This is a genomic window from Sideroxydans lithotrophicus ES-1, assembly GCF_000025705.1.
GTDB lineage: Bacteria > Pseudomonadota > Gammaproteobacteria > Burkholderiales > Gallionellaceae > Sideroxyarcus > Sideroxyarcus lithotrophicus.
The window spans coordinates 2,780,696-2,834,698 of sequence record NC_013959.1; the positions used below are offsets into that span (position 1 = coordinate 2,780,696).

A 54,003-nucleotide genomic window follows, 5' to 3' on the forward strand; every position below is an offset into this window, starting at 1 on the left:
CCGAGATACTGCGCATGCTCTCGGGAACCCAGCATCAGGTGCTCACCGCAGTCGCCATGGTCTTCGGCGAGCGGCTGGAGATGCGCCTGTCTGCGACCACCATCACTTTCGATACGCTCAGCGAGGAGCGCATCCACCGTTACCTGCTCACCGGCGAAGCCCATGACAAGGCCGGTGCCTACGGCATCCAGGGACATGCCGGGGCGTTCGTGAAGCATATCGACGGCAGTTACACCGGCGTGATGGGACTGCCGCTGTACGAGACGGTAGAATTGCTGAAACTATTCGGATATCCCGCACCATGACAGAAGAGATCTTGATCAACGTCACCCCGCAGGAAACGCGCGTTGCGGTGATGCAACAGGGGGTCGTGCAGGAATTGCACATCGAACGCGGCAGCCAGCGCGGCCTGGTCAGCAATGTCTACGTCGGCAAGGTGAAACGCGTGCTGCCAGGCATGCAGTCCGCATTCATCGATATCGGGCTCGAGCGTTCCGCCTTCCTGCATGTCGCCGACATCTGGGAGAACCGCGCCAACGGCGAGGATGCCGCCAAACCCATCGAAAAGGTGCTGTTCGAAGGACAGAGCCTGCTGGTGCAGGTCATCAAGGACCCCATCGGCACCAAGGGGGCGCGCCTTTCCACGCAACTGAGTTTCGCCGGGCGTCTGCTGGTCTACCTGCCGCAGGAATCGCACATCGGCGTCTCGCAGCGCATCGAGAACGAGGAGGAACGCGAGTCGTTGCGCAACAAGCTGCAGCAGGTGCTGCCGGCCGAACACAAGGGCGGTTACATCATCCGCACCATGGCGGAATCGGCCTCCGACAGCGAACTGCGCGCCGATGTGGCCTATCTGGACAAACTGTGGAGCAATCTGCAGCAGCAATCGCTGCAACTGGCGCCCCCCGCCCTGCTGTACAAGGAATTGGACATCAGCCTGCGCGTGCTGCGCGATTTCGTGAACGAAGAGACCTCGCGCCTGCTGGTCGATTCGCGCGAAACGCATGAACGCATGATGTCCTTCGCCACCGATTACAGCGCCTCGGCCGTGCCGAAACTGGAACGTTATGTCGGCGCGCGTCCGCTGTTCGACCTGTACGGCGTGGAAGAAGAGATCGAGCGCGCCCTGTCGCGGCGCGTCGACCTGAAATCGGGCGGCTACCTGATCATCGACCAGACCGAGGCGCTCACCACCGTGGACGTCAATACCGGCGGCTTCGTCGGCGGACGCAATTTCGACGACACCATCTTCAAGACCAACCTGGAAGCGGCCCAGGTCATCGCACGGCAACTGCGCTTGCGCAATCTCGGCGGCATCATCATCTGCGACTTCATCGACATGGATACGGTGGAACACCGCGATGCGGTGCTGGAGGAGTTCAAGAAGATGCTGGCGCACGACCGCACCCGCATCAGCGTCAACGGCTTCTCGGCGCTGGGCCTGGTCGAGATGACGCGCAAACGCACGCGCGAAAGCCTGGCGCACGTATTGTGCGAACCCTGCCCCACCTGCCAGGGACGCGGCGAAGTGAAGACCGCGCAGACCGTGTGCTACGAGATCCTGCGCGAGATCGTGCGCGAAGCGCGCCAGTTCAATGCGCGCGAATACCGCATCCTTGCCTCGCAACAGGTCATCGACCTTTACCTGGACGAGGAATCGCAAAGCCTGGCCATGCTTTCCGACTTCATCGGCAAGCCCATCTCCCTGCAGGTAGAGACGCTCTACTCGCAGGAGCAATACGATGTCATCCTGATGTAGTCGAACTCATGCCTTCACAACCGTGAAATATGAAAAGCCGGCATAAGCCGGCTTTTCATTCGATTCCAGTACTGACTGGAATATTACTTCTTGCCGCCGTTGACTGCAGCCTTCAAAGTAGCGCCTGCCTTGAAAGCTGGCTGCTTGGAAGCCTTGATCTTGATGGCTGCACCGGTCGACGGGTTGCGACCGTTGCGGGCTGCACGCTTGCGCACTTCGAATGTGCCGAAGCCTACCAGAGCAACGTTGTCGCCCTTTTTCAGCGTGGCGGTGACGATATCGATCAGCGCAGCGATGTTGCGGTCAGCATCAGCCTTGCTGCTGCCGGTCTTTGTTGCCAGTGCATCAATCAGTTCTTTACGGTTCATGCGTATATGCTCCTTGGTTGCGGTTGAAGTACCGGAGCGGATTGTTGTGGATATTTTGCCGCTTGGCAAGAGGGTGTATCTCATTCTCGCCTCAAATGCATGCAAAACACCGTGCCGGGCAACCGCCGCGGCCCCAGAATGCAGCCAGGCTCAGCGGTGCGAGCCGGCTTCTCATTCGATCGCATTGGATGCCGCCTGCTGGCCTTCACAGCGTGCCGACAGGATATCCTTGCGCCGCTCGGCCAGCTGAGCCATATCGCTGAAGCTGTCCAGCAGGCCGTTTTTCGCAAAATGGTCGATGATAAACAAGGGGATCAGAGTGTCCGGCTGCCACGTTCCATGGAACTTGAGCGTACTGCCCAGCCGGTTCGGTTCGATGATCCAGTCGCCCCGGAACATCTTCGAATCGCCGCTCAATTGTGTGAATTCGACACTGTCAAACGGCTTTTCCGTGTATTCCATCACGGAGTGGAGCCGGACATGGAAGAACAGGACATGCTCGTCGGCTGTGCGTTCCACCCTGACCTTGTTTGCCGATTCGCGCAATGCCAGCGACTCGACCACATCCGGCAGCGCCTTCGCAGCCTCGTAATCGGTCAGGTAGCGATAGGCCGCGCATCTTGTCAATGTGGTATCGAAGCTGGCGATGAAGGTATACAGGCTGCCGTCCCTTTTCACTTCCACCTGCAATCCGGGATAGCGCGAATCCGGCCACGCCGAAGCGGCGGTAACCAGCAACAACCCGAACAGGACTCTCTTCATCATGGAGACCCCTTATAAGGTGTCTGTGTGACGCCGCCATGACAAGCAGATTAAGAATCAGCCCAGCAGACTTTCCGGTTCGATCTTGCTTGCCGTGACCGCCACCACCTTATGGCGCGACTGTCCGCCCTGTTTGAGCTCGACCTGACGCAACGGCACGCCGAACGACTCCGCGATGAATTTCAGCAGCGCTTCGTTGGCACGACCTTCGATGGGTGGGGCGGCGAGGCGTATCTTGAGGGCTGCACCATGCAGTCCCGCCACCTCGGTGCGTTTCGCGCCGGGCTGGATGTGCAGGGTAAGCGTGAGAATGTCACCGTTGCGGCGGAACCACTCGCTCACAGCAGTCTCAATGCGGCTTGCTCCAGACCGGCGATCGGCACGATGAGGATGAGCTGGCAAATGAGCAACAGCAGCAGCACCGACAGATCAACATTGCCCACGGGCGGAATGCGGCGCCGCAGCGGCTGCACGAAGGGACGATTGACCGCAAACAGCATGGGAGCCAGCGGCGTATGGGGACTGACCCATGAAAGGACGGCTTCGATGACAAGCGAGGCGATGAGCAGGTAGATGCTGATCTTCAGCAGCTTCACAGCGGTCCATGCCAGCAGGCCGGCCAGCGAAAAAGCATCGAACGCATACCCCTGTATCCACAGGAACATGCCGAGATAGGCAAGTTCGACCATGAAGGCCAGCAGCAGCGAGGCGGTATCCATTCCCCAGACCCGCGGAACGAAGCGGCGCACACGCAGCACCACGAAGTCGGTCAGCGCCATGACGAACTCGCCGATGGGGTTGCGCATCGGCGCTTGCAGCCATACGGCGTGGAAGCGGAACAGCAGGATGCCGGCGAACGGCTGCACCAAGGCGTCGTTCAGGAACGAGATCACATCACCGAGCATTGGCCACCTCTGAAAATTCAAAGTTCAAAGCAAGACAAGGCGCGAGCAAAAAATTGCGACGCGGCATGCCTTTGAGTATGTAAGGAGTAATTTTTTGTGAGCAACGCCGTATTGCAAAGAAATTTGGATTTTCAGAGGCGGCCATCAAGCGTCCTTCCCTAGTTCATCGCCCAGTTCCCTGGAACGCACAGCTGCCGCATGGATCGCCGCGACGATATCCATCTTGACCTGGTTCTTTTCCATGCTGAGCAAGGCGCTTTCAGTGGTGCCCTTCCTGGAAGTCACGCGCTCGCGCAATTTGGCAACGTCTTCCTGACTGCTTTCTGCCAGTTTGCAGGCGCCCAGAAAGGTATCCAACACCAGCTGGCGGGACTGTTCTTCATCCAGTCCCAACTCGAAAGCCGCCTGCTGCATCGCCTCGATGAAATAGAACACATAAGCCGGGCCGCTACCGGAGATCGCCGTCACGGCATCCAGCATCTCCTCGTCGTCCATCCACAACGTGCTGCCCACTGCCGAGAGCACCGACTCGGCACGCTGGCATTGTTCCGGAGTGACTGCAGGCATGGCATACAAGGCGGTGACGCCGCTGCGAATAAGGGCAGGCGTATTGGGCATGCAGCGCACGATGCTTTGCGTACCCAGCCAGCGTGCCATATCCTGTGTGCGTATGCCCGCGGCGATGGAAATGACCAGCTGTCCCTCCAGCAGCGGGGCAAGCTGCAGGGCGACTTCCTGCAGATTTTGCGGCTTGACCGCAAGAATGATTATCTCCCCGTGCGCCACTGCTGCCGCAAGTTCAGTGGTCGCCCTGACGCCGAATTCGTTGTGCAGATCCGCGCATTTGTCTTTGTGCATCTCGACCACATGCATCCTGGAGGGCGAGTATCCGCGCTTCATCAAACCACCGATCAACGCCTTCGCCATGTTGCCACCGCCAATGAAAGTTATCTTCATGTGTTGTCCTCTGAATAGCGGGCCGGCTGAACACCCGTTCCCCCAACCGTGCGTGTGTTGTTGGGGCTTTAGCCCCTTAGTGACAATTCCACACGCAGCTCGCTGCGTAGTGGATTGCCTGCCTTTGGTACAACCACGGCCTACCCCTTGCGGGTGTAACCCTCCGATAAAACTACTAGCCATCTGACTAGGCTGTCAAACAATACCAGCCAAGTCATTGGTTACCCCGGAGGGAGAGGGGCCAAACGTATCGCTACGCGAAACTGTTTCATCTTTGGCCGAATATCGCCGTGCCGACGCGCACGATGGTCGCGCCCTCCATTATCGCAGCAGGAAAATCATGCGTCATGCCCATCGACAGCGTGTCCAGTGACATACCCTGCGAGTTCAGCTGCTTCAACAAAGCCCGCATCTGGGCAAAAGGTGCGCGTTGCTGCTCCTGGTCTGCCGCAGGTGAAGGTATCGTCATCAACCCGCGCAACCTGAGATTCGGCAAATGTGCAACATCTTGCGCCAGTTGCGCCACCTCTGCCGGCGCCACACCGCTCTTGCTTTCTTCGCCGCTCACGTTCACTTGCAGACAGATGTTCAGCGGTGGCAGCTGCGACGGCCGTTGCGCCGACAACCGCTCGGCAATCTTCAGCCTGTCCACGCTGTGCACCCAGGCAAAGTTCTCGGCGATCGCGCGCGTCTTGTTGCTCTGGATGGGACCGATGAAATGCCACTCCAGCGGAAGATCGCGCAAAGCAGCGATCTTTTCCAGCGCCTCCTGCAGATAATTCTCGCCGAATGCGGCCTGTCCGCCCCGGTATGCCTCACGCACCGCCTCTGCCGGAAAAGTCTTGCTCACTGCCAGCAGATGCACTTCTGCAACATTTCTGTGCGCCGATATTGCAGCCTGTGCAATGGCATCGCGGGTCGCTTGCAAGTTGGAGAGGATTGCAGTCATAATCGCCCGGACAGTCACTCGTCGACTCTGTTTTCAACGCTCAGGATTATATATGGATATCACCGAACTGCTCGCCTTCGGCGTGAAGAACAAAGCCTCCGACTTGCACCTCTCCGCCGGCCTGCCTCCGATGATCCGCGTGCACGGCGACATGCGCCGCATCAACCTGCCAGCGATGGAGCACAAGGAAGTCCACGCCATGGTGTACGACATCATGAACGACGGCCAGCGCAAACATTACGAAGAGAACAAGGAAGTCGACTTCTCGTTCGAGGTGCCCAACCTGGCGCGTTTCCGCGTCAATGCCTTCATCCAGAACCGCGGCGCCGGCGCGGTGATGCGTACCATTCCTTCCAAGATCCTCACGCTGGAAGACCTCAAGTGCCCGCCGATCTTCAAGGACATCTCCGAATTCCCGCGCGGCATGGTGCTGGTGACCGGCCCGACCGGTTCCGGTAAATCGACCACGCTGGCGGCGATGGTGAACCACATCAACGAGAACGAGATGGGCCACATCCTGACCGTGGAAGACCCGATCGAATTCGTGCACGAATCGAAGAAGTCGCTGGTCAACCAGCGCGAAGTCGGCCCGCATACACTGTCGTTCAACAACGCCTTGCGTTCCGCACTGCGCGAGGACCCGGACGTGATCCTCGTCGGCGAAATGCGCGACCTCGAGACCATCCGTCTGGCGATGACGGCGGCGGAAACCGGCCACCTGGTGTTCGGTACCTTGCACACCAGCTCGGCAGCCAAGACCATCGACCGTATCATCGACGTGTTCCCCGCCGACGAAAAGGAAATGGTGCGCGCGATGCTGTCCGAATCGCTGCGCGCGGTGATCTCGCAGACCCTGCTCAAGACCAAGGACGGCAGCGGTCGCGTGGCGGCGCACGAGATCATGATCTGTACCCCGGCCATCCGCAACCTGATCCGCGAAGCCAAGGTGCCGCAGATGTATTCCGCCATCCAGACCGGCGGCAACATCGGCATGCAGACACTGGACCAGTGCCTGCAGGACCTGGTGAAGCGCAACATGGTGGCATCTTCCGAAGCGCGCGGCAAAGCGGCGAACAAGGACCTGTTCCCCGGTTAAGCGCCAGACAATCAAGCAGCACCGTTTTTTCAGGAGTACATCATGGAAAGAGACCAGGCCACCGAACTCGTCCACAACCTGCTGCGCGGACTGGTTTCGCAGAAGGCGTCCGACCTGTTCATCACCTCAGGCTTCCCGCCCGCTTTCAAGATCGACGGCAAGATGACGCCGGTCTCCAGCCAGGCGCTGACCTCGCAGCACACGCAGGAGCTGGCGCGCAGCATCATGAACGACCGCCAGGCAGCCGAGTTCGAATCCACGCACGAATGCAACTTCGCCATCAGCCCGCCCGGCATCGGGCGCTTCCGCGTCAATGTGTTCATGCAGCAACAGCGCGTCGGCATGGTATTGCGTACCATCACCACCAAGATCCCGTCCTTTGAAGAACTGGGACTGCCGAAAGTGCTCAAGGACGTGGTGATGACCAAACGCGGACTGGCGATCCTGGTCGGCGGTACCGGTTCCGGCAAATCCACCTCGCTGGCCGCCATGCTTGGTCACCGCAACCACAACAGCTTCGGCCACATCATCACCATCGAGGACCCGGTGGAGTTCGTGCACGATCACGACAAGTGCATCGTCACCCACCGCGAAGTGGGCGTGGATACCAACGACTGGCACACCGCATTGAAGAACACCTTGCGCCAGGCGCCCGACGTCATCCTGATCGGCGAGATCCGCGACCGCGAGACCATGGAATATGCCGTGGCATTCGCCGAAACCGGCCACCTTTGTCTGGCGACGCTGCACGCCAACAGTGCCAACCAGGCGCTCGACCGCATCATCAACTTCTTCCCGGAAGAACGCCGCGAACAGTTGCTGATGGACCTGTCGCTCAATATCAAGGCACTCATCTCGCAACGCCTGATCCCGAAGAAGGACGGCAAGGGACGCGCAGCCGCTTTCGAGATCCTGCTCAATTCGCCGCTGATCGCGGACCTCATCTTCAAGGGCGCCGTGCATGAGATCAAGGAAGTCATGGCCAGGTCGCGCGAGCTCGGCATGCAGACCTTCGACCAGGCGCTGTTCGACCTGCACGAAGCCGGTGCCATCACTTACGAAGAAGCCCTCAAGAACGCCGACTCGGTCAACGACCTGCGCCTGAAGATCAAGCTGGAAGGCCAGGCCACCCGGGACAGGGATGTGATGAGCGGGCTGGACAATCTGAAGATGACCTGACAGGTCAGCGATGAACCTGCAACCGACCTTTCGCATCCACCTGGCCGATCCGCTCGGCTTGGCCGATGCGCCATTCATCGTCACCACCGCCTACACCCAGGCTGCGGGACTGGCGCATGCCGAATGGTTCCTCGTCGTACCCGAAGGAAAAGGGATGCTCTTCGCCCAGCGCAACACGCTGGACAGCAAGAGCTTCCCCGACGCTCACGTCAAGCTCGACGAAGAGCTGTTGTTGAACGAAGTGCTCGACCAGGCAAAGCTGCGCCTGCGCCGCTACATCCTGGAGAACAAGGGAGATGCCGCGCCGCTGCTGCTTGCAAAGCAGATCGAATTGCAGCACACCGACCACAACCATCTCGCCAGGCTCTGGATGCGCGGCTCATATTGCGGCTGCCTCAGCGAGATACGCGCCAAAAGCAGATGCACTGCACTGATCGACACCCTGGTCTGGATACACGGCCTGCCGATGCTGGCAGCGGAAGATCTGTAAGCATCCGGATTCAACGCAGCCGCTGCTCCAGCCACGCATCGACCGACCACTTGCCGCGACTGAGTATCAATAGCACAGTCAGCAACGTTCCCCAGCAGAAATGCTGGAACAGCCCTGCTTCGCTCAATCCCGAGTAATACGAATAAGCCGCGACCACGTTGAGTATGAACAACCCCGCCGCCGCGAATCTTCCGAACAGCCCCAGCACCAGCAATACCGACAAGCCGAGTTCACCGGAAGTCGCCAGATATGCCGCTACATCCGAATTGAGCAACGGCACTTGATAGACGTCGCTGAACAGATACAGCGTACTGTCCCAGCTTTTGATCTTGGTCAGGCCGGATTTGAAGAACACATCTGCAATATAAAGCCGCAGCGCGAGATCCAGCAACGGCGCCAGATATTCCGGCCAGTGTGAGGCGGTGTAATAGAATCTTGCCAAGCGCGATAACACATTCATGGTGTTTTCTCTAAATTGAAATTCGCAAAAATATTTTGTGCGACCAGCTTCAGCAATACGGCTTGTAAATCGAAATCCGGATCACTTTCCAGTGTGGCAGCGGTCACATCCCCCAAAGGAATCCCAACGCTTATGCGGTGCAGCCATGCAGCCTCGGCTTCCGCCAGCTCGCTGACCAGAACGAGATCGCCGCGGCGGCAGACCAGCGCATCGCATGCGCCGCTATCCAGATCGATACGGAAATCGTCGCCTACACCGGGCTGGTGTGCATGCCAGATGGCGGCAACGGGATAGCGGGAATGCAGCAGATGACATGACGGCTGCAGATGCAGGATCAGCTCCGCATAGCGTTCGGCCGGTATCTGCGCCAGTTCGTCGATATCCAGTGCATCCGCGTCAGCCGCGAAATAAGCCTGGTGACAGGCCCATTCCAGCGCCGCCACATCCTCCAGATAGAGCAGCTCTTTCGCCGGTTCGAAGGCCGCCACAAAATCCGCCAGCTCCGCGCCGTAACGATGCAGGTTCGCGTTGCGCGACGGGTATTGCGCGATGAATTTCCTGCCCATGAAGCGGAAGAAGTCGTCACCGACCAACTGCCTGACCACCGGATATGCGCCGGCCAGCGCATCGTGCAGATTGCCGCGATAATTGTTGCGATAGATGTCGATGGCGATAGCGGCAGAATAGTTCGCATAAGTCCCGTCGACCCGTGACGATGCTTCCTCGCCGCCCACGATGGCTCGCGCAAAATAATCAAGTTCAGCATTCAGCATGGCATTCCTCCAGCGCTTGCAGACGCTGCTGCGCCCTGGCCGCCTCTCCCATCAGCACGGGCAACGCGGGGATATCGCTATCCCACTCGATCAGCGTGGGACGCGGACCGATTTGCCGCAGCACGGACTCATACAACTGCCACACCTCCGGATAGACCGGATGGTCGTGCGTGTCCACCAGACAGCCGTCGCGCATGCTGTAGCCGGCCAGGTGATACTCCTTCACCGCAGCCGCTGGGATGGCCTCGATGAACGCCTTGGCGTCGACGCCAAGATTGCGCACGTTCACAAACAGGTTCTCCACGTCGAACAGGATGCCGCAGCCGGTGCGCTGCGTCAGTTCGGCGAGGAACTCGCCCTCGGTCATCTCGCTGTGGGAAAAAGACAGGTAACTGGACAGGTTCTCCACCAGCAATTGGCGCCCCAGCCTTTCCTGCACCTGGTCCACGCGACGCGCCACATGATCCAGCGCTTCGCGGGTGTAGGGAAACGGCAGCAGGTCGTTTACCACCATGCCTGCTACCGCATTCCAGCACAGATGCTCCGACACGGCAGCGGGCTGCACGTCTTCGCACAAACGTGCCAGCGATGACAGATGCCCTTCATCGAGCGCAGTCGTCGATGCCAGTCCCATGCCGACGCCATGCAGGCTGACGGGGTAATGCTCGCGCACTTTGCGCAGGGTATGCAGCGGCGCACCGCCGCCGAAAAAATTCTCGCTATGCACTTCCACCCAGCCTAGCCTGGGTAACGTTTCCAGGACCTCACGGTAATGAGGTGCCCGCAACCCTATTCCTGCGATAGACGGCAACATACCGGTTGCGGGCCTGGACATCACATCGACTTCAGCATGCCGCCGGCGATCTTGTCGCAGGTTCCCTTGGGAACGGCGACGAAATCCATCGGATCGTTGTTCTTGGTGGCCTGACCGGCACAGGAGTGCGCAGCCTTGTTGCTGGAGCAGTCATTCATGCCGGCCTTGGCGATGCCGAAGCATTTTTCCATTTCCACCTTGGGCTTGTCGGCGGCACTTGCAGTACCTGCCAGGCCCAGCGCCAACAGACCACCGATTGCGAGCGACAACATCTTTTGCTTTTCCATTTTGATACTCCTTTTGCGGGTTGGTTGATCGAAGAAGATTCTTCAACTATTGGTCGGGCCAGAGTCTCGTTTCCTTACACTTCTTTTCGGACTCGCGATATCTCGCCCTCGCACCGATGGATTCGGGAGTATCGAAAAAATGGTTACACGGCTCATGCAAATATATCGAGGCGACTTCCGGGCGTGACGGCTGATGGAGCGGAGCCAGTGCCGACATCATTACCTGGCTTGTCTGCTTGCAACACTTGATCGACAGGAAGGACCTCATTCAGTCCATTGGTACCGCTGGTGCGCCTGGCATCTTCTGCAGCCTTCATCTGCGACTCGACTTCGCCGATCCTGGCGGATATCTGCGCGATCCTGTTCTTGCCCTCGATGGTATTGCAGGATGCGCACGTGACCCAGTCAGCCAGCTGCTGCCTGTACCGGTCCAGTTGCACCTGAAGGCCGGCAGTAGAGCTGCCCACCGCAACATGGTGCGCAAAGGAAGCCGGACCGACCGCGCCTACCTTCACGCGCGCTCCGGCGTCACTGATATAACGCCGGGAATGTCTTGTGCAGACGATCCAGTTTGGGCATGTCGTTGAACACGATATAAGGCTGGTAGGGATGCAATTCCAGATAGTTCTGGTGATGTTCTTCCGCCGGGTAGAACTGTTTCAGCGGGACCAGCTGGGTGACGATAGGCCCGCGAAAAACATGCTCGGCGTTGAGCTTCTGCATATAGTCCTGTGCAGCCTTCTGTTGCTCCGCACTGGTGTAGAAGATCACCGAGCGATATTGGCTACCGGTATCCGGCCCCTGGCGGTTGAGCTCGGTCGGATCGTGCGCGACATAGAAGAACACTTGCAGCAGTTGCTGGTAAGACACCTGTGCCGGATCGAAACGGACACGCACCGATTCGGCATGGCCGGTATCGCCCTGGCTCACCATCTCATAGTGTGCGGTTTCCGCGCTGCCGCCCGAATAACCCGATACGACATTGCTCACCCCCCTGACATGCTTGAACACCGCATCCACGCCCCAGAAGCAACCGCCGGCGAACACTGCCGTCTGCTCCGCGGGCACGGCACCGGCATTGGTGAACGTACCCAGCCCAAGCATGAGGCCCAGACCACCAAGAAAGAAACTGCGAATGACTTTGATCGTTAACATGATGACCCTCCTATGCAATCAGCCGAACGTGAACGCGAACGCCTCACTGTCGGCATCCAGAAATTCAATCTTGAAAGTCAGATCCCTGATCTTGCCGCTTTGCCGCACGAGCTGGTAGAGGCGCTGTTCCCGTATCACACCATTGCCCTGCGCATCGGTGTCCACCCCGTGGTCCTTGCCGGGCGCCGCCCCGTCCAGCGTGACCCTGAAGCGCACCGGCTTGCCGCTATGCGGCCCCAGCACCAGATGCAGGTCGCGACCACGGAAGCGGTAGCTGATCCCGCCACCCGCTGCATCCAGTTGTGCGGACTCCTTGCCGACCCGCCAGCTTCCGCTCAGCGCCCAGTGGTCGGCCTTGAGCTTGCGCGGCGCAGTGTAGCGGGCCGGTTTGTCGCGTTCGATCGCCTCGGGTGACGCAAAATTCTCCTGGCGTCCATAGCCCACATAGGTCTCCGGAGAACGATCCATGTCGGTTGCGGCAGCCAACGCACCGGCACCCTGCACACGTACGAATCCATCCTTGAATGCCAGGTTCTGGTGAGCTTCCTTGAGCAGGGTCTGGATCATCTGTTCGGTCTCACGGTATGCGCCTTCACCGAAATGCTCATGCCGGATGTGTCCCTGGGCATCGATCAGGTAATGCGCGGGCCAGTATTCGTTCTGGTAGGCATTCCAGATCGCATACTGGTTATCGACCGCCACCGGATACCTGATGCCGAGTTCGCGCACGGCCTGTTCGACATTATGCAGATCCTTCTCGAAAGCGAACTCCGGTGCATGCACGCCGACGATGACCAACCCCTGCTCGCGATACTTTTCATCCCATGCCTTCAGGTACGGCAGCGTGCGCAAACAGTTGATGCAGGAATAGGTCCAGAAATCCACCAGCACCACTTTGCCGCGCAACGCCTCCATGCTCAGCGCCGGTGAGTTGATCCATTCTGTCGCGCCGTTCAGTGGCGCTGCCATGCCGGTCTCGGCAACCTCTATCGCCGCCGGACGTTGCGCCAGTTGCCGGATCAAGTGCTGCTCTGCGGCAGTGGTGTTCGCCGAAGTGAACTGCGCCAGGAAGCGCGTATCCCAGCCGAATGCGATGACGACGATGCCCGCCACCACGGCGACACCGAGTACGCGTCGCACCCATTCCTCGACGCCGAAACTGCGCTTCATCCAGGCGATCACGCGACCGCTGGCCAGCAGCGCCACAGCCAGCGAAGTCGCCGCACCGGCTGCGAACGTGAACAGCAGCAACGCACTGTGCAGGTTCGCACCGTTCAACGCCGCGCCTGCCAGCACCAGCCCCAGGATGGGTCCGGCACAGGGCGCCCACAGGAAACCGACGGCCACACCCAGCAGCAACGATCCCTTGATACTGCCTTGCTGGTCGGCACGTTGCTGCAGGCGCCCGCCGAACACGACGAAAGGCCGCATCATGCGTTCCGACCATGATGGAAAAATCAACGCCAACCCGAGCAACAACAGCAAGGCCATTGCCGCATAGCGGCCGTACTGGTTCACCTCGACCAGCCACGCTCCGCCCACTGCAGCCAGGCTGGCCAGCACGGCGAACGTCACTGCCATGCCGATCAGGACAGGCAGGCCGGAACGCCGGAACGACCGTTCCGAACGGGCGAATACGAACGGCAGCACCGGCAGCACGCACGGGCTGAGGATGGTCAGGACACCACCGAGATAGGCGAGCAGGAAGATCAGCATGTCAATTGTTCCGGATCATTTGGGTCTGGGCACGAAACGCAGCGCCACGGTGTTCATGCAATAGCGCAGCCCGGTCGGCTGCGGACCATCGTCGAACACATGGCCGAGATGCGCATCACACAGGGCGCAGCGCACTTCGGTGCGCGTCATGCCGAACATGTGGTCCCGGATCTCGCGCACATTCTCGGCTGCGATCGGTTGCCAGAAACTCGGCCAGCCGGTGCCGGAATCGTATTTGGTGGCGGCGTCGAACAGCGCGTTGTCGCAGCACACACAGCGATACAGGCCCGGCTCGTGCCTGTTGTAACCGGGCTGCGAGAACGCCATCTCGGTACCCTGCTCGCGCGTCACCTCATAAGCCAGCGGCGACAGACGCGCTTTCCACTCGGCCTCCTTGTGCACCTTGGCCAGAGTGACTCGCCCCAGCGGCTTGCCGTCATCGGAGAATCGCATGATGGTCACCTGATCGTTGGCATCTGGTGTTTTGGCTAAAGAGCGCGCCGAATAAGCCAGCGCCATTCCGGACACCGCCAACAAGAAATCTCTGCGTTGCATGATGTTGCCCTCCTGTGAAGATGGGTAAACCCGGACCGCTCCTGACTCACCCTGACTGTAGATTCGCGCCGGACCGAAGAATGGTTACATCGGCTCTCCGTCACGCGGAAGGCGGAGATGGGAATCCCCCAGACAGGGATCCCCTAGGACACGAAGGGTGGCGTGCGCCCGACCAGCGCTTCCGCCATGATCAACTCCTCGTCGCTGTGGTTCGGCCTGGCCAGGTGGCTCGCGCCATGGATACACTGACCCGGCCGCTCCTGGCGGTAGATATACAGAGGCTTGTCGTGATGCACGGAATGCACGCTCTCCTGGCTCGTACCGTCGTTCCTTGCCACGACATCGACATCGCCGTAGCAGTTGCAGAAATAGGTCCGCTCCGGCCCCGCCTCCAGATAGACACCGGTACCGCGTATGCCTATCGTGGCCGTCGGCGTTTCGATCTGCAAACCCTTGTTGCGCGAGACCGACAGCAGCTTGCCTGCAAGCAACCTCAGCCCGCCGATCAATAGCGAACCGATATCCTCTTCCTTGGGCCTGATCACCAGGTGACTTTCACTGCGTAGCAGCATGGCGTGGTCGCCGACCACAAAGACCAGTTCGCTGTCCTTGCCGGTCTTCACCGTATCGTTGGGCCCGATGCGCGTATTGGCATCCACCGGGTTGCCATTCACCCACGCCCGGCCCTTCAGGCGATAGACCGATTGCGTCGCCGGTAGTTTCTCTGGCGGCTTGAATGCGATGGCGAACGCCTTGACTGCCGGCAGCATCATGCCCAGCAGCCCTGCCCCCAGACCTTGCAGCAAGCGTCTGCGTTGACGACCGGTCGTTCCATGTTCCAGGTTTTGTTGCATCGTTCCCCCTTTATCCAAGTCGTTCATGTCGGTAGCGGCCCGCACATTTCAACACAGTCCGGGATGCCGGCTATGTTATATAGTGTCGATCGCATCTGCGCCGATATGTTCGGGCGGAAGCAGAATAAAGTTACATACAGTAGCGACGGAATCAGGATGGCAGACCAGGACGACAATCTGGAACGACTCATGCAGCAGTCCCTGGCTGGAGACCAGCGCGCCTACGCACTCCTGCTGCAGGAGACCGCACGCCTGCTGCGCCCGTTCCTGTCCAAGCGCCTGAGCATGGCCGATGAAGTGGAAGACCTGCTGCAGGAGATACTCATCTCCGTGCACAAGGCCCGCCATACCTACGATGGCAATCGCCCGTTCAGGCCCTGGCTGTATGCCATCGCCCGATTCCGGCTGCAGGATCACTTGCGCACACACTATTCCGACCAGCTGCGCCATGCCGTCGACTTCGACGAACTGGAAGAATTTTTGCATGACCCTGTAACCGAATCGGTGATGAGTTACGAATCCATCAGTGGGGAGGTGGATAAACTTCCCGAGAAACAGGCGACCATCCTGCGCCTGCTGCATCAGGACGGATACACCGCCAGGGAGGTCGCCGAGAAGATCGGCATGACCGAATCGGCGGTCAAGGTCGCAGCGCATCGCGCTTACAAGGTATTGAGAACGAAACTGGAAAGATAATGGCAAACATCGACGATCTCGTGGCAAGACTGGCACAGGATGCGACCGCAGTCAGACCTGCGCCGCACCCGTTCCTGCTGAGCCTGCAATGGATAGGCGCTGCAGCGGCCTATCTTGCGGTGTCGCTCGCGCTGTCCGGCCCGCGCCCGGACCTGCTGGAAAGATTCCATAGTCCCTGGTTCGTCGCCGAGGTCGCCACCCTGCTCGCCATCTTCATCGTCACTGCGATCAGCGCCGCCTTGCTGGCATTCCCCGACCTGCACCAGAAACGCACCCTCGCCTTCGCGCCGGTGGTGCCGTTCCTGCTGTTCGTGGTGGTCATGCTCTTTGCATGGCATGCCGACAGCCCGCCTTCGCTGCCGCCTGTGCACAGTTTCGAATGCACGCTCAGCATCACGCTGATGACGCTGCTGCCCGCCGGCTGGACGTTCTATTCACTGCGCAAGTTCGCCAGCACCCACTACCGCCTCGCGGGCAGCGTCGCGTTGCTGTCGGCCTTCAGTGTCGGCGCGCTGTGGCTGCGGCTGCATGAAACGACCGACTCCATCGCACACGTCGTCGAATGGCACTACCTGCCCATGCTCGCCATCGGACTGCTGGGTCTGTGGCTGGGAAAACTGATCCTGAAATGGTGATCGCCGGCAGGTTGCAGAATCCTGCCGCCCCCCGCTTAACCACGTTCCCATATGGCATTTTGGGCACTGTCCGTATATTTGAATTGTCCTGCGACGGCCATACCTGTACATTGACACCTTAGGCCATGTGGCTAGCGTGGTAATGACACTATGAACGAGATCCTGCAGTACCTGAAAACGCATGGCGAGCGCCTAGACACGGAGATCGCCGAGGCAACCGGACTGACGCTGGCGAAAGTACGCACACTTCTGGCAGAGCTCGCCGCCAAGGGCGAGATCATGGCCTGCCATTCGACCAAGTTCGACAAGGGCAAGAAGATCGAGGGCATCAGTTGCCGCCTTTCCGGTTTCATCCCTCCCGCAGCACCCGGCAGAAAATCGAAATCGCAATTGAAGCTGTCCTGATCTTTCGCGGTACGGCAGTCATACGCATACCATGACTAAACACACCACTCCCGACCATGCCCGGCTCGACCGCGTCGTCGCCGAGGCGCGCAAGCAACGCGAGTTGCGCGAAGCCGGCTATCGCGAGCGGGCGCTCAAACTGTTCCCGTGGATATGCGGCCGCTGCGGCCGCGAGTTTTCCGGTGCGCGCCTGCGCGAACTGACCGTGCACCACAAGGACCACAACCACGACAACAATCCGCTGGACGGCAGCAATTGGGAATTGCTCTGCCTCTACTGCCACGACAACGAACACTCGCGCGTGATGGATGAAGTGGTGAGGGACAGGGGTGCAGAGAGCCGCGCCACCGCGACCCATAACCCGTTCGCCGATCTGAAGTCGCTGCTGAAGAAAGAAAAAGAATAGCGGTCAGACCGGATGCCGGCCAGTTCAGACGCTTACCCGGCTGGCGTCAGAAAACCGCCCACAGCCCGCTCCGACCATGCCCACAAGCGCTGCGCCAGTTGCCGGTCCAGCGCCTGCGCCGCGGCAGCGGTCTCGGCACAGTTGTCGAAATATCTCCCCGTCACACCGGCCACCTCGGGCGAGGTGGCGAGATACACCGATGTGCGCGCGCCCGATGCCACCGAATCGCCTTGCATGCTGAATGCCGCATGCAGCAGTTTCGTACCGATCACGCCCGGATGCAGGCTGTTCGAAGTCAGCCAGGGTTCGCGCCGCGCCAGCTCGTTGGCAAACAATGCGTTGGCCAGCTTGGAATTCGAATAGGCATGATAGCCGTTGAAACCCCGCTCGCTGTTAATGTTGTCGAACTCGATGCGCCCGCTGCCATGCACCATCGAACTGACGGTGACCACACGCGGCGCGGCCGACCTTTTCAACAGCGGCAGCAGCAGATCGGTGAGCAGGAAGTGCGCGAGATGGTTCACTGCCAGCGTCATCTCGAAGCCGTCGTGCGAAAGCTTGCGCTCGGTCATGTAGACGCCGGCGTTGTTGATCAGCACATCCAGTTGCGGCAAACGTGCAGAAAGTTCATGCGCCATGCGCGCCACTGCGGCAAGGTCGGCCAGGTTCGCATAGGCCGTATGCAAGCGCGCATCGGGCACCGTGGCGCGGATCGCGGCACTCGCACGCGCCGCCTTTTCTTCATTGCGCCCATGCAGCACCAGCTCGTGTCCCTGCCTGGCCAGTTGCCTGGCAGTCTCCAGACCGATGCCGTCGGTCGCTCCGGTGATGAGTATCGTCTTCATGGTCAATTGGTCACTTCGAAGCTGGAGTAACCGCCCGCGGCAGGTTCGATGTCGACGCGCTCCACCTGCGCCCGCACCGGCCCGCGCTGCGCCCAGCGCACCAGTGCATCCACCGCGCCGGGCTCGCCCTGCACCATCGCCTCCACCGTCCCGTCGCTGCGGTTGCGCACCCAGCCTGACACAGACAGACTCTGCGCCTCGCGGCGCATCGAGTCGCGGTAGAACACGCCCTGTACGCGGCCATGGATCACCAGATGCAAAGTCTTCAGGGTGGAAGCAGGTTGGATGGACATGCAGTTGCTCCTGCAATAGATCGCGCGAACCGGGAAATGCCGCCGACTTGGGTCAATCCTAGCAGCCGGAAAAAAGAATGCAAACTTCGCATACCGGATCGCGTTGCGAATTGCCCATACAGCCAACCTCGATAAAGAACTTAATAAAGCGATGCGACTCCAACTTTCGCGATCCAGCTGCCGGACCGATGCGTTCAACGATCCGCGTTCATGGCAGCCGGACGACATCCCGAATCATGTGTTGAATATCCCGATTCACTGGCGCATGCTCTGGATTCAAAGATGGCTTCACAAGGAGCACATCATGAACAAAGTCAAAACCCTGCTATCGGGCCTGATCCTGGCGACCTGGGCGGGATGCGCGATGGCATCTGGGCCGGTAGTGGTCGTGCTCGATGTCGACGGGGCGATCAGTCCGGGAACGGCGGACTATGTGGTGCGCGGAATGAGATCGGCAGCAGACCAGTCGGCGCAACTGATCGTGCTGAAGATGGATACACCCGGCGGCCTGGACACCTCCATGCGCCAGATCATCAAGCAGATCATCGCCTCTCCGATTCCGGTTGCCGCTTTCGTCGCACCCAACGGGGCACGGGCTGCCAGCGCCGGAACCTATATCCTCTATGCCAGCCACATCGCCGCCATGGCGCCGGCCACCAATCTGGGCGCGGCCACGCCGGTCATGATCGGACTGGGTGGTGTGGGGACAGGCGACCAGCCGCAGAAGGAAGACAAGGACAACACGCAGGAAAAAGATGCCGGAGCAAATCCGGCGCCCGCCAAGACAGCCGCGCCGCTCACCGCGCTGGAACACAAACAGGTCAACGACGCCTCCGCATACATCCGCAGCCTGGCGCAGATGCGCGGTCGCAACGTGCAGTGGGCCGAGCAGGCGGTGCGGCAAGCGGTGAGCCTGACCGCCGCCGAAGCCCTGAAGCTCAAGGTCATCGATGTGATCGCTGCCGACGTGCCCGACCTGTTGCGGCAACTGGACGGCCGCAAAGTGAACGTGCTGGGTGCAGAGCGCACGCTTGACGTCGCAGGCGCGCGCATCGTCGCACTGGAACCGGATTGGCGCAGTCGTCTCCTCTCTGTCATCGCCGATCCGAGCATCGCCTACCTGCTGATGCTCGCCGGCGTGTTCGGCATCTTCTTCGAATTCTCCAATCCGGGTTTCGTGCTGCCGGGCGTGACCGGGGCGATCTCGCTGTTGCTCGCGCTGTTCGCATTCCAGATGCTGCCCATCAACTATGCCGGGCTGGCGCTCATCCTGCTCGGCCTGGCCTTCATGACCGCCGAGGCGTTCGTGCCGAGCTTCGGCGTGCTCGGCATCGGCGGGATCCTTGCCTTCGTGATGGGATCCGTGATGCTGATCGATACCGATGTTTCAGGTTACGGTGTGCCATGGTCGGTCATCGTGCCGGTCGCCGTCGTCAGTGCGCTGTTCATCTTCCTGGTCGTCGGCGTGGCGCTGAAGGCGCGCAACCGTCCGGTGGTGAGCGGACGGGAAGAGTTGATCGGCGGCAGCGGCGAAGTGCTGGAGGATTTCGACGGCAAGGATGGCTGGGCAAGATTGCACGGGGAGAGCTGGCACATCAGAAGCAAACAGCCTCTGCGCCGGGGACAACAGATCAGGGTCGTGCGTATCGACGGTCTGATCCTCGACGTGGAGCCGGAGCAAGCACCGAAGGAATGATGCTGCAGGTCGAATACTTCGATAAGGAGACTGACATGGAATGGGATCTGAGTTTCGTCGTTATAGTGTTGTTGCTCGTCTTGCTGCTGTTCTCGAGCCTGCGCATCTTTCGCGAGTACGAGCGCGGCGTCGTGTTCACCCTGGGCCGTTTCTGGAAGGTCAAGGGTCCCGGGCTCATCGTCATCATCCCGGGCATCCAGCAAGTGGTCCGGGTGGATCTGCGCACCATCGTGCTCGAGGTGCCGACGCAGGATGTGATCTCGCGCGACAACGTATCCGTCAAGGTCAGCGCAGTGGTGTATCTGCGCGTCATCGATCCGCAGAAAGCGATCATCCAGGTGGAGAACTACCTCAACGCCACCAGCCAGCTGGCACAGACCATGCTGCGCTCGGTGCTGGGCAAGCACCAGCTGGACGACATGCTGGCCGAGCGCGAGAAGCTGAACAAGGACATCCAGGAAGCGCTGGATTCGCAGACCGATTCATGGGGCATCAAGGTGGCCAACGTCGAGATCAAGCAGGTCGACCTGACCGAATCCATGATACGCGCGATCGCCAGACAGGCCGAGGCGGAGCGCGAACGGCGCGCGAAGGTCATACACGCCGAGGGCGAACTGCAGGCTTCGGAGAAACTGTTCCAGGCGGCCAAGATACTTTCGCAGGAACCGCAGGCGATCCAGTTGCGTTACCTGGAGACACTGACGGTGATCGGCGCGGACAAGAACACGACCATCGTGTTCCCCTTGCCCATGGATCTGGTGGCGCCTTTCCTGTCCAAGACCAAGTAGCGCGCCACGGACTGGAGGCTACCTCCTGAACAGCCGCGCTTTGGGCAACCAGTATTTATCTTCCTGGTTCTCTTCCGCGGCGACGTAGATGCTGTTGCTGTCTTTCGGGCTGTACAGCACCACCAGTTGCAGATTTCCCCTGCCCCGGTAGCACTTGGAGATGGCCTGCTCGAATGTCGAGACGCCTGCCTTCGCCCGGTGCTTGTCCAGCAGCAACTTGTCGTCACCCTGCGCCACCGGTTCACCGGTCTTGGTGGAGACCTCCGGGGCGATGTCGGCGAAGCGGGCCTGCTTGACCATCACGCTCAAGACAAAGTTCGCATACTCGGAGAACTCTTCACTCTTGCACATGTAGAACGGCTCCTGGATGGTGGCGCGGGTAACGGTCCTGGTTCCTGCTGCACATTCGGATGCCAGGCAACTCGTTTGTGAGACTGAACCTGCGGCTCCACTGCTATCCGCTCCCTGACCGGAGCCATTCGCTCGATCGTTATTCGAAAACCATTCGAACACCAGGATCAGCAGCGCGGCGAAAATGAATATCACCAACCCCGCGCTCATCAGGCCATCCTGCGGTTCTGCAGGCTCAGGTTCGACCTGATGTCCCCCGGGGTCCGCCTCGCCGCAATAGGGGCAGGGCTCGGTATCCGAGGTGATGATCTTCTTGCATTTCCTGCATACGAGTAACGACATCAAATTCATCCTGTGGCAACAGGGGCAAAATCTAACAGCAAAGTTTGTGCAAGGCTATAACTCAGGATCCTATTTATCCGGTTTTGATCCGGCGAGCGAGAACGTCTTCGCACCGCGTTTCCCCCAGCCGGCATGAACGCAGCCAATGCTGCATACATGAGGTATCCGTCAAGAAAGTGTAAAGGGTCCGTGAATAATTGAGTCAGTTTTCAAACATCCCGGCAACCCTGTCAACAATCCGCATGGATGCGCGTTGTTTGATTGCCGGCGTCAATAAGTTTGGCTAGTCGGGTATGAAAACAGACAGGAGGCACAGTCTCCACATCACTTGCATTAATCTTGATTCGAGGAGGAATTATGAAATCCGTCATCCTTAGCATGGCCGCAACTGCAGGACTCTTGATCGCCGGTAGCACCTTCGCTATCGACATGCCGCCTCTGGCGAAAAAATACAATTGCGTCGCCTGCCACGCGATCGACCACAAGATAGTTGGTCCCGCCTGGAAAGACGTTGCCGCAAGATACACCGGCAAAGGCGTCACCAAATATACCTACAAGGGCAAGGAATATCCGCTCATCGAAGGTTTGGTGATGAAAGTATCCAAGGGCGGTTCCGGCAACTGGGGCTCCATGCCCATGCCGGCCAACGACCCGAGCGGCGCCCACAAGGCCGATATCACCGAACTGGTCAAATTCGAACAGAGCCTGGCCAATAAATAATCTCCAGCTCGATGTGCTTCAAAAAAGCCGGCGTCCAGCCGGCTTTTTTGTCATCGCTCGCCGCAACGCAGTGCGACATTGGCTGAAGAACCGCGTCAATGCTCGATCTGCAGGCATTCGATGACAGCATTCGTCTCCCGGCCGTCCAGTCCGGTAAAATGCGCCCCGACAGCACCCTCACACACGCAATAGTTCAGCGAACAGACAATGGCCACTTATAACGAAGCTAGCTTTAAAGTCCTGCGCGGCCTTGAGCCGGTGCGCCAGCGCCCGGGCATGTACACCAACCTCGAATCGCCCAACCACATCATCGCCGAGGTGGTGGATAACGCCTGCGACGAAGCGCTGGCCGGTCACGCGAAGAACATCTTTGTCACCGCGCATGCCGACGGCTCGGTCTCGGTAAAGGACGACGGCCGCGGCATCCCGGTCGGCATCCACAAGGAAGAAGGCCGCTCGGTGGTCGAAGTGGCGTTCACCGTGCTGCACTCCGGCGGCAAGTTCGACAAGGAATCGGACGGCGCCTACAAGTTCGCCGGCGGTCTGCATGGCGTCGGCGTGGCGGTGACCAATGCGCTGTCGAAGCAGGTCGAAGTCACCGTGTTCCGCGAAGGCGGCCAGCATGAGCTGCGCTTCGTCGACGGCGTGGCCGAAAAGCCGCTGGCGAAAGTGGGCACTTGCCCGAAGAACCAGACCGGCACCATGGTGCGCGCCTGGCCCAACCCCAAGTATTTCGATGCGCCGAACGTCAACCTCGCCCAGCTCGAACTGTCGCTGCGCTCCAAGGCGGTGCTGCTGCCCGGCGTCACCATCACGCTGAATCTGGAAAAGACCGGCGAGACTAAATCGTGGACCTACCCCGACGGCCTGCGCGGCTACCTAGCCGAAGCACTGTCCGAATTCGAATTGGCCACGCCTATCCTGCTGCAGGAGAAGTTCACCCGCAAGGGCGACACCACCGGCTTTGCCGAAGGTGAAGGCGCCAGCTGGGCGCTAACCTGGAGCGCCGAAGGCAACGTAGTGCGCGAATCCTACGTCAACCTGATCCCCACCCCCGCCGGCGGCACGCATGAAGCCGGCCTGCGCGACGGCGTGTTCAACGCGGTGAAAGCGTTCGCCGAGATCCACAGCCTGTTGCCCAAGGGCGTGAAGCTGGTGCCGGAAGACGTGTTCTCGCGCGCCAGCTTCGTGCTCTCGGCCAAAGTGCTCGATCCGCAGTTCCAAGGCCAGACCAAGGAGAAGCTGGTGTCGCGCGACGCGCTGCGCCTGGTCTCCTCGATGATCAAGGACCCGCTCGAACTGTGGCTGAACGAACACCTCGAGCCGGCGAAGAAGATCGTCGAACTCGCCATCCAGCAGGCGCAGGCGCGCATGCGCTCGGCGCAGAAGGTGGAGAAGAAGAAAGGCTCCAGCGTCGCCGTGCTGCCCGGCAAGCTCACCGATTGCAGCTCCAGCGACCCATCGCGCACCGAGCTGTTTCTGGTTGAGGGCGACTCCGCCGGCGGCTCCGCCAAGCAGGGACGCAACAAGGAATTCCAGGCCGTGCTGCCGCTGCGCGGCAAGGTGCTGAACACTTTCGAGGTGGAGAAAGACCGCCTGTTCGCCAACAACGAGATTCACGATATCGCCGTCGCCATCGGCGTCGACCCGCATGCGCCGACCGACAGCGTCGACCTCTCCGGCCTGCGCTACAACGCCATCCTGATCATGGCCGATGCCGACGTGGACGGTTCGCACATCTCCACGCTGCTGCTGACCTTGTTCTATCGCCATTTCTACCGCGTGGTGGAAGCCGGCAAGATCTACATCGCACAGCCGCCGCTGTTCCGCATCGACGTGCCCGCGCATGGCAAGAAACAGGCGAGCAAGATCTACGCGCTGAACGAAGGCGAGATGACCGGCATCCTCGACCGCCTGCGCAAGGAAAAAATCCGCGAAGGCAGCTGGTCGATTTCGCGCTTCAAAGGCCTGGGTGAGATGAGCCCCGAGCAACTGTGGGACACCACGCTGAATCCGGATACCAGACGTGCGCTGTGCGTGAAGGCAGACAGTGCTTCGTTCAAGGCGACGATGTCGATCTTCAATATGCTGATGGGCAAGCAGGAAGCGTCAACCCGCCGGGCGTGGCTGGAGTATCACGGGAATGAGGTTGAGGCGGATATATAGCCCCTCGCCCTCCGGGAGAGGGGTTGGGGTGAGGGCTTCACCTCAAGGAGTCCTCCCTCACCCTAGCCCTCTCCCAAAGGGAGAGGGAACTGATTCGGTGCTTTGTAACCAAATTTTTACGGCAAGAACAAAGAATGACAACCAACGAAATCGACCCACAAGACAACCAACAACCCGAAGCCGCTGCACCAGCGCCGGTTGAGCCCACCCCCGGCAAGCGCGAATTCGCCCCCCTCGCCCCCCTGCCCGACGCCGACGAAGTGAAGATCGCCGAATACGCCGAGCGCGCCTATCTCGAATACGCCGTCTCCGTGGTCAAGGGCCGCGCGCTGCCTGAAGTCTGCGATGGACAGAAGCCGGTGCAGCGCCGCATCCTCTACGCCATGCGCCAGATGGGTCTCACGCATGGCAACAAGCATGTGAAGTCGGCGCGCGTGGTCGGTGATGTACTGGGTAAATACCATCCGCATGGCGACTCTTCCGCGTATGAGGCGATGGTGCGGCTGGCGCAGGATTTTGCGATGCGTTATCCGCTGGTGGATGGCCAGGGCAATTTTGGTTCGCGCGATGGCGACAACGCGGCGGCGATGCGCTACACCGAGGCGCGGTTGACGCCGATCGCCGACTTGCTGCTGTCCGAGCTGGACATGGGCACGGTGGATTTCATTCCCAACTACGACGGCGCCTTCCAGGAACCGGCGATGTTGCCCGCGCGCCTGCCGATGGTGCTGCTGAACGGTGCCTCCGGTATCGCGGTGGGCATGGCGACCGAGATCCCTTCGCACAACCTGAAGGAAGTCGCCAAGGCTGCCGTGGCGCTGGCGAAGAACCCCAACGTGAAAGACGACAAGCTGCTGTCCTACATCAGCGGGCCGGACTTCCCCGGTGGCGGCCAGATCATCTCTTCCGCCGCGGACATCCGCGATGCCTACGCCAGCGGACGCGGCTCGCTGAAGATGCGCGCACGCTGGAGCATCGAACAACTGGCGCGCGGTCAGTGGCAGGTGGTGGTGAGCGAATTCCCGCACGGCGTTTCGGCGCAGAAGGTGCTGGAAGAGATCGACGAGCTGACCAACCCCAAGGTGAAGGCCAACAAGAAATCGCTCACGCCGGAGCAGACGCAGAACAAGCAGCTCATCCTCTCGGTGCTGGATGCAGTGGCCGACGAATCGGACAAATCGCAGAAGACCCGTCTGGTGTTCCAGCCCAAATCGTCGAAGCAGAGCCCTGACGACATGATGGCGGTGCTGCTCACCCACACCAGTTTGCAAAACTCGGTGTCGGTCAACCTCACCATGATCGGCCTCGACGGCCGCCCGCAGCAGAAAGCGCTGACGCAGGTATTGCGCGAGTGGGTCGAGTTCCGTTTGCGCACCGTTACGCGCCGCTGCGACTATCGACTGGGACAAGTCAACGACCGCCTGCACATCCTCGCCGGGCGCATGATCGTTTACCTGAACATCGACGAAGTCATCAAAGTCATCCGCAATTCGGACGCGCCCAAAGAAGACTTGATGAAGAAGTTCGACCTGAGCGAACGCCAGGCCGAAGACATTCTGGAAATCCGTCTGCGCCAATTGGCACGACTGGAAGGCATCAAGATCGAGCGCGAGATCAAGGAACTGAAGGCCGAAGCCAAGGAGCTCAAACGAGTATTGGGCAGCGAAGAAGCCTTGCGCGAATTGGTCGTCGGCGAGATCGAAGCCGACGCCAAGCAATACGGCGACGAGCGCCGCACGCTGATCGAGGAAGCGCAGATCACCAAGGTGACCGCGCAAGTGAGCGACGAACCGGTGACGGTGTTCATCTCGCAACGTTTCTGGGTACGCACGCGCCTGGGCCACGGCATCGACGCTTCCGCCATCGCCTTCAAGGACGGCGACAGCATCGCCGCCACCTACGAATGCCGCACCACCGACCAGTGCATCGTCATCTGCAGCAATGGCCGCGTGTGCAGCATCCCCGTCTCAGCGCTGCCCACCGGCCGCGGCGACGGCGCACCGCTGGCCACGTTCATCGAACTCGCCCCCGGCGCCAAGATCGCGCACGCCTTCTGCGGCAAGACCGAAACCCCCGTGCTGATTTCCACCAGTGCGGGTTACGGATTCCCCTGCTTCATCGGCGACATGGTCGGACGCAACAAGGCGGGCAAACAGTTCATCAGCGTGAAGGAAGAAACCATCCTGCCGCCGGTGCTGCTGGCCCCGACGCAACACTCGCTGGTCGCCGCACTGAGCAAGAACGCAAGACTGCTGGTGTTCGTGTTGTCCGAACTGAAGCTGCTGCAAGGCGGCGGCAAAGGCATGATGCTGATCGACCTGAAAGAAGGCGACGAACTGACGGCCTGCACGGTCATCAACACCCCCGAGCTCACCTTGGGCGGCACGGTGGGCAGCAAGGTGCAGCAACTGAAGATCGGCGGGAAGGAGTTGCAGACTTACTTTGGAGCGAGGGCGAAGGCGGGTAAGGTGGTGGAAACGAAACAGAAGGCGTTGCGGTTTGAGTAATCCGTTATATAGATACAGGGCTCTGAATGACTCAATCAATCCCCCTAGAATGATATAAATATCAAGATATTCGGGTATTATTTGATTGCTTTTTGATAACCTTGCCCAATTCCATCAGGATTAACCAGAGTGCGAAAAGTTAATGACAGATGTGCGTTACTTAACAATCAATAATGAATATGAACCGCACAACTAGCTCTATCTCCCCAGCGCAACCATATAGCGCATTCGCATCCCAAGTAAAATATGCGGTAGCCTGCATTCTCGAAAATGGCTCAATAGATTCTGCTATTACAGAAAAACTTTTGAATGGGGCAGCTGCGGAAGCTTTAGTCAGTTATGTGTCCAACGAGTTGAGGGCCGCTGATGGCATCTATTTCACCGGTCACGAACTGTCCAAATACGTTGCATCATGTATCGCTGACCGCTTGCAAAATGGGGCCTCTATCGCTGATCCGACGTGTGGTGCGGGTGACCTCTTACTAGCGTGCGCCGCAACATTTGGTCTTGGGAGTGATTTATTACACACGATTCGCGCATGGGAAAAAAGAATTGTTGCATGCGACCTGCATGATTCTTTTGTCGAAGCGACGAAAGCGCGCCTTATGTTATTGGCTGCCAAGAGCCATTCTTCAGGGAAGGGTTCGAAAAACGTATCGATGAGTTCAGAAGCCCCATTCGACCAAGTGCAAATGGGCGATTACTTCAATAATATTGAGCGAATTTCTCAAGTCGATTGCGTAGTAATGAATCCTCCTTTTGTTTCCGTTAGTTCTCCATCTGACTGCAAATGGGCTAAAGGTAATGTCCAACTGGCCGGCGTAATCTTGGATTGCGTTATTACTAATGCTAAAGATGGACAGGAAATAGTTGCAGTGCTACCAGACGTTTTACGTAGTGGAACTCGCTATGCGCGGTGGCGAAAGTATATTTCTAGCCAAGCGGAAATTAAGAACATTTCTTTATACGGGCGCTTTGATAAAAACACTGATGTCGATGTCTTTGTCATTCACCTGATAAAGAATAACGCCGCCAATATTTCACTTTGTGGCGACTGGTCAAATTTTGCCGGGCATTGCCTTAGTGATCCAGAAACCATTCTTATGGAGAGCGTTTTTCGTGTTTCGGTAGGCGCATATGTCCCCTTTAGAGCCAAGGTGGCAGGTAAGAAAGTACCCTATCTATGTGTATCACATGCAATTCCAGATGGTGAGACCGAAATAGACGAAAAGTGCATATTCGATGGGACGCTGCACCAAACACCATTTGTGGTCATACGCAGGACATCCAATCCATCTGATCCTAGGCGGGTGATACCGTCACTGATAACCAGCCCTCTGCAAGTTGCAGTTGAAAACCATTTGATTGTTCTCTCCCCAATTGACGGTAAATTGAGTACGTGTAAGAAGCTAATGAAATCGCTTCTCCGTCCCGAAGTAGATGAATGGATGAATAACGCAATTCGCTGCCGTCACTTAACTACTTCTGTAGTGAAAAAACTACCTTTGGTTGATTGGTTATGACTACCGCGACTTTCCGCTTTTCTCCCGCAATTTTAACTAGGCTCGGTGAGGAATTAAACCAAAGTCCAGATCAAAGCATTTTGGAATTGGTAAAGAATTCGTATGACGCCAATGCTAACCTTTGCACTATCAAGATAACCAATACAACAACAATTGGTGGCGAAATTAGTATCGTTGATGATGGTGATGGCATGGATGCCAATGCCATAAAGAATGGCTGGCTTATACTCGGAAAATCAAGTAAAGAAAGCGACGTACCAACTCGTTTGGGTAGACGACCGGCAGGCAGCAAAGGCTTGGGTAGGTTAGCTGCTTTAAGAATGGGTAAAGAAGTTACCTTATCTGCAGTACAGCGCGGAAATTCAAGACGTATCCATCACTTAACTATTGACTGGTCAAAGTTTGACTCGGCGAATGTCGTGGAAGACGTCGAGTTGCAAATTTCAACAATGAAAAATGTTGAACTTGGCCAAGGGGTCACCATTGTACTTAAGGATTTGCGGGCAGCGGTTCGTCCGGACGAAGTAAAGCGCCTAGCAAGGTCGCTGTTACTGCTCACAGACCCTTTCGGTGACAAAGCCAATGGATTCCAAGTAAATTTGATTGCGCCAGAGTTTAAAGAAGTAGAAGCCTTGTTAAGTAAAAAATACTTTGATCAAGCCGACTACCATTTATACGCAAAGATAGATGCTAACGGCTCGGGATCCGCAAGAATTTTGGATTGGCAAGGAAAGGTCTTAGCCAAAGCAGATCACGCAGAGCTAAGGAGAAAGAAGCAGGCTGAGCGGTACAAAGCCCCTCAGTCTGTCTTTGACCTATGGGCCTTTCTATTGGGAGGAACAGAGTTCAGCGCACGTCGTGTTACCAAAACGGAAATCACTGATTGGTTAACCACCTTTGGTGGAGTACACGTGTATCAAGATGAAATACGTGTAGCGCCATATGGAAACCAAGGGAATGACTGGCTGGAAATGAACTTAGCGAGGGTCAAAAGCCCTGAGGAACGTCCAGGGACACACAATTCTATTGGTCGAATCACTGTTCCGGGTTCAGGCAAGTACTCGCTAAAGCAAAAAACGGATAGAACTGGATTTATAGAAAATGACACCTTTGGTGAGTTGAAGGAATTCGCGCAAGATGCACTTAACTGGATGGCGAGGTGGCGCTTAGAAAAAGCGGAGCTGAGAAGACGGAACGAAAAAGAGGCAGCACCAAAAGCAGCTGTTATCCAAAAAGACAAAGTGGATGCGGCCATTGCTCTGGCCGAACCCAAAGTACGTAAAATTATTGAATCCGCATTCTCTGGATATCAGAAAACTCGTGACAAAGAGACAGACGCTCTCAAGAAGGAAATTCAACTTTATCGAACGTTAAGTACTGCCGGCATAACAGCAGCGACGTTCTCGCATGAGGCTCATGGCAATCCTCTAAAGACCATTGATCTTAGCGTTACTGCACTTTCACAGCGAATACCTAAGATAGTAAAGGTAAAAACGGATCAAGCTAAGCTGCTAGCCCCTGTTGAAAGTATTAAATCTGCCTCATCCAGCTTGGCAACACTTGGAACTGCCACTTTAAGCCTAGTACGCGCATCAAAGCGGCGAATGGCGCGTGTATCCATCCATGAGACTATCGATCACATTACGAAGCTCATGGAACCATTCATGTTAGGAAGAGACTCGAAAATCGAGCATCATTTGTGCAAAGGTGACCCTTACCTCCGCACTTCAGAAGCCGCGATTGAATCAGTTTTCGCTAACCTAATTAATAATTCTCTGGCAGCTTTTGAGCGAGCCGCAACAGCGAATCGCTTTATCACTATAACGACGAGCGTCAAGGATGAAGTTATTGAAATCGTTTTTGCAGATACAGGTCCTGGAATTGCTGATCTAAAATTGTCTGAAATCTGGCTGCCAGGTGCCACGACGAATCCGGATGGAACTGGACTCGGTTTGACCATAGTTAGAGACACCGTCAAAGATATGGGGGGGAAGATTGATGCAGTATCCAACGGCCCTCTTGGTGGGGCGGAATTCACGATTCTTCTCCCAATATTAGGATCTTAATATGACATTGACCTACCAAGACCGAACAATAGAACGAGTCCGCCTTATAGATGACAATGCTGAAGTTCGACAGACTTACCGATACCCGGTCGAGGAGCTTGAGATCGCTGCGGAAGAAGTTATTGGACCAATAGTAGACATCTCAACTTTACTTGCTACGTTTGATAAAGCCCATGACGCAGTAATATGTGATTTCAATTTAAAAGTAAAAAACTATTCCACCATTAACGGTGACGAGATTGTCTCAGGACTCTACAAGAACAATTTCCCGGCTGTTCTGTGTACTAGGATAGATAAACACTTACCCGAGGCAATTCGTCGCAGCCGCCGTCACATTCCTGTTGTTATATCACCGAGCGATCTCTCATCTGAAACGCTAGAAAACGCTTTTCAAACTTGCGTTGCCGAATTTAAGGGCAATTTTTCCCCCATACGGCGGCCATGGAAAACACTTATTAGGATTGAGGGTGGTGAGTTACTTGGCAATGGCGACCTGATACAAGTGAACGCTATCATTCCTGAGTGGAGTCCTTCCATACTGGTCAGTTTTGAATGGCGAATAAATCATAACGCAGCACTCATAAATGTTCGAGATCGCCTTGCAAAAGGTGAAATCGTTCGACTTTATGCCACAGTAAATGTGGGTGCGGAGGATGCAGACGATTTGTTCGTCGAAGACTGGTCGTTAAGTAAATAGTTATGAACACCACACACGATCCCAGCTTGGTTGTACTCGATGTCGGGCACGGTAATGCCAATATTATTCACGAGAATGGCGTAACTGTCGTCGTTGATACAGGACTGAAAGGACGGCTACTTGAGTATCTGCTTCATAGAAATATCTCACAAATCGAACTTGTAATTTTATCCCACTCCGATGCGGATCATATTAGCGGATTAGCTGGGATGCTGAGTGCTGGGATTAGTGTGAACGCGGTGGTATTAAATGCTGATGCAGACAAGAACAGTGAAGCTTGGCGTGATCTAATTTTCGTTTTGGATGAAGAGCACTATAAGAATGGTCCAAAGTTAACTGTAGGTCTCGCTGATGGCCCGTTGCCCATCCCTGGTTTCAAAAATGCATTGCTTGAAGTTGCCGCACCAACAAGGCTTCTCGCAGCATTTGGCGTCGGAGGGAAGGATAAACAAGATAGATTGATAACAAGCAATTCACTAAGTGCTGTCATCAGAGTACTTTACAACGGTACGCCAGTAGCTTTGCTCAGCGGCGATATGGATGAAATTACTCTTGATGAGATTATTTCAAAAAAAATAAACGCAAAAGCACTTTTTTTGGTTTTCCCCCATCACGGCGGCCTTCCAAATGCGGCGAATCCGACAGCATTCGCCAGTAAATTGATGGATACGGTTCAACCGCAAACAGTAATATTTTCTCTAGGTCGAGAGAAGCATGCGAATCCAAATGCCGCTATTCTCGAAACCATTTTGAAGCATACGAATAGCGTTCGAATTGGATGCACCCAGCTTTCAAAACAATGCTCCGAGGAAATACCATCCGCAACGCGAACATTTGCCCCTGCACTATTTTCTGCCGGCTGGAAAGGCAGCTTGTGTTGCGCCGGGACGATGGAAATCAGGTTGCTCCAGCCGGATATATCTGAGCCGACCAAAACCGAGCATCAACAATTCATAATTGAACACGTACCTCAAGCGCTCTGCCAGCAAAGGCAACGTTAAGTGAGTTAAAGAAGATCAAACGGGTCGAAGCAAAAGGGGGCAGGTTTGCATTGTCGCAGCAACCAAATCTGCCAACCATTTCGAGTTGCAAAACCAAAAAAAGTCCTCAAAGGGTCTAGAAACGATGCGCTGCAAAAAAAGACCTGAACGATTTAAGAAAACCTCAGCTTCGCATTTATTTTGTTACGCCCAAGACCGCGTAAACAGTTCATCCATCGCAGCAGTAATGCGGTCGCCTTCTTGTTCAAGTGTGGCAATTTTTTCACCCGGCTGATCCGTGGCGACGGAAATGGAACAACAGGGGACAGACCAAATGGAACAACAGGGGACAGACTGAACTGACCCGGGCCTTTCGGACACATTTAAGTGGAGTCACAATACACTTGGAGGTGTCAGATGGGCAAGGAACGAAGAGCAGTCAATCCTGAGCGAGTGCGTCAGCGTTTCAACCGGGAATTCAAACTGGAAGCGGTACGGTTGCTGGAACTGGGCGAGAAGCCGGCAACGCAACTGGCGATGGAACTGGGCATTCCCCGCAACCGGCTCTACAAATGGCAGAAGGAACTGAGCACCAAAGGGCCGGAAGCGTTTCAGGGAACAGGACGCAAACCCTTGGAACAGCAAAGCGAAGTGGCCCGGCTCAAAGCGGAACTGAAGCGTGTCACGGAAGAGCGGGACATCCTAAAAAAGGCCGCAGCGTACTTTGCCAAGGAACTCGGGTGAAGTACGCCTTCATACAGAAATACGAGAACGAGTACCGGGTCAGCAGCCTGTGCCGCGTGATGCAGGTATCGCGCAGCGGCTACTACACATGGCGTGATCGACCTGCAAAGAGCGATGCGCCGCAGAATGAGTTGCTGTCGCAGATACGCCGTGTGCATATGCAATCGCGGCAAGCCTACGGGGCGAAGAAGACCTGGCTTGCGCTGAAGTCGCGAGGCGTTACCTGCGGCAAACATAGTGTGGCGCGGTTGCGCAAACAGGCGGGGATAGAAGCAAGGCGCAAACGCCGCTTCCGGATAACGGTTGAGAACCATGCCACCGCTCCGGCAGCACCCAACCTGGTGCAACAGCAGTTCCGGGTGGATCACCCGAATCGCATCTGGGTGGGCGACATGACCTACATTCGCACTCGTCAGGGATGGTTGTACCTGGCCATATTGCTGGATCTGTACTCGCGGAGGGTGGTCGGCTGGTCAATGAGCGACCGACCTGACTTGGCCTTGATCTTGAACGCGCTCGACATGGCGCTGGAGCAACGCCAACCGCGTGCGGGATTGATCCACCACACCGATCAGGGGCCGATCTATGCGGCACGGAAATATCGTGAGAGGATGGCGGCGCACGGCATCCAGCCCAGCATGAGCGCCAAGGGCAATGCGTACGATAACGCGGTGGCGGAAAGCTTCTTCGGCAACCTGAAGAACGAAGTGATCCACCATATCGACTTCGAGAGCCGTGATACAGCCAGGGCGGCTGTATTTGATTACATCGAGCTGTTCTATAACCGTAGCCGGATGCACCAGTCGCTAGGTTATGTCAGTCCGGTAGAGTTCGAGCGAAGCATGTGTGTCGCTTGATTGGAGTGTCCGAAAGGCCCGGGTCAATTCAGACCACAATTTTTTCAGAGCCTTCCCTCAAGGAGTTTGCCATGCAATTTTCAAAGAAACTTTTCTCTATTGTTGCCGGCCTACAGAGGCCAAAGGGGTCGGGTTCGGATTATTTTCCATAACCAATTCCGTCAGGCATTTTCTGCACAACTGCATCAAGCCCATCATCCATAAGCCCACTTGATTGTTAGTAGCTTTTAAGCTACATTGTTCTCATGATCGAAGTCTTCCGTTACCAGACTGAGGATGGCACCGAGCCAATGACTGATTGGCTGCAGTCGCTACGAGACAAGCAAGCACAGGCCAAGATTCGCGTCCGCCTCAAACGTCTGGAAGCGGGAAATTTTGGAGACTGCGATCCGGTAGGCGATGGTGTGCTGGAGTTGCGCGAGCATATTGGCGCTGGGTATCGGGTGTACTTTGGTCGCCATGGACAGACGGTTGTCATCTTGCTATGCGGTGGTTCCAAGAGATCGCAAGCGTCAGACATCAAGACCGCCAAGGAATATTGGCAAGATTGGAAGCGGAGGCAAATATGAGCAAAAAAATCAAAGCAGCGGTATCACACCACGAACTCGAAGTAGCCGAACTGCGTGCAGATCGTGAACTGGCTGTCGAATATCTCAAAGCCGCCATGGAATCTCTCGATGATCCCGATGATCGCGCAGCCGGGTTGCTCGCACTGCGCACTGTTGCCGAGGCATATGGCGGATTAGGTGCGGTTGCCGCCGAGGCCGGTATCAGTCGCGAATCGTTGTATCGCACACTCTCGGCCAATGGCAACCCAACACTGAAAACGTTGCTCGCTGTGCTGAAGGCGGTAGGTATGAAGCTCTCGGTAGAGCCGGATCAACACGTGGCCGCGTAAACTGAAAGAAAACAGAATCAAGCAGATCACCACGTTTTTCTATTGCGCAGGCAACTATTCCAATTTGAGGAGAATCCTTAATGAGCATAGCAATTGAGAATCTTAAATCTGCCCAACAGCGGGCGATGGCTGGCAGGCCCAAGGTCAGTGGTTTTCCTTACTTGGCCGAAACGCTTCGGCGTGCGGGCGTAACGCGAAACATCTGGTCATTGCCTTCGTGCCAAAGCCTGTATCTGACTGAGAAAGGCCCAGTCGTTGTTCAAGGATCACCTCTGGTTACCGGCATGGCAGACGTGCCTCCATTCAGCCGCGATGCGCTCATCACTGCGTTGCGTACTGATCAGGCTGGGAACAGTACGTTTCCCGAGTTCTTGACAGCGACATGGAGAGCCGGTGTTGTTAAGTACGATGTGGACTTTGCAGCGCGAACCTGCACTTATTATGGCGTTGGCGAAGAAAAATACGTTGAGTCGTATCCTGCGGTTGAAATATGAACTGAGAAAAAGCCCGGCATCGCCGGGCTTTTTTGTTTAACACTACGCTAGCAATCCAACCTTCCCTTCAAAGCGTCATGCCACCGGATAATCCAATGCCTGCTTTCATCGGGCAGTCAGTGCAGGCGTGGCTTTTCTCCGCAGATGACCAGCGCCGACCAGTGGAGCCTTGCTTGTCCGTCGTTTGAGGTTTGCTGCGCAATTTCATGCACCGTGCGCCGGATCTTCTCGCGCGTTGGTTCGTCTGCCTTGGCCAACCCGGCGACGACCGGGGCAGCAACCGAGGTCATGAAATTCCAGTACTGTTCCGCGGATTCGAACACCAGCTCCCCGGCGACCTCTGTTTCGGCGACGTTTTCGAGCCCCACTTCGCGGTACGCTTCGGTCATGAGGCCCGGTGTCGCGCACCTGAACAGTCCCGGTGCGTCGCGCGGCGTGGGCGGCATCTCCACATTGGCGGCGATGGCGCCCATGATGGTGGTGGCCCATGAATTCTTCTCGGGGGCGCCCCAAACTGCCGTGCAAATATGTGCTCCCGTGCGGGACACGCGCGCCATTTCTCTGAGTCCGAGGTTTATGTCGGGAAAGAACATGAACCCAAAACGGCACATGACGGCGTCAAAACTTTGATCCGCGAAAGGCAATTCACAGGCATCGCATTGCCTGGTAGCAACGTTGGCAAGCCCACGATGTGCGGCATTTTCGTTGGCGACTTCGAGCATGCGTTCGGAGAGGTCTGTGAGGGTCACCTTTCCCCTGGGTGTGAGCTTTGCGGCAGACAATCCCGGTTCACCTGTGCCCGCAGCTATGTCGAGCACTTGGGACGTGTCCCGTAGTTTGGCGCTGCGAATGAGTTGCTCTCCGATCGGGGCCATCCAGTCCACCACGAACTTGTCCCACTGTTTCCAACCGGCGGAAAATCGGTCCCAGGTCTGGCGTTGCTGATCCCTGATTTGAATTAATTGTTGATTCATGATCATCTCCTTCACTAAAGGGGTCTGAATCGCACTGCTATCCCGCATTCAAATCCCAACACGAATTAGGTTTGTCGAATCACATCAGAATGCGCAAGTAAGCGTAGTACTTCTCGCCCATTTTGAAAAGACGGACCGTTGCCAACTACTGACGCTTTTGCTCAGACTGAGCCGATGCGCGGTAGTTCTCGTATTGCGCTACTGTGAATAGGGGGATTTTGACTGCAGAAAAGATCGATTGGGAACTGAGCACAGTTTCCGAATCAATGAGGACATGTCGAAGCGCTCTCGTTTCATGAGAATAAAAGGGGCCAATCAAAGGAGCCAGGCTCGATTTGATTTTTCAGGAAACCATACGAGAGCTAAAGGAGTCAGCACCACGTTTTCCTATTGCGCAAACAACTATTCAACGAACGGCAAACGATTGGGGTCAGCATCGGAATATGTGCGGATACCAAATTCGTCAGCCTTTTCGAGTTGGGGTAACCACTGGCACGTATCACGGCTCCCTTTCTCTGCCCGCCACCCCAAAACACACAATATCTCTAATTGAGATATAATGCCTCCATGCACATCATCACTCACCGCCGCATCGTGACTGCGCAGCAAGAGCATCCGCAATGCGCGAGTGCTTTGGAACAGTGGTACCGGCTGTGCAAAAAGGCCGAATGGCGCAATTTCTCGGAGTTGCGAAAGCTGTTCCCCAGCACTGACAAGGTGGGCGATGTATTCGTGTTCGACATTGGCGGAAACAAGCTGCGCCTGATTGCCGCTATCCACTTCAATACGGGACGGGTGTTTGTCAGAGCGGTATTGCCGCATAAGGAATACGACCAAGGAGGTTGGAAATGAACGCACGAGTCAAAGCAGCAATCGAGCATTGGAGCTATGTCGCACCGCTGTTGCAGCCTGCGCGCAATGCCAAGGAGTATGCGCAGTTGGTTGAGGCGCTGGACGCAGCTATCGATGCAGGCGGTGCGGATGAGAAACATCCGCTCGCGCGTCTGGTTGATTACCTCGGCGATCTGGTTGCCGAATATGAAGCCAAAGACAAAATGCCGAAGGCTGCGACTGGCGCGGATGCGCTACGTTACCTGATGCAGTGCGATGGCTTGCGCCAGGTTGATCTGCCGGAATTGGGTAGCCAGGGCGTGGTATCCGAGTTGCTTTCTGGGCGGCGCGAGTTCAATACCCGCCAGGCAAAAGCTTTGGCAGAACGGTTTGGTGTTTCGGCGGCATTGTTTTTGTGATTCAAAAAGTCATGGTAATGAATCTAAATGATGTGCTGACTGCGCTACCAGCCAAGCACCGGGCGAAAGTGCCGCAACGGGCAAATGAACTGTCAGCATTCTTATCGCCGGAGTGGCACGGGTTGGCATTGAAGGAGGCGGAACGTGCGGTCGCTGAAAATAAGGCTGGCTTTATTCCTTTGGATGCAGCCAAGAAGACATTGCGTAACGGCACTTAAACAAATTAATGAACAATTCGATGTGGTCAGTCTCCATTGATCCACATTGAATCATTACACCCAAGCAACTTCGGCCAACCCTCCTCAATCTTCCCCCTGAGCCGCCCCGCAGCACTTCTTGTACTTCCTCCCGCTGCCGCAACTGCAAGGTGCATTGCGGCTTATCTTTGGAATCTCGGCTGCAGCGGCTTTGCCATTGGCACTGTCTGCCGCACGGCGTTGCGGCGCCCAGAATTTGTAGATCCAGCCGATGCTGGCCGGGATCTGTTTTGAGAGTTCTTCACGCTGGGCCGGTGTCTTTACCAGCTCTTCTTCTGCCTCGCTGATCTCCGGCGCACCCAGCAGGTAGATCGGTCGCAATGCCACGGGGCCGTGTTTTGATTCGAACAGGGACTGCCAGCCAGAGCGCTGCATGTCGATGCCGGTCATGAATCCATGCGCCCACATCTCGCCGTCCATGTATTCGCGCTCGTCGCCTTCGAAGACTTGCAGATCAAACACGGGCTCGAAATGCTCGGCGTCCTGTTGCAGGCTCCAGACGATTGCGTTCATGTGGCGCGCGAGCAGGTCGGTGATTCGTGCTGCCTGGGCAGCGGATACGAATGCCGGTGCGTCTGCCGCTGTCGGGCCCCACACGCGCGGCATCCACTCTTCCGGTTTTGGCAGCGCCGGGCCGCAAGCAAGGGCAGTGAGGAATCCATCCAGACAGTCCAGCAGCATGACTTCGTTGGTGGTGGCGTCCGACATCAGAAAGCTGTCGAGCTCGTCCATCTCCTGTTCGGAGAGCGCGGGGGTGACTTCTTCATCATCGAAGGATTCTTGGTTTGACATGATGCTTATTCCAATTCTGTTTGGTTATTTGAATTTACTCCCTTCGCCCGCAGGCGGGATAACCAGCGACTTGGTTGACGTTGTTTGGCAGCCTAGTCGAATGGCTAGTAGTTACATCAGAAGGGCTGGGGATGAGGGACTGAGCTTCACCCTCAAACTGGCTTCAACCTGCCGCCCCTCACCCTAACCCTCTCCCGCTTGCGAGAGAGGGAATTTATTTCCCTTCCTGAACGATCAGGTATCTCGCCTTGAGCGAGCGGTAGAGCTCGTCGCGGACATTGGCGGAATCCAGATCGGCGATCTCCAGCACCTCGACCAGATGTTCGTTGTCCTCGCGGCCATCCCATATCTTGATGTAGGTGCCGGCCTTGTAGCCGTGGTCCTGGCGGAACACGTTGAGCACGTTCTTGCCGACATATTGTTTGAACAGGTCGTTCCATTCCATGTCGCAGTCGTGCAGCAGCGATTCGAACAGCGCGAGGCTGGTGCGCCTGGCTGCGGCGAGGCCCACCAGCAGGTCGAGCTTGTCCAGCAGGTTCAGTTGGGCGAGCACATAGTTCTGGTTATCGAACTGCACCGACTTGTGGTGCAGAGCGAGTTCGGCCTGCATCTCCATCTGCGCCTGGGCGATGTTGCCGAGTTTGACCTGTATGGCTGCGGACAGGATGAAGTGCCAGATATCGACCAGCTCCATGCGCAGTTGCGCCCAGTCGCATTCCTGCTTCTTCCACCACTTCCAGCCGTGGTGCTCGACCGCTTCGACGCCTTCGACCTGGATGGCGCGATGCCAGTTGTTGTTGGCGGCAACCCAGGCGGGGTTGACCTTGCTGTTCATGCCGTCCTGCAGTTCGAGCATGGTGAGGAGTTGGGTCTCGGAGATCGTCATTTTGCCGGCCTTGGGTAAAGCGGTCATTTTACAGTATGGCTCTCTTTTGATTCCTGCTACATCAAGCAAACCGAATGCAGGCCACGAAGCAGAAGACGCGACGGTTTGGGTGTTGTATAAAGGCACCATCTAAAGACACGCCCATCAGGAAATTCAAATGAACAGATCGCTTCTGCTTGCCTTGGTCTTCATCGCACCGACCTTCAATGCTTTCGCTGATGACCAGAGTCTGGTCTACGTCGCTGCAGGCACTGGTACCGGGAAGGCCAATCTTGCCATCGGTGCCGGGACTACTGTGGATGTGCTGGAGGTCAGTTCCATCGACCTCGGCAAGGTCGGCGGGAATTACACCGTGAAGTTCCAGGGCTTGTCGCTGGTGCAGAATGCCGTGCCCGTGAAGAACATGAACCTGATGTTCCGCGTGGGTCTCGGCAAGACCACGACGACTTTTACCAGCGGACTCACCGCGAGCAGGACCGGGATCGGCAGCGGTGTGATCTTCGGACTTGGTGCGCAGTATCATCCCCTACCCCACCTGGCCTTTCGCGGCGAAGTGAACCGGATCACCTATGCAACCGCCCCCGATGGCAGTTCGCACGCGGCAACCTACCCGGTGACGATCAGCGCGCTGTATATATTCTGACGCGGCCTGCCTGCATGCATGTGCATGCCCAGAACAGATAGCGACATCCGATGATCACTTCGGTGTTGCAACAACCACTTCGGTGGGCACGCCGAACTTGACCACCACGTTGCGCCGATCCGGCGACCAGTTTGCAAAATCAAAGAACCGGTCGAGCCGGAGCGGACGGCAGCCGCCCACCAGCGCGGGATGCAGGCGAAAGGCCAGCGACCACAGCGTGCTGACGATGCGCGAAGCCACTGTCACCCCTTGTGTCAGGCTCGCCACGCAAAGCTTGCCGCCGGGCTTGAGCACGCGGTGCGCCTCGGCGATGGCCTGGCGGATGTCGTCTTCGGGCAGGATGTCGAACAGGTAGACGCAGACGACGCGGTCGACGGAATGATCGGGCAGCGGGAACTGCATGGTGCCGTCGGTCTGCATCACTTTCGCGCGGTCGGCGTAGGGTGCGATGCGCTGTGTGGCAAGCCCGATCATGGTGCTGCTGAGGTCGATGCCGAGGTAGGAGGCCGTTGCAGGCAGGTGCCTGCCCAACAGGCGTAAGGCGAAGCGCCCGGTGCCGCTGGCAAGCTCGAACACGCTGGCAGCCTGTTCGAAAGCGGCGTGTGCGATGAGGTCGTCGAGCGCCGCATCTTCATAGAATGCCTGCGCATCCTGCTTGCTGCCGAAGCGGTCATAGAAGGCCTGTGCCTGTGGTCGGGTGAAGAGCATGCGGTCTCTCCTTGCGTTGGGCATCGAGAGCCTTCAGGTTACTTCCACATCGCCCCGCTTTTCAAGTTGACGCCCTTTCGCCCTCGCAGTAAATTCCGCGCCCCCAGCCAGAATCAACGAAGGCGCTCAGCACCAGACATGGACAATCTCGATTTCACTGCCCCACCGCCAAAACCGACTTTCGATACCAGGGTCGCGCTGAAATATTTCAAGGCTTCGGGCAGCCCGCTGGATGTGGCCGCAGGCACGACGCTCTTTGCCAAGGGCGACAGGGCCAATGCACTGCTCTTCCAGCGCGACAGGATGTATTTCCTGGTGGAAGGCGATGTGGAGCTGACGGTGAATCGTGCCGCTATCGGCACGGTATGCAACGGCGACATCTTCGGCGAGATGACGCTGATCACGCGCATGCCGCGCACGGCGACAGCCAGGGCCAAGACCGACTGCCGCCTCTACACGCTGGACAAGGACCAGCTCCATGCCGCACTCGGCGCTGCGCCTGAATTCGGCCTGTTGCTGATGAGCATCATGATCACACGCTTGCGCGACACCATCGCCGCCGTGAAGTCCTCAGGCATGCTGTCCGGCGAGGCCGGCGCGGAAGATGCGGGAGTGTTCGACAAGAAGCTGCTCAACAAGCTGGTGGATGAGCTGGACGACAGCACGCGCGTGCCCTACCAGGCCACACGCAAGATCATGGAAGAAGGCCAGGCCGGCGTGATGATGTATGTGGTGCTGGAGGGCAGCGTGGCGATCGCGATCCAAGGCAGCACGGTGGCGACCATCGGACCGGGCGGCATGTTCGGAGAGATGGCGCTGATCACGCGCGGCGAGCGCATCGCCAGTGCGATCGCACAGACCGATTGCGTATTGCTGGCGATCAGCCGCAATGTGTTCCTCGACCTGGTCTGTTCCAATCCGAAGTTTGCGGTGTCGCTGCTGGGTGCGGTGGGCAACCGCGCACGGCAACTGGCGGCGCGGTAGGTTGGATCTCTTTCGCTTCAGCGGAACGTACGCAACACCTGTCTCTCGGCCTTGAGCCAGTCTTCCAGTTCGTAACCGGGTTCGAAGCCGCGTTTTTCCGCCAGGTAATAAGCAGTCTGCCGGATCCTTGACCGCAATTCCGTGGCCTTCTTCTTTGCTTGCTCGTGGAAGTCTGGCTGGCCTTCGGCGTTGAAAGGGATGACCAGTTCCCCGTACAGTGGCGTCTCTTCCTGGCTCATGGTGAATGCCCCGCAAATAAGGGCATCCATTAGTAGCAAACCTTGGTTACAAAAAAATGAATGCCGCTGATGTGGCCGGGCAGCGCCCCAGCCATCTCACTTGACCAGTTTCGACAGCTTCTTGAACGATGCGGTGCCGGCGATCTTCAGCAACTGGAACACGACTGCCTCTGTGCAGGTGGGCACGGCTCCGGCCAGCACCATGGCCTCCATTGCGGTTTGCTTGTTATCGGCGCTGCGGCTCAGCACGGCGTCCTTGACGACATGCACGTTGAATCCTTCTTCCAGCAGTTCGATGACGGTTTGCAGCACGCAGACATGCGTTTCCATGCCGGCGACGATGAGCTGCGTCCTGCCGCTCTCTTCCAGTCGGTCGACGAAGGCCTCGTTGCCGCAACAGCTGAAGGTCATCTTTTCATGGCAGGGTGCGGCAGGCGCCCTGTTCTTCAGTTCGCTCAATGTCGGGCCCAGCCCTTTGACATACTGTTCGGTGAACACCACCGGTATCGCCAGTTCATTCGCGGCCTCGAGCAGGATGCCGGCATTCCTGGTGAGTTGGCTCAGCCCTGCCTGATCCATGGCGGCGCAGAGTTTTTCCTGCACATCGATGACGAGCAGCACGGCTTTTTCCGGTTCGAGCATGAATTTGTTCTGGATAGACATGGTTTCTCCATTGCATGGCGTGATTCGGTGGCGGAATTATGATGGAAGACCAATGGCGAGGATAGGCGACGGCAGCATCAGCTTCATTTTTCCGCTGCTGTGGTCATCCCGCTCTCTGCGTCATGCACCCGGCGAGTTCAATGCTGGCGCTGGTAACGACCGATCAGTTCGGCGCGGCTGATCGTGTAGCCCTGCATCATGGTTTCCAGTGCGGCCTTGGTGGGCGACTTCAGGTCCGGCAGCACGATGTCGAGGGCGATCAGTTTGTGGAAGTAGTGGTGGTTCCCTGTCGGCGGGCAGGGTCCACGATAGCCGATGGCCTGCCAGTCGTTCTTGCCCTGCAATGTGCCCGGCGGCAGCGCAGCAGCGGCGATGCCTTCGGGCAGTTCGTGCGTGTCGGGCGGGATGTTGTAGAGCACCCAGTGTACCCAGGTCATTTTCGGCGCCCTGGGGTCGGGTGCGTCCGGGTCGTCGATGATCAGGACCAGGCTTTTGGTGTTTTCCGGCACGCCGCTCCAGCCCAGTTGCGGGGAGACGTTCATGCCGTCGCAGGTATGGCGCTCGGGGATCGCACCGTGGTTGGGAAAGGATGCCGAGGTGATGGTGAATGGCATGATGTTCTCCTTGTCGAGGAACAGGCCAGTCTGAGTGATCAGGCGGGATGGGGACGCGTGCTATGGCGATCTGCGTCGGTTCAACTTTATGCGCATTTGCCGGTTCTGCCAAGCAGCGAACAACCCGCTTGGCGACATTGCTTCATTCCTGGCTGCACACCCGGTTGCGCCCTGATCTCTTTGCCTGATACATGGCCTCGTCGGCGCGCTTGAGCATGTCTGCTATATCGCTGTCTTTTGCCACCAGGCCGGTCACCCCGATCGAGATGGTGAAGGAAAGGGTCTGGCCCTGCTCCAGCGGCATCGCTATCGCTGCAACCGCCAGGCGCAAGCGTTCGGCTGCATCGAACGCTTGTGCGGCGGTCGCTTCCGGCAGCAGGATAGCGAACTCCTCGCCGCCGAGGCGGCCGATGATGTCGATCTCGCGCATCGTCTGCAGGCAGACGGCACCCAGTGTCTGCAGGACAGTATCGCCCACATGGTGCCCATAGGTATCGTTGATGTCCTTGAAGTGATCCACATCCAGCATCATCAATGCCAGCGGCTTGCCGTAACGTTTGGTGCGCAATATCTCCTGTTCTGCCAGTTCGTAGAAATGGCGCCGGTTGTTGAGACTGGTCAATGCGTCGATCTGCGCACGCCGCTCCAGTTCCTGCTCGAATTTCTTTCTTTCGGTGATGTCGTGGAATGCCACCACGATGCCTGCGGCCTGCTGTTCCCTGATGATCGCGGAGACGCTCACCGAGATCGGCAACAGCTGCCCGTTCTTGCACCTGAATATCTCTTCCACCGCACGGTAGGTCTCCCCGGTCCGCGCCACGCGCAGCATGCTGCACTCGTGCTTTTCCTTTTGCTTGCCGTCACCATGGACATGCAACGTGCCATGCATGTCCTTGCCCAGGAGTTCGTTCTCGCTGTAGCCCAGCAATCGGCATGCTTCAGGATTGGCAAATGTGATCTTGCCTTCCAGGTCGGCGACCAGCAGGCCGTCGCTCATGGTGACGGCGATCTCGCGCAGGCGCGCCTCTTCTTCTTCCATCCTGACCCGCGCCTGCTTGCGGCTCAGGCTGAAAAAGGCGATGGCCAACGACCCGAACGCAAGCAGCAGGTAAGCGACACCGTACAGGATGTCCCTGCCCACCTCATTGATCTCGGCAGCCTCGGTGAAGGTTGCATAGGGGGTGAACGAAACGATCTTCCAGTAATATTCGCGCGCTGACAGTTCGTGCTTGCTGGGAGACCGCGGCAACGGCGAGCCAGTGGATGAGCGCTGCCCGGGTTGCAATGGATAGACCGTGGAATACACGAACAGCCCGGCATCTGTCTGCAGCGCCCCGCTGTCGCCGGTCGATATGGCGTTCCATACGTCGGGGTATTTCTTTCCGAACCTGAGTTCCGGCTTGCCCAGCATGAAACCCCATTCTTCATCTTGCTTCGCGCTGCTCAACCAGTAACCATCGCGGTTGAGCAGCATGCCGCGGCGCCGATCGCCGCCGCGCATGACATCGCGGAAGTGCTGCAGCAGCTCTCCGCCAAAGTAATTGAGCAGGATAACGCCGCGTTTGTGCCCGGCACCATCGAACACCGGCATGCCGAAACGGATCATCGGTTTGTAGGGGAGTTCCAGCTGGTCGTGCTCGATGTTCAGGTCCAACGGAGAGACGAATATCTCGTTGCGGTCGAGCTTGATGCTGTCGCGGAAGAAATATCTGCCGGATTTATCCTGCAGCTGGCTGCGCGGAACGATGGCCGGGCTGCCCTCATTGAAGTTGACACGGACGATCTCGCGACCGGAGGTGTCCAGGTAGCGCACCTGGTCGTAGTTCCCCGATATCCTGCACAATTCCAGAAACAGATTGGCCAGTTCGTCGAAGCGCTCCTCGCCGCCATGATCGAGGAAGCGCCGCAGTGACGGGGTGGACGCAAGCAGGCGCAGATCCGAAGTGACCGTGGAAAAATCACGCGCCACCAGATTCTTCGCGGTGTCGACCCGTGCCGCTTCTCTTACCTTGGCGTTGTTGATCCGGTCCTGTACATCAAACCGTATGCTGAGAAAGATCGCGACGGTGAGCACGATCGCGGCAGACAGGTAGATCAGGACGAATCGCCGCAGCAGTGCCGGAACAGGCATTCTCGCAGCAGCGCTTGGTTGCAACATGAGTTCCTCCACGTCCGGGTTCGACAGTTTTTATACTATGAGCCGCCTCATACGCTGAACCTGTGTTTGCAGGTTTGCCTACAACATGATCATGATACCCCACGTGAAATGCAGCAGGTGATCAAAGCGGCTTGTTTCGCTCGAAGATTCAGGGGGAATGACACCGGAGAAGCCGGGAAGGATCCGGCATCCGTGATTCGAGTCAGTCGTTCGGGGCGAGCTGCAGCGAACAGGACATGACACCGGCAACGATCAGGTTCACACCGTGTCCGACTGCCGGATTCTTCGCCAGTTCGAAACAGACCAGGGTGGCGATCACGTTGCGAACCTTTTGTTGCGTCATCAGGTTCCAGGTCGCGTCGAATTCATCCTGGGTGAATACCAGTTCCAGATCGATGCGGAGCTGGTTCGGCAATTCGGCGATATATATGCGACCGATCTCACCGCTGCCAGTCCCTTTTTGCTCCGCAACATAGCCTGAAAGACCGTAAGCGATATTGACGCTGGAGACATCGACTGTCGTATGGGTCGTCAGGTAGGTAAACAGTCTTTCATCGAATTCCTTGTCGGAATCGGCCTGAGTCTCACGCTTGCTGGCGGAAGCCAGAAACGCAAAGTCGGCAGTCGGCTTGTTCTCGGTCATCTGCCGCGCGGCAACAACTTTTTCGCATGAAAGTTTCAATGCCCGGACAGACATCTGACTCGATACATCCTCAGACTTGCCCATGCTGTTGACCAGGAAGGAGTCGAGTTTAAGTGCAAGCGAGATTTCAATCATTTTGTCTGCAGTCGATCCTGATCGACTTTCTCCTTAAGTATCCAGATTGGGCGGTGCCGATGATTATTGCATCATTTGATCAGGCCGGCACCACGTCGACCATGGTTGTGCACGTTTCGTTGAAAGCCGGGCAAGCCGGAATGGCACTCGCGAGAACCGCGTCAGGATGGTATTGAGGCGCGGGTGCCGAAGCGTAACACCTTCGAAGCTTTACCTGATGGATAGATGCCAGCTAGAGGCATCCGCCGCAGCTGCCGCAGCGCCAGTCATGCCGATTCACTGCCTGGTAGAACCAGCGCATGTGTGCCACATCGCAGGGAATATCGTGCTGCAGGAACAGCTCCGCCAGCCAGGATGCATTCGCCTCTATCCACCGGTCTTCCGGCAGGCCCTCGGCATAGTCTTCGTCGTCGGGAAAGATATAGCTGTAAATGCCGTAGGTGTCCATATCCTCGTCGCGCTTGGCGGGGCTGAGCTCCAGCATCCGTCCCTGGAAAGTGATCTCCCAATGGCCGTTGCAGAGATTGTTGCCTGTGGCTGTCCAGGTTGCAGAGAATGGATTAGGCATGGCGATGGGCTGCTCGTGAATTTGCAAAGTTAAGGTAATGGAACCGGCTGATGAACAAGCCGCGTACGTTAGTCCCGCCGCACTGCAAATGATTCATGAAAAATCGCCGTATCCCGCCACGGCCGCAATGGTGCACGGTGGGGTGATATTTTTCATTGTCCCATGAAGGACATACAGGATGGCAGGGCATTTGCAACAAAACTGAAACGTTGCCGCTGGATTTTAAGGCATAATCCGTACGAATCCATCAACCTTCAGCCCGAATCCGCATCGCCTTTCGCCCAAGACTTTTTCGATCTCCGATCGGAAGCAATAATAAAATTGAAAGACAAGACGGCAATACAATCTGCACAGCTGCGACAGTTGCTTTCCGTTAGCAAGGTGTCGCTGATCACCAGCATCTCTCTTGCTGCCATACTCGCTTATATACAACGAACGGTGGTTCCTTCCAGCGAACTGCTCGTCTGGTGTTTGCTGATGGTGCTGGCCTCGCTTTTGCGGGCCGCGCTGGTCTATTCCCCGCAAACCCTCCGACTCGATGACGCTGCTGCGGTGCAAGCCAGGCTGCAGAAGTTCCGCATCGGCGTCGTGGTTGCAGGAGCAGTATGGGGTTCGGCCGGCCTCCTGCTGTTCCCGGCCCATCATCCGCAATATGTGATGTTCCTGATCTTCACGCTGGCGGGCATGACGGCCGGCGGCGTGATCTCTTTTTCTGCCGACTTGGTCAGCGCTGTTGCTTTCTCGGTGTTGCTCAGCCTGCCGGTCGCGATCCGCCTGTTCGTTACGGGAGACCATCTGTCAGAAGCGATGGGCGTGGCGGTGCTGCTGTATCTGGGCTTCATGATCGCGAGCATCCGGCGCATCAACCAGAACATATGCGAGAACATCATCCTGCGCATCGAAGCCGCAGCGCGCGAAGGCAAGGTGCGGGAAAGCGAAGAACGCTATCGTTTGCTGCTGAGCCATTTGCCGGTCGGCATCTTTCATTACAACACCGATCTGGTCATCACCTATTGCAACGACCGCCTCGCCGAGCTGCTGCACAACTCCGTCGAGCACGTGATCGGCCTGGATATGAAACTGGTCAAGGACCAGGCCATCCTGCCCAGCCTGCGCAAGGCGCTGGAGGGCGAGAGAAGCAATTTTGAAGGACATTACCTCGCCACCTACAGCGATGCCGAGGGATGGGCATACATCACTTGCACGCCTTTCCACGACCACAATGGTCAGATCGCCGGCGGCATCGCCATCGTCCAGGACATCACCGAACACAAGGCGGCCGAGGAGAAGATCAACAACCTGGCGTTCTACGACCCGCTCACCGGGCTGCCCAACCGCCGGCTGCTGCTGGACAGGCTGCAGCATGCGCTGGCTTCGAGCGCGCGCAGCGGCAGGGAAGGTGCACTGCTGTTCATCGACCTGGACAATTTCAAGGCGCTCAACGACACGCTGGGCCACGACATGGGCGACCTGCTGCTGCGGCAGGTCGCCCAACGCCTGGCTTCCTGCGTGCGCGAAGGCGATTCCATCGCACGCCTGGGCGGGGACGAATTCGTGGTGATGCTGGAAGACCTGGGCGGACACGATCTCGAAGCGGCGGCGCAGACGGAAGCCGTCGGCGAGAAGATACTCGCCATGCTCGGTCTGCCTTACCAGCTCGTTGCACATGAATACCGCTGCACTCCCAGCATCGGCGCAACGCTGTTCAGCGGCCACGAGCTGGCCAAGGAAGAGCTGCTGAAGCGCGCCGATATCGCCATGTACCAGGCCAAGCAGGCGGGCCGCAACACGGTGCGCTTCTTCGACCAGCAGATGCAGGACGCGGTCACCGCCCGTGTCGCGCTGGAAGGCGAATTGCACAAGGCGCTCGACCGGCAGCAATTCCGATTGCATTACCAGATCCAGGTGGACGCATCGGGCCGGCCGCTGGGTGCGGAGGCATTGATACGCTGGATGCACCCCGAGCGCGGCTTGGTGCCGCCCGACCAGTTCATCGGCATGGCGGAAGAGACGGACCTGATCTTGCCCATCGGACAATGGGTGATGGACACTGCCTGCGCCCAGCTCAAGACATGGCAGCAGCATGCACCCACCCGCGATCTCGTGCTTGCGGTGAACGTGAGCGCGACCCAATTCCACCAGCTGGATTTCGTCTTCCAGGTGCGGGCCACCGTGCAGCGCCACGCCATCGATCCGAAGTTGCTCAAGCTGGAGCTGACCGAGAGCATGCTGCTGGAGAACATCGAAGACACGATCAGGACCATGAACGCACTGAAGGAGATCGGGGTGCAGTTCTCGCTGGACGACTTCGGTACCGGCTATTCGTCCCTGCAATACCTGAAACGGCTACCGCTGGACCAGATCAAGATCGACCAGTCGTTCGTGCGCGATATCGCGTCCGACAGCAACGACCGCGAGATCGTCGGCACCATCATCGCCATGGCGCAGAACCTGTACCTGGATGTGATCGCCGAGGGCGTGGAGACGGAAGAACAACGACAGTTCCTGCAGGATAACGGCTGCACCCATTTCCAGGGATACCTGTTCGGGAAACCGGTGCCAGTCGAACAGTTCGAGGCGATGCTGCAGCCGGATCGAGCATCCTGAATACCCATCTCCACAGTAGTTAATCGAACCCGCCGGAATTGACGCCGCTGCGCGCCCGGGTCTACGCTATGCGGCACACGGGGGTTCGCGCGATTCATGCACGACCGTGAGTGATCTAATGACAATGGAGAACAGCCATGATCAATAGAAACGTCGTCCTGCAAACGCTGAAATGCAGCCCCAGCCAGTACCCGCAAACGCTTGATGAACGCTTCCCCCACGTGCTGGAAAAGGTCGTCAAACTGTGGAATTCACCCGATGCTGAATCCTACTTCGCCGATCTGCTGCAGCCCAATGGTCGCGGCGGCGGCAGATTCGACCGCGACGGTTTTCCGGACAAGGCGTGGGAAGAGATCCTGCAACTGCAAATACTCTACGGCAGACAGCGCCCCCATTAGGCGGATCAATGGCGGCAACTCATTGCCTGTCCCGGTTGCGCTCCTGGTTCCATCCCGGCCCGCGATTCGAGTCGCGCTCGCCTTCATAGCGCTGCTGCCTCGAGTCCCGCTCCTGCTGTCTGATCTCCCTGTCCTGCTGCCTGGTCTCGCGCTCTTGCGGCCTTTGCATCTGCTGCTCGCGCCGCATCGTTTCCGGCTGGGTCTGCTGCTTGCGATCCTGCGCTTCCGTGCGTCCCTGCCGCGGCGTGACGACGATCGGACTTTGTTCATTCGCGCCGCCTCGTTGCGGTGAAGTGGCGCGAGGAACAGCCTGTGCACCCTGCGGAGTGGGGCGAGAGAACGGTGCGTTCTGCTGCATCGCGCCACCTTCCTGCGGTGCACGTTGTCTTTGCTGCATGACCGGCCCGCCTTGCACCGGTTGCTGCTGGAAGCGCTGCTGCAGGTAGGGATCGCGGGACTGGTAACGATAATGCCTTTGTTCCAGTTCGCGCTGCTGCTCCAGTTGCCGAGGATAGCGATCGCCCGAATATTGGCGCTGATAGTCCGGCAACGGGGCCGGCCTGTGGTGGACGTTGCGGTTCCACCTGTTCCAGCCGCTTCTGCGCTGTTCCCATTCATGACCCCAGTGTTCGCCCCAGTGCGGCGGTTCATTCGACAGCCAGACCTGGAAGTACACCGGCGGCATGCGGTAGTAGCGCACCGGCACCCTGAGGATGAACACCGGTACATCGTCCGGATCCACCAGCCACCAGGGGCCGTTGTACCACGTGCTGACGTACCAGCTGTCATCCTGGTAGAGCCAGTACTCGCCGTCGTAGAAGAACAGGTTCGCTTCCAGCTGCGGAGCGTAATAGACCGGGTAACCCGGCACGAGGACAAAGTCCGGGTAGTTCGACAGGGCGAACCCGATGCTGACATTCGGCGTCGCGATCCGGACGCTCAGCTGATCGGCATGCGATGGCGCCGAGCACAGCATCAGCAACACTACGAGCAGATAACGGATGTGTTTCATGATGTGACCTCCAGTCCGATAAACCAGTGACTCATGCATGCAGGTGCCGAACCATCCCCGGCGACGGGATCATCCGACTCTGTCGGGATCCCGCAATGACCGATCGATCAGCGTCGGCTAATCGCGATCGCGTCTGTGCTCGCCGCTATTACCGCGGCGATCGCCGTCGCGGCCTTCATCGCGACGGCCTTGGTAATTTCCGCGTCCTTCATCCCTGCGCTCGTCCCGACGTTCGTCGCGGCGCTCGTCACCGCGATGTTCTTCCCGGTAGCGTGGAGCATATTCGCGGTTATACCAACCGTCCTGCACAAAGAAGACGCGCTCGCCGCAAGCGTTGTATTCGTGGCAATGCCTGCTCCAGTGCTTGGCATGTCCAGGCGGCACGCGCAGGTAGATCGGCGGACGCTCGTCCCTGCCCCGCTGCACGATCACCGGCTGGGCATTGATGACTACCGGCTGGGGGAAGTTGCCGATGTCGATCCGGCCATAGAAACCGGGTTGGCCTACGCTGACCGAAACGCCTACGTCGGCAGCATAAGATGTAGTGGTGAGAGTTGCGGCAGCCACTGCTGCTGCGATCAGTATACGTTTCATGTTGAAGCTCCTGTTGTGGTGAAGTTCAGACAGATAGCATCGGCTCACGTTCGCAGCAATTTTTTGCAGGGATCGAACGAGCCTGCTCGAATTATTCTCCTATTTTTGCCGGGCCGTTGCCTTTATCGACAACAACTTCGACAGATGTATCAATTTGCGCAGCATCGACAGGATTGCACCGTGGACCAGCGGCGTCGACATCCCTGTCGATGCGGCGGAAAACAATTGGAAAACAATCGGCTTTGTTACATTTGCCCTTATTGTCCATCAGCATATTTCAGTCAGGACTTCGTCGGAAACTGTCCTGGTTCCGTCATCGCCGCACGGGGATCTCGGCGGCATCCCCTGTATGCGCCTGCATTGGCGGATTTTCATCGTCTGGCGCGCGTCTTGCTGTAAACAATACCCAAACAAAGAACGGAAGGACATGGCATGCCGAAGCCGACTCTGCGCATTGGACCAATGGAAGGCACGACTGTTCATTTTCCGCATATGCTCGAGATTACCGAATGAGTGAACAGGACATCAATCAGGAACGCCTGGAGCTCGCTCTTGAAGCGGCAGGTCTCGACCTGTGGGAGAACAACCTGATCACTGGCGAGGTTTCGCGCAGCGCAGCCAAGACCTTTATGGAGCTTGGCTACAGCAATGAAGAAATCACCGACTGTCTGGACAATTATTTCACGCTCATCCATTCCGACGATGTTCCGGTGGTCCAGTCTGCCATCAACGACCATCTGAGCGGCAGCAAGGAACAATATCGTTGCGAATTCAGGATCCGCGCCAAGAATGGCAGCTGGGTCTGGTTTGCCAACTACGGCAAGATCATGGATCGTCATGGTGACGACCGGGGCCAGCGCTTCGTCGGCGTGACGTTCAACATCGATGAGCGGAAACGCAAGGAAGAACAGCTCATCGTCCTGGAACAGGATACGCGCACCCTGATCGAGAACTCACCCGACACGGTTGCCCGCTACGACCACGAATGCCGGCGCATCTACGTCAATCCCGCTTTAGCCTCATCGTTCCCCGGCGGCGCCGAAAAAATTCTGGGCAAGAAGCCATCCGAAATTCCGGGCGGCCCGGAATTCGACAAGTTTGAAGCAAAGATCGTCGAAGTGTTCGCTACCGGCAACAATGCCCTGTTCGAATTGAAATGGCAGGGCAAGGATGGCAAGGAGCTTTGCAACCATATCCGGCTGACGGCAGAACGCGATTCGTCCGGCAGGCTGACCTCGGTCCTGGCGATCGGGCGCGACATCACCGAGCTGTACGAATCGCGGGCTGCACTGAAGCGCGCGAACGCTCAGCTCGAAAACATGAACGACCTGCTGCAATCGCAGGCGACCAGCGACCCGCTCACCGGATTGCCGAACCGGCGCTTCATGCTCGACCGGCTCAAACATGCATTGGCGTCCAGTTCGCGCAGCGGCAGGGAAGGCGCGCTGTTGTTCATCGACCTGGACAATTTCAAGACGCTGAACGACACGCTGGGACACGATGTCGGCGACCAGTTGCTGCAGCAGGTCGCGCATCGCCTGGAAACCTGCGTGCGGGAAGGCGATACCGTGGCCCGTCTGGGCGGCGACGAGTTCGTGGTGATGCTGGAGGATCTGAGCGAAAAGGACCTGGAAGCCGCAGCGCAGACCGAGGCAGTCGGCGAAAAGATACTCGCTGCACTCAACCAGCCCTACCAGCTGGGCAAGCACGAATACCGCAACACACCCAGCATCGGCGCGACGCTGTTCAACGATCACCAGCAATCGTTGGACGAGTTGCTGAAACAGGCCGACATCGCCATGTACCAGGCCAAGCGTGCTGGCCGCAACGCACTGCGCTTCTTCGATCCGCAGATGCAGGAGACCATCAATTCGCGCGCCACCCTGGAAAATGAATTGCGCAAGGCACTCGAGCTGCACCAGTTCTATCTGTTCTACCAGGTCCAGGTGGACAGCGTGCAGGAAGACGGTTCGCACCGCGCGACAGGAGCGGAAGCTCTGATCCGCTGGGCACACCCCGAACGCGGCCTGGTGTCGCCAGCGCAATTCATTCCGCTGGCGGAAGAGACCGGGCTGATCGTTCCCATCGGGCTATGGGTGCTGGATACGGCCTGCGCCCAGCTCAAGACTTGGCAGCACGATGCGCTGACGCGCGGACTGGTTCTGGCGGTGAACGTGAGTGCCAAGCAGTTCCGCCAGCCCGATTTCGTCGCGCAGGTCGATGCTGCCGTGCAGCGCCATGGCATCGACCCGAAACTTCTCAAGCTGGAACTGACCGAGAGTCTGTTGCTGGAAAACATCCAGGACACCATCGCCACCATGAACGCGCTGCGCGAGATCGGCATCAGGTTCTCGCTGGACGACTTCGGCACCGGCTATTCATCCCTGCAATACCTGAAGCAATTGCCGCTCGACCAGCTCAAGATCGACCAGTCGTTCATCTGCGACCTGGTCTCCGACAGCAGCGACCGGGCGATCGTGCGCACCATCATTGCCATGGCGCAAAGCCTGAACCTGAACGTGATCGCCGAAGGTGTGGAGACGGAAGCGCAACGGCAGATCCTTCTGGAAAAAGGTTGCATCCATCACCAGGGCTACCTGTTCAGCAAGCCGGTACCGATCAATCAGTTCGAAGCACAGTTGCGGAGGTGATCGGTGCAAATGGATTGGGGTCTGGTGGTGGTCCTGCTG

At 57.7% G+C, this 54,003-nt stretch carries 63 protein-coding genes (2 of these 63 only partly in view); 32 read left to right on the forward strand and 31 right to left on the reverse strand.

Annotated elements, in window-relative coordinates; translation table 11 throughout:
- Together SLIT_RS13740 and rng are read left to right on the forward strand one after the other, a co-directional pair.
- Positions 1 to 305, forward strand: partial view of a Maf family protein gene (locus SLIT_RS13740; RefSeq protein ID WP_013030874.1) — the end only. The gene continues 313 nt to the left of window position 1, outside the view; only the last 305 of its 618 coding nucleotides appear in the window; its start codon lies beyond the left edge, outside the window; the stop codon is at positions 303 to 305.
- Positions 302 to 1,759: a ribonuclease G gene (gene rng, locus SLIT_RS13745; RefSeq protein ID WP_013030875.1), complete on the forward strand. Its 1,458-nt coding sequence runs from the start codon at positions 302 to 304 to the stop codon at positions 1,757 to 1,759. The genes SLIT_RS13740 and rng overlap by 4 nt, the downstream gene beginning before the upstream one ends.
- Positions 1,760 to 1,842: 83 nt before the next feature.
- On the opposite strand, the gene SLIT_RS13750 is transcribed toward rng, so the two are convergent.
- The 6 genes from SLIT_RS13750 to SLIT_RS13775 form a co-directional block, all read right to left on the reverse strand.
- Positions 1,843 to 2,127: an HU family DNA-binding protein gene (locus SLIT_RS13750; RefSeq protein WP_013030876.1), complete on the reverse strand. Its 285-nt coding sequence runs from the start codon at positions 2,125 to 2,127 to the stop codon at positions 1,843 to 1,845.
- 171 nt (positions 2,128 to 2,298) lie between these two features.
- Positions 2,299 to 2,892: an SRPBCC family protein gene (locus tag SLIT_RS13755; protein WP_013030877.1), complete on the reverse strand. Its 594-nt coding sequence runs from the start codon at positions 2,890 to 2,892 to the stop codon at positions 2,299 to 2,301.
- Positions 2,893 to 2,946: 54 nt separating this feature from the next.
- The gene (locus tag SLIT_RS13760; protein ID WP_013030878.1) at positions 2,947 to 3,231 is read right to left on the reverse strand and encodes a DUF167 domain-containing protein; all 285 of its coding nucleotides are present in this window, start codon (positions 3,229 to 3,231) and stop codon (positions 2,947 to 2,949) included.
- The gene (locus SLIT_RS13765; protein ID WP_013030879.1) at positions 3,228 to 3,794 is read right to left on the reverse strand and encodes a YggT family protein; all 567 of its coding nucleotides are present in this window, start codon (positions 3,792 to 3,794) and stop codon (positions 3,228 to 3,230) included. Before SLIT_RS13765 ends, SLIT_RS13760 begins: the two co-directional genes overlap by 4 nt.
- A gap of 144 nt (positions 3,795 to 3,938) precedes the next feature.
- A complete protein-coding gene (gene proC, locus SLIT_RS13770) occupies positions 3,939 to 4,751 on the reverse strand; it encodes a pyrroline-5-carboxylate reductase (RefSeq protein WP_013030880.1) in 813 nt (270 codons plus the stop codon).
- Between the two features lie 268 nt (positions 4,752 to 5,019).
- The gene (locus SLIT_RS13775; protein WP_013030881.1) at positions 5,020 to 5,700 is read right to left on the reverse strand and encodes a YggS family pyridoxal phosphate-dependent enzyme; all 681 of its coding nucleotides are present in this window, start codon (positions 5,698 to 5,700) and stop codon (positions 5,020 to 5,022) included.
- 52 nt (positions 5,701 to 5,752) lie between these two features.
- Between SLIT_RS13775 and SLIT_RS13780 the strand changes: the two genes are divergently transcribed.
- Genes SLIT_RS13780 through SLIT_RS13790 form a run of 3 tightly spaced genes read left to right on the forward strand, consistent with a single transcriptional unit; the run spans position 5,753 to position 8,465 of the window.
- Positions 5,753 to 6,796, forward strand: coding sequence for a type IV pilus twitching motility protein PilT (locus SLIT_RS13780; RefSeq protein WP_013030882.1), 1,044 nt, complete (start codon positions 5,753 to 5,755; stop codon positions 6,794 to 6,796).
- Between the two features lie 42 nt (positions 6,797 to 6,838).
- Positions 6,839 to 7,975: a PilT/PilU family type 4a pilus ATPase gene (locus tag SLIT_RS13785; protein ID WP_013030883.1), complete on the forward strand. Its 1,137-nt coding sequence runs from the start codon at positions 6,839 to 6,841 to the stop codon at positions 7,973 to 7,975.
- Positions 7,976 to 7,985: 10 nt separating this feature from the next.
- Complete coding sequence (locus tag SLIT_RS13790; RefSeq protein ID WP_013030884.1) at positions 7,986 to 8,465, forward strand: hypothetical protein; 480 nt, start codon at positions 7,986 to 7,988, stop codon at positions 8,463 to 8,465.
- 10 nt (positions 8,466 to 8,475) lie between these two features.
- Here SLIT_RS13790 and SLIT_RS13795 read toward each other — a convergent pair whose 3' ends face one another.
- The 9 genes from SLIT_RS13795 to SLIT_RS13835 form a co-directional block, all read right to left on the reverse strand.
- Positions 8,476 to 8,925, reverse strand: a complete 450-nt coding sequence (locus tag SLIT_RS13795) for a DoxX family protein (protein WP_013030885.1) — start codon at positions 8,923 to 8,925, stop codon at positions 8,476 to 8,478.
- Positions 8,922 to 9,698: an HvfC/BufC N-terminal domain-containing protein gene (locus tag SLIT_RS13800; RefSeq protein WP_013030886.1), complete on the reverse strand. Its 777-nt coding sequence runs from the start codon at positions 9,696 to 9,698 to the stop codon at positions 8,922 to 8,924. Before SLIT_RS13800 ends, SLIT_RS13795 begins: the two co-directional genes overlap by 4 nt.
- Entirely contained in the window at positions 9,685 to 10,533 is an 849-nt protein-coding gene (gene bufB / locus SLIT_RS13805) for an MNIO family bufferin maturase (protein ID WP_013030887.1), read from the reverse strand. Before bufB ends, SLIT_RS13800 begins: the two co-directional genes overlap by 14 nt.
- Positions 10,533 to 10,799 carry a BufA1 family periplasmic bufferin-type metallophore gene (locus SLIT_RS13810; protein WP_013030888.1) on the reverse strand — a complete coding sequence of 89 codons (267 nt, stop codon included), beginning with the start codon at positions 10,797 to 10,799 and terminating at the stop codon, positions 10,533 to 10,535. The genes bufB and SLIT_RS13810 overlap by 1 nt, the downstream gene beginning before the upstream one ends.
- 152 nt (positions 10,800 to 10,951) lie before the next feature.
- The gene (locus SLIT_RS13815) at positions 10,952 to 11,314 is read right to left on the reverse strand and encodes a hypothetical protein (RefSeq protein ID WP_013030889.1); all 363 of its coding nucleotides are present in this window, start codon (positions 11,312 to 11,314) and stop codon (positions 10,952 to 10,954) included.
- Positions 11,315 to 11,327: 13 nt separating this feature from the next.
- Complete coding sequence (gene msrA, locus SLIT_RS13820) at positions 11,328 to 11,954, reverse strand: peptide-methionine (S)-S-oxide reductase MsrA (RefSeq protein WP_013030890.1); 627 nt, start codon at positions 11,952 to 11,954, stop codon at positions 11,328 to 11,330.
- Positions 11,955 to 11,972: 18 nt separating this feature from the next.
- On the reverse strand, positions 11,973 to 13,670 hold the full coding sequence (locus SLIT_RS13825) for a cytochrome c biogenesis protein DipZ (protein WP_013030891.1): 1,698 nt from the start codon (positions 13,668 to 13,670) through the stop codon (positions 11,973 to 11,975).
- 15 nt (positions 13,671 to 13,685) lie between these two features.
- A complete protein-coding gene (gene msrB, locus SLIT_RS13830; RefSeq protein ID WP_013030892.1) occupies positions 13,686 to 14,225 on the reverse strand; it encodes a peptide-methionine (R)-S-oxide reductase MsrB in 540 nt (179 codons plus the stop codon).
- Between the two features lie 143 nt (positions 14,226 to 14,368).
- Positions 14,369 to 15,079: a FecR family protein gene (locus SLIT_RS13835; RefSeq protein ID WP_013030893.1), complete on the reverse strand. Its 711-nt coding sequence runs from the start codon at positions 15,077 to 15,079 to the stop codon at positions 14,369 to 14,371.
- Between the two features lie 156 nt (positions 15,080 to 15,235).
- On the opposite strand from SLIT_RS13835, the gene SLIT_RS13840 reads away from it, so the two are divergent.
- From SLIT_RS13840 to SLIT_RS13855, 4 genes are all read left to right on the forward strand, one after another.
- Positions 15,236 to 15,775: a sigma-70 family RNA polymerase sigma factor gene (locus SLIT_RS13840; protein WP_041420902.1), complete on the forward strand. Its 540-nt coding sequence runs from the start codon at positions 15,236 to 15,238 to the stop codon at positions 15,773 to 15,775.
- Positions 15,775 to 16,410: a DUF1109 domain-containing protein gene (locus SLIT_RS13845; RefSeq protein WP_013030895.1), complete on the forward strand. Its 636-nt coding sequence runs from the start codon at positions 15,775 to 15,777 to the stop codon at positions 16,408 to 16,410. Before SLIT_RS13840 ends, SLIT_RS13845 begins: the two co-directional genes overlap by 1 nt.
- Positions 16,411 to 16,560: 150 nt before the next feature.
- On the forward strand, positions 16,561 to 16,815 hold the full coding sequence (locus SLIT_RS13850; RefSeq protein WP_013030896.1) for a helix-turn-helix domain-containing protein: 255 nt from the start codon (positions 16,561 to 16,563) through the stop codon (positions 16,813 to 16,815).
- A 31-nt stretch (positions 16,816 to 16,846) separates the two neighbouring features.
- Positions 16,847 to 17,221, forward strand: coding sequence for a YajD family HNH nuclease (locus tag SLIT_RS13855; protein WP_013030897.1), 375 nt, complete (start codon positions 16,847 to 16,849; stop codon positions 17,219 to 17,221).
- 32 nt (positions 17,222 to 17,253) lie between these two features.
- Here SLIT_RS13855 and SLIT_RS13860 read toward each other — a convergent pair whose 3' ends face one another.
- Entirely contained in the window at positions 17,254 to 18,066 is an 813-nt protein-coding gene (locus SLIT_RS13860) for an SDR family NAD(P)-dependent oxidoreductase (protein ID WP_013030898.1), read from the reverse strand.
- A gap of 2 nt (positions 18,067 to 18,068) precedes the next feature.
- Positions 18,069 to 18,359: an acylphosphatase gene (locus SLIT_RS13865; protein ID WP_013030899.1), complete on the reverse strand. Its 291-nt coding sequence runs from the start codon at positions 18,357 to 18,359 to the stop codon at positions 18,069 to 18,071.
- A gap of 304 nt (positions 18,360 to 18,663) precedes the next feature.
- On the opposite strand from SLIT_RS13865, the gene SLIT_RS13870 reads away from it, so the two are divergent.
- Positions 18,664 to 20,055 (forward strand): NfeD family protein, encoded by a 1,392-nt coding sequence (locus SLIT_RS13870; RefSeq protein ID WP_013030900.1) that lies wholly within the window; start codon positions 18,664 to 18,666, stop codon positions 20,053 to 20,055.
- 35 nt (positions 20,056 to 20,090) lie between these two features.
- Positions 20,091 to 20,843 (forward strand): slipin family protein, encoded by a 753-nt coding sequence (locus SLIT_RS13875; protein WP_041421398.1) that lies wholly within the window; start codon positions 20,091 to 20,093, stop codon positions 20,841 to 20,843.
- Positions 20,844 to 20,861: 18 nt separating this feature from the next.
- Here SLIT_RS13875 and SLIT_RS15430 read toward each other — a convergent pair whose 3' ends face one another.
- Complete coding sequence (locus tag SLIT_RS15430; protein WP_013030902.1) at positions 20,862 to 21,536, reverse strand: hypothetical protein; 675 nt, start codon at positions 21,534 to 21,536, stop codon at positions 20,862 to 20,864.
- A gap of 357 nt (positions 21,537 to 21,893) precedes the next feature.
- Between SLIT_RS15430 and SLIT_RS13885 the strand changes: the two genes are divergently transcribed.
- The 12 genes from SLIT_RS13885 to SLIT_RS13935 all read left to right on the forward strand — a co-directional run bounded on the left by SLIT_RS13885 (position 21,894) and on the right by SLIT_RS13935 (position 35,188).
- Complete coding sequence (locus tag SLIT_RS13885; RefSeq protein ID WP_013030903.1) at positions 21,894 to 22,256, forward strand: c-type cytochrome; 363 nt, start codon at positions 21,894 to 21,896, stop codon at positions 22,254 to 22,256.
- 207 nt (positions 22,257 to 22,463) lie between these two features.
- Entirely contained in the window at positions 22,464 to 24,422 is a 1,959-nt protein-coding gene (locus tag SLIT_RS13890; RefSeq protein ID WP_013030904.1) for a DNA topoisomerase IV subunit B, read from the forward strand.
- A gap of 134 nt (positions 24,423 to 24,556) precedes the next feature.
- Positions 24,557 to 26,929, forward strand: coding sequence for a DNA topoisomerase IV subunit A (parC, locus tag SLIT_RS13895; protein ID WP_013030905.1), 2,373 nt, complete (start codon positions 24,557 to 24,559; stop codon positions 26,927 to 26,929).
- A gap of 173 nt (positions 26,930 to 27,102) precedes the next feature.
- Entirely contained in the window at positions 27,103 to 28,452 is a 1,350-nt protein-coding gene (locus SLIT_RS15710) for an N-6 DNA methylase (RefSeq protein WP_083775049.1), read from the forward strand.
- Positions 28,449 to 30,518, forward strand: coding sequence for a sensor histidine kinase (locus SLIT_RS13900; protein ID WP_013030907.1), 2,070 nt, complete (start codon positions 28,449 to 28,451; stop codon positions 30,516 to 30,518). Before SLIT_RS15710 ends, SLIT_RS13900 begins: the two co-directional genes overlap by 4 nt.
- A gap of 1 nt (position 30,519) precedes the next feature.
- Positions 30,520 to 31,215, forward strand: coding sequence for a hypothetical protein (locus SLIT_RS13905; RefSeq protein ID WP_013030908.1), 696 nt, complete (start codon positions 30,520 to 30,522; stop codon positions 31,213 to 31,215).
- A gap of 2 nt (positions 31,216 to 31,217) precedes the next feature.
- Entirely contained in the window at positions 31,218 to 32,216 is a 999-nt protein-coding gene (locus SLIT_RS13910; RefSeq protein ID WP_013030909.1) for a ComEC/Rec2 family competence protein, read from the forward strand.
- A gap of 396 nt (positions 32,217 to 32,612) precedes the next feature.
- Positions 32,613 to 32,939, forward strand: a complete 327-nt coding sequence (locus SLIT_RS13915; RefSeq protein WP_013030462.1) for a transposase — start codon at positions 32,613 to 32,615, stop codon at positions 32,937 to 32,939.
- Entirely contained in the window at positions 32,936 to 33,796 is an 861-nt protein-coding gene (locus tag SLIT_RS13920; protein WP_013030463.1) for an IS3 family transposase, read from the forward strand. Before SLIT_RS13915 ends, SLIT_RS13920 begins: the two co-directional genes overlap by 4 nt.
- Positions 33,797 to 34,041: 245 nt before the next feature.
- On the forward strand, positions 34,042 to 34,365 hold the full coding sequence (locus SLIT_RS13925; RefSeq protein ID WP_013030910.1) for a type II toxin-antitoxin system RelE/ParE family toxin: 324 nt from the start codon (positions 34,042 to 34,044) through the stop codon (positions 34,363 to 34,365).
- Entirely contained in the window at positions 34,362 to 34,694 is a 333-nt protein-coding gene (locus SLIT_RS13930) for an addiction module antidote protein (protein ID WP_013030911.1), read from the forward strand. Before SLIT_RS13925 ends, SLIT_RS13930 begins: the two co-directional genes overlap by 4 nt.
- Before the next feature lie 80 nt (positions 34,695 to 34,774).
- Entirely contained in the window at positions 34,775 to 35,188 is a 414-nt protein-coding gene (locus SLIT_RS13935) for a DUF1398 domain-containing protein (protein WP_013030912.1), read from the forward strand.
- Positions 35,189 to 35,304: 116 nt separating this feature from the next.
- On the opposite strand, the gene SLIT_RS13940 is transcribed toward SLIT_RS13935, so the two are convergent.
- Entirely contained in the window at positions 35,305 to 36,162 is an 858-nt protein-coding gene (locus tag SLIT_RS13940) for a class I SAM-dependent methyltransferase (RefSeq protein ID WP_013030913.1), read from the reverse strand.
- A 567-nt stretch (positions 36,163 to 36,729) separates the two neighbouring features.
- Here SLIT_RS13940 and SLIT_RS13945 point away from each other — a divergent pair.
- Genes SLIT_RS13945 through SLIT_RS13955 form a run of 3 tightly spaced genes read left to right on the forward strand, consistent with a single transcriptional unit; the run spans position 36,730 to position 37,630 of the window.
- The gene (locus SLIT_RS13945) at positions 36,730 to 37,014 is read left to right on the forward strand and encodes a type II toxin-antitoxin system HigB family toxin (protein ID WP_013030914.1); all 285 of its coding nucleotides are present in this window, start codon (positions 36,730 to 36,732) and stop codon (positions 37,012 to 37,014) included.
- Entirely contained in the window at positions 37,011 to 37,412 is a 402-nt protein-coding gene (locus tag SLIT_RS13950) for a helix-turn-helix domain-containing protein (protein ID WP_013030915.1), read from the forward strand. Before SLIT_RS13945 ends, SLIT_RS13950 begins: the two co-directional genes overlap by 4 nt.
- Complete coding sequence (locus SLIT_RS13955; RefSeq protein ID WP_150103017.1) at positions 37,409 to 37,630, forward strand: hypothetical protein; 222 nt, start codon at positions 37,409 to 37,411, stop codon at positions 37,628 to 37,630. The genes SLIT_RS13950 and SLIT_RS13955 overlap by 4 nt, the downstream gene beginning before the upstream one ends.
- 84 nt (positions 37,631 to 37,714) lie before the next feature.
- Here the strand turns inward: SLIT_RS13955 and SLIT_RS13960 are convergent, their stop codons facing one another.
- Entirely contained in the window at positions 37,715 to 38,461 is a 747-nt protein-coding gene (locus SLIT_RS13960; protein ID WP_013030917.1) for a YecA/YgfB family protein, read from the reverse strand.
- Positions 38,462 to 38,675: 214 nt separating this feature from the next.
- Complete coding sequence (locus tag SLIT_RS13965; protein WP_013030918.1) at positions 38,676 to 39,374, reverse strand: dUTP diphosphatase; 699 nt, start codon at positions 39,372 to 39,374, stop codon at positions 38,676 to 38,678.
- A gap of 130 nt (positions 39,375 to 39,504) precedes the next feature.
- On the opposite strand from SLIT_RS13965, the gene SLIT_RS13970 reads away from it, so the two are divergent.
- Positions 39,505 to 39,990 carry a hypothetical protein gene (locus SLIT_RS13970; RefSeq protein ID WP_013030919.1) on the forward strand — a complete coding sequence of 162 codons (486 nt, stop codon included), beginning with the start codon at positions 39,505 to 39,507 and terminating at the stop codon, positions 39,988 to 39,990.
- Positions 39,991 to 40,044: 54 nt separating this feature from the next.
- Here SLIT_RS13970 and SLIT_RS13975 read toward each other — a convergent pair whose 3' ends face one another.
- A complete protein-coding gene (locus SLIT_RS13975) occupies positions 40,045 to 40,698 on the reverse strand; it encodes a class I SAM-dependent methyltransferase (protein WP_013030920.1) in 654 nt (217 codons plus the stop codon).
- A gap of 138 nt (positions 40,699 to 40,836) precedes the next feature.
- On the opposite strand from SLIT_RS13975, the gene SLIT_RS13980 reads away from it, so the two are divergent.
- Positions 40,837 to 41,682 carry a cyclic nucleotide-binding domain-containing protein gene (locus SLIT_RS13980; protein ID WP_013030921.1) on the forward strand — a complete coding sequence of 282 codons (846 nt, stop codon included), beginning with the start codon at positions 40,837 to 40,839 and terminating at the stop codon, positions 41,680 to 41,682.
- 17 nt (positions 41,683 to 41,699) lie between these two features.
- On the opposite strand, the gene SLIT_RS13985 is transcribed toward SLIT_RS13980, so the two are convergent.
- From SLIT_RS13985 to SLIT_RS14015, 6 genes are all read right to left on the reverse strand, one after another.
- Positions 41,700 to 41,951 carry a DUF2934 domain-containing protein gene (locus tag SLIT_RS13985; RefSeq protein ID WP_013030922.1) on the reverse strand — a complete coding sequence of 84 codons (252 nt, stop codon included), beginning with the start codon at positions 41,949 to 41,951 and terminating at the stop codon, positions 41,700 to 41,702.
- A 66-nt stretch (positions 41,952 to 42,017) separates the two neighbouring features.
- A complete protein-coding gene (locus tag SLIT_RS13990) occupies positions 42,018 to 42,584 on the reverse strand; it encodes a hydrolase (protein ID WP_013030923.1) in 567 nt (188 codons plus the stop codon).
- A gap of 137 nt (positions 42,585 to 42,721) precedes the next feature.
- Positions 42,722 to 43,198 (reverse strand): YbhB/YbcL family Raf kinase inhibitor-like protein, encoded by a 477-nt coding sequence (locus tag SLIT_RS13995; protein ID WP_013030924.1) that lies wholly within the window; start codon positions 43,196 to 43,198, stop codon positions 42,722 to 42,724.
- Between the two features lie 142 nt (positions 43,199 to 43,340).
- Complete coding sequence (locus SLIT_RS15435; RefSeq protein WP_013030925.1) at positions 43,341 to 45,356, reverse strand: sensor domain-containing diguanylate cyclase; 2,016 nt, start codon at positions 45,354 to 45,356, stop codon at positions 43,341 to 43,343.
- Between the two features lie 202 nt (positions 45,357 to 45,558).
- Positions 45,559 to 46,134, reverse strand: a complete 576-nt coding sequence (locus SLIT_RS14010; RefSeq protein WP_013030926.1) for a hypothetical protein — start codon at positions 46,132 to 46,134, stop codon at positions 45,559 to 45,561.
- A 232-nt stretch (positions 46,135 to 46,366) separates the two neighbouring features.
- Complete coding sequence (locus SLIT_RS14015) at positions 46,367 to 46,702, reverse strand: PM0253 family protein (protein ID WP_013030927.1); 336 nt, start codon at positions 46,700 to 46,702, stop codon at positions 46,367 to 46,369.
- Between the two features lie 162 nt (positions 46,703 to 46,864).
- Here SLIT_RS14015 and SLIT_RS14020 point away from each other — a divergent pair, with 162 nt between their 5' ends.
- The gene (locus tag SLIT_RS14020; protein ID WP_013030928.1) at positions 46,865 to 49,309 is read left to right on the forward strand and encodes a putative bifunctional diguanylate cyclase/phosphodiesterase; all 2,445 of its coding nucleotides are present in this window, start codon (positions 46,865 to 46,867) and stop codon (positions 49,307 to 49,309) included.
- Between the two features lie 137 nt (positions 49,310 to 49,446).
- A complete protein-coding gene (locus SLIT_RS14025; protein ID WP_013030929.1) occupies positions 49,447 to 49,707 on the forward strand; it encodes a hypothetical protein in 261 nt (86 codons plus the stop codon).
- A gap of 19 nt (positions 49,708 to 49,726) precedes the next feature.
- Here the strand turns inward: SLIT_RS14025 and SLIT_RS14030 are convergent, their stop codons facing one another.
- From SLIT_RS14030 to SLIT_RS16155, 3 genes are all read right to left on the reverse strand, one after another.
- On the reverse strand, positions 49,727 to 50,719 hold the full coding sequence (locus tag SLIT_RS14030; protein WP_013030930.1) for a hypothetical protein: 993 nt from the start codon (positions 50,717 to 50,719) through the stop codon (positions 49,727 to 49,729).
- Between the two features lie 117 nt (positions 50,720 to 50,836).
- Positions 50,837 to 51,313, reverse strand: a complete 477-nt coding sequence (locus SLIT_RS14035) for a hypothetical protein (RefSeq protein ID WP_013030931.1) — start codon at positions 51,311 to 51,313, stop codon at positions 50,837 to 50,839.
- A 91-nt stretch (positions 51,314 to 51,404) separates the two neighbouring features.
- A complete protein-coding gene (locus SLIT_RS16155) occupies positions 51,405 to 51,581 on the reverse strand; it encodes a hypothetical protein (RefSeq protein WP_190272138.1) in 177 nt (58 codons plus the stop codon).
- Between the two features lie 241 nt (positions 51,582 to 51,822).
- Between SLIT_RS16155 and SLIT_RS14040 the strand changes: the two genes are divergently transcribed.
- Together SLIT_RS14040 and SLIT_RS14045 are read left to right on the forward strand one after the other, a co-directional pair.
- Entirely contained in the window at positions 51,823 to 53,964 is a 2,142-nt protein-coding gene (locus SLIT_RS14040; RefSeq protein WP_013030932.1) for a bifunctional diguanylate cyclase/phosphodiesterase, read from the forward strand.
- Positions 53,965 to 53,973: 9 nt separating this feature from the next.
- A protein-coding gene (locus tag SLIT_RS14045) for a hypothetical protein (RefSeq protein WP_013030933.1) crosses the window boundary here: on the forward strand, positions 53,974 to 54,003 show its 5' end (the start). It continues 174 nt past the right edge of the window; only the first 30 of its 204 coding nucleotides appear in the window; it begins with the start codon at positions 53,974 to 53,976; the stop codon falls past the right edge of the window.

Bases quoted from the DNA above. Each gene is read 5' to 3' on its own strand.
- SLIT_RS13905 (WP_013030908.1), top strand. From the start codon at position 30,520: ATGACATTGACCTACCAAGACCGAACAATAGAACGAGTCCGCCTTATA.
- rng (WP_013030875.1), top strand. From the start codon at position 302: ATGACAGAAGAGATCTTGATCAACGTCACCCCGCAGGAAACGCGCGTT.
- SLIT_RS13990 (WP_013030923.1), bottom strand. From the start codon at position 42,584: ATGTCTATCCAGAACAAATTCATGCTCGAACCGGAAAAAGCCGTGCTG.
- SLIT_RS13865 (WP_013030899.1), bottom strand. From the start codon at position 18,359: ATGTCCATCCAACCTGCTTCCACCCTGAAGACTTTGCATCTGGTGATC.
- SLIT_RS15435 (WP_013030925.1), bottom strand. From the start codon at position 45,356: ATGTTGCAACCAAGCGCTGCTGCGAGAATGCCTGTTCCGGCACTGCTG.
- SLIT_RS13860 (WP_013030898.1), bottom strand. From the start codon at position 18,066: ATGAAGACGATACTCATCACCGGAGCGACCGACGGCATCGGTCTGGAG.
- parC (WP_013030905.1), top strand. From the start codon at position 24,557: ATGACAACCAACGAAATCGACCCACAAGACAACCAACAACCCGAAGCC.
- SLIT_RS13890 (WP_013030904.1), top strand. From the start codon at position 22,464: ATGGCCACTTATAACGAAGCTAGCTTTAAAGTCCTGCGCGGCCTTGAG.
- SLIT_RS13775 (WP_013030881.1), bottom strand. From the start codon at position 5,700: ATGACTGCAATCCTCTCCAACTTGCAAGCGACCCGCGATGCCATTGCA.
- SLIT_RS13910 (WP_013030909.1), top strand. From the start codon at position 31,218: ATGAACACCACACACGATCCCAGCTTGGTTGTACTCGATGTCGGGCAC.
- SLIT_RS13900 (WP_013030907.1), top strand. From the start codon at position 28,449: ATGACTACCGCGACTTTCCGCTTTTCTCCCGCAATTTTAACTAGGCTC.
- SLIT_RS13970 (WP_013030919.1), top strand. From the start codon at position 39,505: ATGAACAGATCGCTTCTGCTTGCCTTGGTCTTCATCGCACCGACCTTC.
- SLIT_RS13755 (WP_013030877.1), bottom strand. From the start codon at position 2,892: ATGATGAAGAGAGTCCTGTTCGGGTTGTTGCTGGTTACCGCCGCTTCG.
- SLIT_RS15430 (WP_013030902.1), bottom strand. From the start codon at position 21,536: ATGTCGTTACTCGTATGCAGGAAATGCAAGAAGATCATCACCTCGGAT.
- SLIT_RS13950 (WP_013030915.1), top strand. From the start codon at position 37,011: ATGAACGCACGAGTCAAAGCAGCAATCGAGCATTGGAGCTATGTCGCA.
- bufB (WP_013030887.1), bottom strand. From the start codon at position 10,533: ATGTCCAGGCCCGCAACCGGTATGTTGCCGTCTATCGCAGGAATAGGG.
- SLIT_RS13840 (WP_041420902.1), top strand. From the start codon at position 15,236: ATGGCAGACCAGGACGACAATCTGGAACGACTCATGCAGCAGTCCCTG.
- SLIT_RS13780 (WP_013030882.1), top strand. From the start codon at position 5,753: ATGGATATCACCGAACTGCTCGCCTTCGGCGTGAAGAACAAAGCCTCC.
- proC (WP_013030880.1), bottom strand. From the start codon at position 4,751: ATGAAGATAACTTTCATTGGCGGTGGCAACATGGCGAAGGCGTTGATC.
- SLIT_RS13960 (WP_013030917.1), bottom strand. From the start codon at position 38,461: ATGTCAAACCAAGAATCCTTCGATGATGAAGAAGTCACCCCCGCGCTC.
- SLIT_RS13825 (WP_013030891.1), bottom strand. From the start codon at position 13,670: ATGCTGATCTTCCTGCTCGCCTATCTCGGTGGTGTCCTGACCATCCTC.
- SLIT_RS16155 (WP_190272138.1), bottom strand. From the start codon at position 51,581: ATGGACAATAAGGGCAAATGTAACAAAGCCGATTGTTTTCCAATTGTT.
- SLIT_RS14015 (WP_013030927.1), bottom strand. From the start codon at position 46,702: ATGCCTAATCCATTCTCTGCAACCTGGACAGCCACAGGCAACAATCTC.
- SLIT_RS13785 (WP_013030883.1), top strand. From the start codon at position 6,839: ATGGAAAGAGACCAGGCCACCGAACTCGTCCACAACCTGCTGCGCGGA.
- SLIT_RS13940 (WP_013030913.1), bottom strand. From the start codon at position 36,162: ATGAATCAACAATTAATTCAAATCAGGGATCAGCAACGCCAGACCTGG.
- SLIT_RS13925 (WP_013030910.1), top strand. From the start codon at position 34,042: ATGATCGAAGTCTTCCGTTACCAGACTGAGGATGGCACCGAGCCAATG.
- SLIT_RS13975 (WP_013030920.1), bottom strand. From the start codon at position 40,698: ATGCTCTTCACCCGACCACAGGCACAGGCCTTCTATGACCGCTTCGGC.
- SLIT_RS14020 (WP_013030928.1), top strand. From the start codon at position 46,865: ATGAAGGACATACAGGATGGCAGGGCATTTGCAACAAAACTGAAACGT.
- SLIT_RS13995 (WP_013030924.1), bottom strand. From the start codon at position 43,198: ATGCCATTCACCATCACCTCGGCATCCTTTCCCAACCACGGTGCGATC.
- SLIT_RS13885 (WP_013030903.1), top strand. From the start codon at position 21,894: ATGAAATCCGTCATCCTTAGCATGGCCGCAACTGCAGGACTCTTGATC.
- SLIT_RS14030 (WP_013030930.1), bottom strand. From the start codon at position 50,719: ATGAAACACATCCGTTATCTGCTCGTAGTGTTGCTGATGCTGTGCTCG.
- SLIT_RS13965 (WP_013030918.1), bottom strand. From the start codon at position 39,374: ATGACCGCTTTACCCAAGGCCGGCAAAATGACGATCTCCGAGACCCAA.
- msrB (WP_013030892.1), bottom strand. From the start codon at position 14,225: ATGCAACGCAGAGATTTCTTGTTGGCGGTGTCCGGAATGGCGCTGGCT.
- SLIT_RS13835 (WP_013030893.1), bottom strand. From the start codon at position 15,079: ATGCAACAAAACCTGGAACATGGAACGACCGGTCGTCAACGCAGACGC.
- SLIT_RS13795 (WP_013030885.1), bottom strand. From the start codon at position 8,925: ATGAATGTGTTATCGCGCTTGGCAAGATTCTATTACACCGCCTCACAC.
- SLIT_RS13810 (WP_013030888.1), bottom strand. From the start codon at position 10,799: ATGGAAAAGCAAAAGATGTTGTCGCTCGCAATCGGTGGTCTGTTGGCG.
- SLIT_RS13945 (WP_013030914.1), top strand. From the start codon at position 36,730: ATGCACATCATCACTCACCGCCGCATCGTGACTGCGCAGCAAGAGCAT.
- SLIT_RS13790 (WP_013030884.1), top strand. From the start codon at position 7,986: ATGAACCTGCAACCGACCTTTCGCATCCACCTGGCCGATCCGCTCGGC.
- SLIT_RS13850 (WP_013030896.1), top strand. From the start codon at position 16,561: ATGAACGAGATCCTGCAGTACCTGAAAACGCATGGCGAGCGCCTAGAC.
- SLIT_RS14010 (WP_013030926.1), bottom strand. From the start codon at position 46,134: ATGATTGAAATCTCGCTTGCACTTAAACTCGACTCCTTCCTGGTCAAC.
- SLIT_RS14035 (WP_013030931.1), bottom strand. From the start codon at position 51,313: ATGAAACGTATACTGATCGCAGCAGCAGTGGCTGCCGCAACTCTCACC.
- msrA (WP_013030890.1), bottom strand. From the start codon at position 11,954: ATGTTAACGATCAAAGTCATTCGCAGTTTCTTTCTTGGTGGTCTGGGC.
- SLIT_RS13980 (WP_013030921.1), top strand. From the start codon at position 40,837: ATGGACAATCTCGATTTCACTGCCCCACCGCCAAAACCGACTTTCGAT.
- SLIT_RS14040 (WP_013030932.1), top strand. From the start codon at position 51,823: ATGAGTGAACAGGACATCAATCAGGAACGCCTGGAGCTCGCTCTTGAA.
- SLIT_RS13935 (WP_013030912.1), top strand. From the start codon at position 34,775: ATGAGCATAGCAATTGAGAATCTTAAATCTGCCCAACAGCGGGCGATG.
- SLIT_RS13845 (WP_013030895.1), top strand. From the start codon at position 15,775: ATGGCAAACATCGACGATCTCGTGGCAAGACTGGCACAGGATGCGACC.
- SLIT_RS13800 (WP_013030886.1), bottom strand. From the start codon at position 9,698: ATGCTGAATGCTGAACTTGATTATTTTGCGCGAGCCATCGTGGGCGGC.
- SLIT_RS13750 (WP_013030876.1), bottom strand. From the start codon at position 2,127: ATGAACCGTAAAGAACTGATTGATGCACTGGCAACAAAGACCGGCAGC.
- SLIT_RS13930 (WP_013030911.1), top strand. From the start codon at position 34,362: ATGAGCAAAAAAATCAAAGCAGCGGTATCACACCACGAACTCGAAGTA.
- SLIT_RS14025 (WP_013030929.1), top strand. From the start codon at position 49,447: ATGATCAATAGAAACGTCGTCCTGCAAACGCTGAAATGCAGCCCCAGC.
- SLIT_RS13875 (WP_041421398.1), top strand. From the start codon at position 20,091: ATGGAATGGGATCTGAGTTTCGTCGTTATAGTGTTGTTGCTCGTCTTG.
- SLIT_RS13915 (WP_013030462.1), top strand. From the start codon at position 32,613: ATGGGCAAGGAACGAAGAGCAGTCAATCCTGAGCGAGTGCGTCAGCGT.
- SLIT_RS13870 (WP_013030900.1), top strand. From the start codon at position 18,664: ATGAACAAAGTCAAAACCCTGCTATCGGGCCTGATCCTGGCGACCTGG.
- SLIT_RS13855 (WP_013030897.1), top strand. From the start codon at position 16,847: ATGACTAAACACACCACTCCCGACCATGCCCGGCTCGACCGCGTCGTC.
- SLIT_RS15710 (WP_083775049.1), top strand. From the start codon at position 27,103: ATGAATATGAACCGCACAACTAGCTCTATCTCCCCAGCGCAACCATAT.
- SLIT_RS13765 (WP_013030879.1), bottom strand. From the start codon at position 3,794: ATGCTCGGTGATGTGATCTCGTTCCTGAACGACGCCTTGGTGCAGCCG.
- SLIT_RS13985 (WP_013030922.1), bottom strand. From the start codon at position 41,951: ATGGATGCCCTTATTTGCGGGGCATTCACCATGAGCCAGGAAGAGACG.